53 protein-coding genes, 1 tRNA gene and 1 pseudogene (1 of these 55 running past the window's edge) are annotated in these 55,973 nt (G+C 70.7%); 38 read left to right on the top strand and 17 right to left on the bottom strand.

Annotated features, from left to right (window positions below):
* Positions 1-534 carry the 5' end (the start) of a LamG-like jellyroll fold domain-containing protein gene (locus tag ACFU7D_RS00275; protein WP_378861759.1) on the bottom strand. It extends 3,720 nt beyond the left edge of the window, so the window shows 534 of its 4,254 coding nt (coding positions 1-534); it begins with the start codon at positions 532-534; its stop codon lies off the left edge, out of view.
* Between the two features lie 222 nt (positions 535-756).
* Between ACFU7D_RS00275 and ACFU7D_RS00270 the strand changes: the two genes are divergently transcribed.
* On the top strand, positions 757-1,569 hold the full coding sequence (locus ACFU7D_RS00270) for a cobalt transporter (RefSeq protein WP_378861756.1): 813 nt from the start codon (positions 757-759) through the stop codon (positions 1,567-1,569).
* Positions 1,570-1,584: 15 nt separating this feature from the next.
* Here ACFU7D_RS00270 and ACFU7D_RS00265 read toward each other — a convergent pair whose 3' ends face one another.
* Together ACFU7D_RS00265 and ACFU7D_RS00260 are read right to left on the bottom strand one after the other, a co-directional pair.
* Positions 1,585-2,160: a TerD family protein gene (locus ACFU7D_RS00265; RefSeq protein ID WP_378861753.1), complete on the bottom strand. Its 576-nt coding sequence runs from the start codon at positions 2,158-2,160 to the stop codon at positions 1,585-1,587.
* Between the two features lie 42 nt (positions 2,161-2,202).
* Positions 2,203-3,690 (bottom strand): cellulase family glycosylhydrolase, encoded by a 1,488-nt coding sequence (locus tag ACFU7D_RS00260; RefSeq protein ID WP_378861750.1) that lies wholly within the window; start codon positions 3,688-3,690, stop codon positions 2,203-2,205.
* 146 nt (positions 3,691-3,836) lie between these two features.
* Here ACFU7D_RS00260 and ACFU7D_RS00255 point away from each other — a divergent pair, with 146 nt between their 5' ends.
* Together ACFU7D_RS00255 and ACFU7D_RS00250 are read left to right on the top strand one after the other, a co-directional pair.
* The gene (locus tag ACFU7D_RS00255; RefSeq protein WP_378861747.1) at positions 3,837-6,197 is read left to right on the top strand and encodes a phosphoribosyltransferase domain-containing protein; all 2,361 of its coding nucleotides are present in this window, start codon (positions 3,837-3,839) and stop codon (positions 6,195-6,197) included.
* 5 nt (positions 6,198-6,202) lie between these two features.
* Complete coding sequence (locus ACFU7D_RS00250; protein ID WP_378861742.1) at positions 6,203-7,063, top strand: ribokinase; 861 nt, start codon at positions 6,203-6,205, stop codon at positions 7,061-7,063.
* Positions 7,064-7,145: 82 nt separating this feature from the next.
* On the opposite strand, the gene ACFU7D_RS00245 is transcribed toward ACFU7D_RS00250, so the two are convergent.
* Positions 7,146-8,021, bottom strand: a complete 876-nt coding sequence (locus tag ACFU7D_RS00245) for a GNAT family N-acetyltransferase (RefSeq protein ID WP_378861739.1) — start codon at positions 8,019-8,021, stop codon at positions 7,146-7,148.
* A gap of 112 nt (positions 8,022-8,133) precedes the next feature.
* Here ACFU7D_RS00245 and ACFU7D_RS00240 point away from each other — a divergent pair, with 112 nt between their 5' ends.
* The gene (locus ACFU7D_RS00240; protein ID WP_378861736.1) at positions 8,134-9,024 is read left to right on the top strand and encodes a virginiamycin B lyase; all 891 of its coding nucleotides are present in this window, start codon (positions 8,134-8,136) and stop codon (positions 9,022-9,024) included.
* 34 nt (positions 9,025-9,058) lie between these two features.
* On the opposite strand, the gene ACFU7D_RS00235 is transcribed toward ACFU7D_RS00240, so the two are convergent.
* A tRNA-His gene (locus ACFU7D_RS00235) sits at positions 9,059-9,134 on the bottom strand.
* Positions 9,135-9,182: 48 nt separating this feature from the next.
* Positions 9,183-9,839 carry an oligoribonuclease gene (gene orn / locus ACFU7D_RS00230; RefSeq protein ID WP_378861831.1) on the bottom strand — a complete coding sequence of 219 codons (657 nt, stop codon included), beginning with the start codon at positions 9,837-9,839 and terminating at the stop codon, positions 9,183-9,185.
* 105 nt (positions 9,840-9,944) lie between these two features.
* Here orn and ACFU7D_RS00225 point away from each other — a divergent pair, with 105 nt between their 5' ends.
* The 4 genes from ACFU7D_RS00225 to ACFU7D_RS00210 all read left to right on the top strand — a co-directional run bounded on the left by ACFU7D_RS00225 (position 9,945) and on the right by ACFU7D_RS00210 (position 13,387).
* On the top strand, positions 9,945-10,703 hold the full coding sequence (locus tag ACFU7D_RS00225) for a DsbA family protein (protein WP_378861733.1): 759 nt from the start codon (positions 9,945-9,947) through the stop codon (positions 10,701-10,703).
* Between the two features lie 91 nt (positions 10,704-10,794).
* Positions 10,795-11,547, top strand: a complete 753-nt coding sequence (locus tag ACFU7D_RS00220) for an FkbM family methyltransferase (protein WP_378861730.1) — start codon at positions 10,795-10,797, stop codon at positions 11,545-11,547.
* A 19-nt stretch (positions 11,548-11,566) separates the two neighbouring features.
* Positions 11,567-11,983 (top strand): limonene-1,2-epoxide hydrolase family protein, encoded by a 417-nt coding sequence (locus ACFU7D_RS00215; protein WP_378727294.1) that lies wholly within the window; start codon positions 11,567-11,569, stop codon positions 11,981-11,983.
* A gap of 78 nt (positions 11,984-12,061) precedes the next feature.
* Positions 12,062-13,387, top strand: coding sequence for a hypothetical protein (locus ACFU7D_RS00210; RefSeq protein ID WP_378861727.1), 1,326 nt, complete (start codon positions 12,062-12,064; stop codon positions 13,385-13,387).
* A 6-nt stretch (positions 13,388-13,393) separates the two neighbouring features.
* On the opposite strand, the gene ACFU7D_RS00205 is transcribed toward ACFU7D_RS00210, so the two are convergent.
* Positions 13,394-13,975 (bottom strand): dihydrofolate reductase family protein, encoded by a 582-nt coding sequence (locus tag ACFU7D_RS00205; protein ID WP_378727291.1) that lies wholly within the window; start codon positions 13,973-13,975, stop codon positions 13,394-13,396.
* A gap of 81 nt (positions 13,976-14,056) precedes the next feature.
* Between ACFU7D_RS00205 and ACFU7D_RS00200 the strand changes: the two genes are divergently transcribed.
* The 4 genes from ACFU7D_RS00200 (at position 14,057) to ACFU7D_RS00185 (ending at position 16,628) form a co-directional block, all read left to right on the top strand.
* Positions 14,057-14,503 (top strand): group II truncated hemoglobin, encoded by a 447-nt coding sequence (locus tag ACFU7D_RS00200; RefSeq protein ID WP_378861724.1) that lies wholly within the window; start codon positions 14,057-14,059, stop codon positions 14,501-14,503.
* Between the two features lie 9 nt (positions 14,504-14,512).
* Positions 14,513-15,580, top strand: a complete 1,068-nt coding sequence (locus tag ACFU7D_RS00195) for an NAD(P)H-dependent flavin oxidoreductase (RefSeq protein ID WP_378861721.1) — start codon at positions 14,513-14,515, stop codon at positions 15,578-15,580.
* A 35-nt stretch (positions 15,581-15,615) separates the two neighbouring features.
* Positions 15,616-16,002 carry a VOC family protein gene (locus ACFU7D_RS00190; RefSeq protein ID WP_378861718.1) on the top strand — a complete coding sequence of 129 codons (387 nt, stop codon included), beginning with the start codon at positions 15,616-15,618 and terminating at the stop codon, positions 16,000-16,002.
* Between the two features lie 107 nt (positions 16,003-16,109).
* Positions 16,110-16,628 (top strand): DinB family protein, encoded by a 519-nt coding sequence (locus tag ACFU7D_RS00185; protein WP_378861715.1) that lies wholly within the window; start codon positions 16,110-16,112, stop codon positions 16,626-16,628.
* Positions 16,629-16,635: 7 nt separating this feature from the next.
* On the opposite strand, the gene ACFU7D_RS00180 is transcribed toward ACFU7D_RS00185, so the two are convergent.
* Positions 16,636-17,289 (bottom strand): SDR family oxidoreductase, encoded by a 654-nt coding sequence (locus ACFU7D_RS00180; RefSeq protein ID WP_378861712.1) that lies wholly within the window; start codon positions 17,287-17,289, stop codon positions 16,636-16,638.
* 135 nt (positions 17,290-17,424) lie between these two features.
* On the opposite strand from ACFU7D_RS00180, the gene ACFU7D_RS00175 reads away from it, so the two are divergent.
* From ACFU7D_RS00175 to ACFU7D_RS00165, 3 genes are read left to right on the top strand one after another with little or no spacing between them, the layout of a single operon-like run.
* Entirely contained in the window at positions 17,425-17,832 is a 408-nt protein-coding gene (locus ACFU7D_RS00175; protein ID WP_378861709.1) for a DUF6069 family protein, read from the top strand.
* A gap of 10 nt (positions 17,833-17,842) precedes the next feature.
* Positions 17,843-18,907 (top strand): sensor histidine kinase, encoded by a 1,065-nt coding sequence (locus tag ACFU7D_RS00170; protein ID WP_378861706.1) that lies wholly within the window; start codon positions 17,843-17,845, stop codon positions 18,905-18,907.
* The gene (locus tag ACFU7D_RS00165) at positions 18,904-19,512 is read left to right on the top strand and encodes a response regulator (RefSeq protein WP_378861703.1); all 609 of its coding nucleotides are present in this window, start codon (positions 18,904-18,906) and stop codon (positions 19,510-19,512) included. The genes ACFU7D_RS00170 and ACFU7D_RS00165 overlap by 4 nt, the downstream gene beginning before the upstream one ends.
* 280 nt (positions 19,513-19,792) lie before the next feature.
* Here ACFU7D_RS00165 and ACFU7D_RS00160 read toward each other — a convergent pair whose 3' ends face one another.
* Complete coding sequence (locus ACFU7D_RS00160) at positions 19,793-20,239, bottom strand: MarR family winged helix-turn-helix transcriptional regulator (protein ID WP_045551017.1); 447 nt, start codon at positions 20,237-20,239, stop codon at positions 19,793-19,795.
* A gap of 140 nt (positions 20,240-20,379) precedes the next feature.
* Here ACFU7D_RS00160 and ACFU7D_RS00155 point away from each other — a divergent pair, with 140 nt between their 5' ends.
* From ACFU7D_RS00155 to ACFU7D_RS00145, 3 genes and pseudogenes are all read left to right on the top strand, one after another.
* A complete protein-coding gene (locus ACFU7D_RS00155; RefSeq protein ID WP_378861700.1) occupies positions 20,380-21,561 on the top strand; it encodes an MFS transporter in 1,182 nt (393 codons plus the stop codon).
* Between the two features lie 45 nt (positions 21,562-21,606).
* A pseudogene (locus tag ACFU7D_RS00150) lies at positions 21,607-22,427 on the top strand (aldo/keto reductase).
* A gap of 92 nt (positions 22,428-22,519) precedes the next feature.
* Entirely contained in the window at positions 22,520-22,906 is a 387-nt protein-coding gene (locus ACFU7D_RS00145) for a hypothetical protein (protein WP_378861698.1), read from the top strand.
* 20 nt (positions 22,907-22,926) lie between these two features.
* On the opposite strand, the gene ACFU7D_RS00140 is transcribed toward ACFU7D_RS00145, so the two are convergent.
* Positions 22,927-23,346, bottom strand: a complete 420-nt coding sequence (locus ACFU7D_RS00140) for a hypothetical protein (RefSeq protein ID WP_378861695.1) — start codon at positions 23,344-23,346, stop codon at positions 22,927-22,929.
* A gap of 142 nt (positions 23,347-23,488) precedes the next feature.
* On the opposite strand from ACFU7D_RS00140, the gene ACFU7D_RS00135 reads away from it, so the two are divergent.
* The 3 genes from ACFU7D_RS00135 to ACFU7D_RS00125 are packed head-to-tail and all read left to right on the top strand — an operon-like array spanning position 23,489 to position 24,593.
* The gene (locus ACFU7D_RS00135; RefSeq protein WP_378861692.1) at positions 23,489-23,725 is read left to right on the top strand and encodes a hypothetical protein; all 237 of its coding nucleotides are present in this window, start codon (positions 23,489-23,491) and stop codon (positions 23,723-23,725) included.
* A complete protein-coding gene (locus ACFU7D_RS00130; RefSeq protein WP_378861689.1) occupies positions 23,722-24,372 on the top strand; it encodes an RNA polymerase sigma factor in 651 nt (216 codons plus the stop codon). The genes ACFU7D_RS00135 and ACFU7D_RS00130 overlap by 4 nt, the downstream gene beginning before the upstream one ends.
* Complete coding sequence (locus ACFU7D_RS00125) at positions 24,369-24,593, top strand: hypothetical protein (RefSeq protein ID WP_378861686.1); 225 nt, start codon at positions 24,369-24,371, stop codon at positions 24,591-24,593. Before ACFU7D_RS00130 ends, ACFU7D_RS00125 begins: the two co-directional genes overlap by 4 nt.
* An 8-nt stretch (positions 24,594-24,601) precedes the next feature.
* Here the strand turns inward: ACFU7D_RS00125 and ACFU7D_RS00120 are convergent, their stop codons facing one another.
* The gene (locus tag ACFU7D_RS00120; protein WP_378861683.1) at positions 24,602-25,048 is read right to left on the bottom strand and encodes a MarR family winged helix-turn-helix transcriptional regulator; all 447 of its coding nucleotides are present in this window, start codon (positions 25,046-25,048) and stop codon (positions 24,602-24,604) included.
* Between the two features lie 73 nt (positions 25,049-25,121).
* Between ACFU7D_RS00120 and ACFU7D_RS00115 the strand changes: the two genes are divergently transcribed.
* Complete coding sequence (locus tag ACFU7D_RS00115; protein WP_378861828.1) at positions 25,122-26,183, top strand: GlxA family transcriptional regulator; 1,062 nt, start codon at positions 25,122-25,124, stop codon at positions 26,181-26,183.
* A gap of 68 nt (positions 26,184-26,251) precedes the next feature.
* Here ACFU7D_RS00115 and ACFU7D_RS00110 read toward each other — a convergent pair whose 3' ends face one another.
* Positions 26,252-27,013, bottom strand: coding sequence for an HAD-IIA family hydrolase (locus tag ACFU7D_RS00110; RefSeq protein WP_378727331.1), 762 nt, complete (start codon positions 27,011-27,013; stop codon positions 26,252-26,254).
* A gap of 254 nt (positions 27,014-27,267) precedes the next feature.
* Here ACFU7D_RS00110 and ACFU7D_RS00105 point away from each other — a divergent pair, with 254 nt between their 5' ends.
* From ACFU7D_RS00105 to ACFU7D_RS00090, 4 genes are all read left to right on the top strand, one after another.
* Positions 27,268-28,767 (top strand): alpha/beta hydrolase, encoded by a 1,500-nt coding sequence (locus ACFU7D_RS00105; RefSeq protein WP_378861680.1) that lies wholly within the window; start codon positions 27,268-27,270, stop codon positions 28,765-28,767.
* Between the two features lie 9 nt (positions 28,768-28,776).
* On the top strand, positions 28,777-29,154 hold the full coding sequence (locus tag ACFU7D_RS00100) for a YdeI family protein (RefSeq protein ID WP_378861677.1): 378 nt from the start codon (positions 28,777-28,779) through the stop codon (positions 29,152-29,154).
* Between the two features lie 147 nt (positions 29,155-29,301).
* Positions 29,302-30,123: an alpha/beta fold hydrolase gene (locus tag ACFU7D_RS00095; protein WP_378727261.1), complete on the top strand. Its 822-nt coding sequence runs from the start codon at positions 29,302-29,304 to the stop codon at positions 30,121-30,123.
* A 42-nt stretch (positions 30,124-30,165) separates the two neighbouring features.
* Positions 30,166-31,056, top strand: coding sequence for a helix-turn-helix domain-containing protein (locus tag ACFU7D_RS00090; protein WP_378861674.1), 891 nt, complete (start codon positions 30,166-30,168; stop codon positions 31,054-31,056).
* On the opposite strand, the gene ACFU7D_RS00085 is transcribed toward ACFU7D_RS00090, so the two are convergent.
* On the bottom strand, positions 30,943-32,124 hold the full coding sequence (locus ACFU7D_RS00085) for an MFS transporter (protein WP_378861671.1): 1,182 nt from the start codon (positions 32,122-32,124) through the stop codon (positions 30,943-30,945). The genes ACFU7D_RS00090 and ACFU7D_RS00085 overlap by 114 nt on opposite strands.
* 167 nt (positions 32,125-32,291) lie before the next feature.
* On the opposite strand from ACFU7D_RS00085, the gene ACFU7D_RS00080 reads away from it, so the two are divergent.
* Genes ACFU7D_RS00080 through ACFU7D_RS00050 form a run of 7 tightly spaced genes read left to right on the top strand, consistent with a single transcriptional unit; the run spans position 32,292 to position 39,769 of the window.
* On the top strand, positions 32,292-33,569 hold the full coding sequence (locus ACFU7D_RS00080) for an amidohydrolase family protein (protein WP_378861668.1): 1,278 nt from the start codon (positions 32,292-32,294) through the stop codon (positions 33,567-33,569).
* Position 33,570: 1 nt separating this feature from the next.
* Positions 33,571-34,317, top strand: coding sequence for an ABC transporter ATP-binding protein (locus ACFU7D_RS00075; RefSeq protein ID WP_378861665.1), 747 nt, complete (start codon positions 33,571-33,573; stop codon positions 34,315-34,317).
* A complete protein-coding gene (locus tag ACFU7D_RS00070; RefSeq protein ID WP_378861662.1) occupies positions 34,314-35,183 on the top strand; it encodes an ABC transporter permease in 870 nt (289 codons plus the stop codon). Before ACFU7D_RS00075 ends, ACFU7D_RS00070 begins: the two co-directional genes overlap by 4 nt.
* 31 nt (positions 35,184-35,214) lie before the next feature.
* Positions 35,215-36,399 (top strand): hypothetical protein, encoded by a 1,185-nt coding sequence (locus ACFU7D_RS00065; protein ID WP_378861658.1) that lies wholly within the window; start codon positions 35,215-35,217, stop codon positions 36,397-36,399.
* A gap of 6 nt (positions 36,400-36,405) precedes the next feature.
* Positions 36,406-37,749, top strand: a complete 1,344-nt coding sequence (locus tag ACFU7D_RS00060) for an FAD-binding oxidoreductase (protein ID WP_378861654.1) — start codon at positions 36,406-36,408, stop codon at positions 37,747-37,749.
* Positions 37,749-38,534, top strand: a complete 786-nt coding sequence (locus ACFU7D_RS00055; protein WP_378861651.1) for a creatininase family protein — start codon at positions 37,749-37,751, stop codon at positions 38,532-38,534. The genes ACFU7D_RS00060 and ACFU7D_RS00055 overlap by 1 nt, the downstream gene beginning before the upstream one ends.
* Positions 38,531-39,769: an amidohydrolase family protein gene (locus ACFU7D_RS00050; protein ID WP_378861648.1), complete on the top strand. Its 1,239-nt coding sequence runs from the start codon at positions 38,531-38,533 to the stop codon at positions 39,767-39,769. The genes ACFU7D_RS00055 and ACFU7D_RS00050 overlap by 4 nt, the downstream gene beginning before the upstream one ends.
* Here the strand turns inward: ACFU7D_RS00050 and ACFU7D_RS00045 are convergent.
* Positions 39,747-40,328, bottom strand: a complete 582-nt coding sequence (locus ACFU7D_RS00045; protein ID WP_378727241.1) for an XRE family transcriptional regulator — start codon at positions 40,326-40,328, stop codon at positions 39,747-39,749. The genes ACFU7D_RS00050 and ACFU7D_RS00045 overlap by 23 nt on opposite strands.
* A 148-nt stretch (positions 40,329-40,476) precedes the next feature.
* Between ACFU7D_RS00045 and ACFU7D_RS00040 the strand changes: the two genes are divergently transcribed.
* Both ACFU7D_RS00040 and ACFU7D_RS00035 read left to right on the top strand, forming a co-directional pair.
* Complete coding sequence (locus ACFU7D_RS00040; RefSeq protein WP_378727239.1) at positions 40,477-40,929, top strand: agglutinin cell wall attachment protein; 453 nt, start codon at positions 40,477-40,479, stop codon at positions 40,927-40,929.
* 121 nt (positions 40,930-41,050) lie between these two features.
* Positions 41,051-46,603, top strand: a complete 5,553-nt coding sequence (locus ACFU7D_RS00035; RefSeq protein WP_378861645.1) for a carboxyl transferase domain-containing protein — start codon at positions 41,051-41,053, stop codon at positions 46,601-46,603.
* 25 nt (positions 46,604-46,628) lie between these two features.
* On the opposite strand, the gene ACFU7D_RS00030 is transcribed toward ACFU7D_RS00035, so the two are convergent.
* On the bottom strand, positions 46,629-47,909 hold the full coding sequence (locus ACFU7D_RS00030; RefSeq protein ID WP_378861640.1) for a hypothetical protein: 1,281 nt from the start codon (positions 47,907-47,909) through the stop codon (positions 46,629-46,631).
* Between the two features lie 144 nt (positions 47,910-48,053).
* Entirely contained in the window at positions 48,054-48,524 is a 471-nt protein-coding gene (locus ACFU7D_RS00025) for a hypothetical protein (RefSeq protein WP_378861637.1), read from the bottom strand.
* A 204-nt stretch (positions 48,525-48,728) separates the two neighbouring features.
* Between ACFU7D_RS00025 and ACFU7D_RS00020 the strand changes: the two genes are divergently transcribed.
* Entirely contained in the window at positions 48,729-50,969 is a 2,241-nt protein-coding gene (locus tag ACFU7D_RS00020) for a LuxR C-terminal-related transcriptional regulator (RefSeq protein ID WP_378861634.1), read from the top strand.
* Positions 50,970-51,012: 43 nt separating this feature from the next.
* Here ACFU7D_RS00020 and ACFU7D_RS00015 read toward each other — a convergent pair whose 3' ends face one another.
* A complete protein-coding gene (locus tag ACFU7D_RS00015; RefSeq protein WP_378861631.1) occupies positions 51,013-51,828 on the bottom strand; it encodes a substrate-binding periplasmic protein in 816 nt (271 codons plus the stop codon).
* A gap of 222 nt (positions 51,829-52,050) precedes the next feature.
* Between ACFU7D_RS00015 and ACFU7D_RS00010 the strand changes: the two genes are divergently transcribed.
* A complete protein-coding gene (locus ACFU7D_RS00010) occupies positions 52,051-54,051 on the top strand; it encodes a thioredoxin domain-containing protein (protein WP_378861628.1) in 2,001 nt (666 codons plus the stop codon).
* A gap of 63 nt (positions 54,052-54,114) precedes the next feature.
* The coding region (locus ACFU7D_RS00005; protein WP_378861625.1) for a helix-turn-helix domain-containing protein at positions 54,115-55,973 on the top strand (1,859 nt) is incomplete at its 3' end.

Genomic DNA, 55,973 nt, shown 5'->3' with positions numbered 1-55,973 from the left:
GGCCATCGTGCCCAGGTTGGATCCGGTCACGTAGACCGAGTAGCCGCCCGCCTCCTTGTTGGAGCAGAGGTCCTTCTCGTTGGTGGTGGGCAGCGTGGTCTCGACCCGGAACACGCACTCGATGGTGAAGCCCTGCTGCAGGTCGGCCCACGGGTCGTGCTCGACGGAGACCGCGTCATCGGTGCCGTCGACGGTCATGATGCCGGTCGGCGCCTCGGCGAGGGTGTCGTCGGTGTCGTACGTCGGCGCACCCCAGGTGCGCGGCTCGAGCGACTGGGTGCGCTCATGTGGGGCGCCGCCCGCGAAGTCGATGTCGAGTACGTCGGGTGCCGGGGCGTCCACGGTCGCGAGTGCGGCTCGCGGAGCGCCGGTGACCGGTGCACCGACGGCGGTGTAGGTCGCCGCGCTGGCCGAGGTGATGGTGTCGCCGGGCAGGGCCGCGACGACCCCTCCGGCGAGAGCCAGACCGGCGACCGCGGCGATCAGCCGCGTCCGTCCGATTCTGGCGAGACTGGCGTTCGGTGCTGCGAACACGATGCTCCTTGTTTCCTGGGGCATGCTGCTATTGCCGAGTGGGGGTGCGGCATCGCCCGAGGTGCCGAACAGCCGGAGCACCCGTGCCCGGCCAGTCTGAAAGCATCCTGAGATCGGGTGAACGTGGCCGAGCGGCGCTGTCGACGCCCGTCTGTCCGGTGGGTAAACGATTGCCTCAGCCGTATCCGGCGATGAAACTCTGTGCCATCGTTTGCGCCTGACATGGACGACTTCTTTCTGGGCTTCTTCCTGGGTGACTGGTTCGGTGCGGCGGCGCTGGTCGAGCGGGTGCAGGGCTATCTGGAGCAGCCCGGCATCGCCGCGGCCGCCTTCGTGCTCGCCTTCGCCGCGGGCGCCGCGCACGCGATCGCGCCGGGCCACGGCAAGACCCTGGCGGCCGCCTACCTGATCGGTGCCGAGGGCCGGGTGCGTGACGCGGCCTGGCTCGGCGGCTCAGTGGCGGTGATGCACACGTTCTCGGTGCTGGTCATCGCGGTGGCGTGGGCGTTCTTCTCGCTCTCGGATCTCGTCCGCCTGGAGAACCTCACCGCCGGGCTGCAGATCGTCGCCGGGGTGCTGGTCGTCGGCACCGGGCTCTGGCTGCTGCGCCGCCACTGGCGCGCTGCTCGCTCCGAGACCGGACATGGTCACTCCCATGGTCACTCCCACGGCCACTCGCACGGCCACTCGGGCGAGCACGGTCAGGCAGGCGTACGCCGCCCTGGGATCGTCCTGCTCGGCATCTCCGGCGGCCTGACCCCGTCCCCCGGCGCCTTCCTGGTCCTGGTGACCGGCCTGTTCGCCGGCCGCTCGGCGTTCGCGCTGCTGCTGGTGATCACCTTCGGCCTGGGCATGGCAACGATCCTGTTCGGCGTCGGCCTGCTGGCCCTGGCGGGCAACAACCTCGTCGTCCGGGTCGCCGAGTCGAAGGCGTACCTCCAGGTCGCGGCGAAGGTGACCCCGATCCTGGCCGCGCTCGGCGTCACCGTCCTCGGCGCCGGCCTCGCCGTCGTGGGAGTCGGCTCACTCGGCTGACCGCGATCTCAGTGCTCAGAGCGTCGGGGCGATCGAGGGCAGCAGGTCCTGGAACGTACGCCCGTTGCCGATCTCGCCGAGCGCGGTCATCGCCCAGCCACCGTCGTGGCGGCTGACCTTCGCCATGATCTCCGCGGTGTGCGGCCCGGTCTGACTCAGGTCGAAGCGGGCGATCTCGGTGTGGGTGTTCTCGTCGACGAGACGGCAGAACGCGTTCTGGATCTGGGCGAAGCTCTGCCCGGTGAACGAGTTGATCGTGAACACGATCTGGGCGACCTCGGGAGGCACCCGGTCGAGGTGGAGGATGATCGACTCGTCGTCGCCCTCACCCGCGCCGGTGCGGTTGTCGCCGGTGTGGACGACGGCGCCGCCCTTCGACTTCAACTGCCGGAACCAGGCCTGGTCGACGTGGGAGCCGGCCGTGTCGTAGAGGATCGCGGAGGCGTCCATGTCGACGTCGGCCCCGCGGAACCCGCCGAAGAGGCCCTTTCTGACCGCGTCCCAACCGAGCGCGATCCGAACGTGCGTCATGCTGCTGCCGTCACTTGTGGTGAGCGAGACCGACTGTCCCTTGGCGAGCGAGACGGACAAGTGATCCTCCGATGGCTGGACCGACGAGCGGGCACAGCCACCTTAGTCAATCGTGACCGTCACCGGTCCCGTTCCACTCGCCTCGACCAGGATCCGGTTGTGCTCGGCCTCGCCGACGACCCGGCCGCCCTCGACGGCGATGTCCGGACCGTCGGGATAGTGGAGAGGGCTGACGAAGATCTCGGTCGGCTCCTCGAGGCCCGGGGACGGCTCGTAGGTGTAGCTGAACGCGCCGGTCTCCGGGTCGAAGGAGAGGTCCACGGGGGTGCCGGACGTCGCCTGCGGATAGGTCCGCACGAGCGTACGCAGCTTCTCCTCCTTGACCGTGGACAGGTCGCCGTCGTCCTCGAACATTCCCTGTCGGCCGTCGGCGGTGGTCGGGTCGTCCCAGTGCTTGTAGGCCCAGTGCATCCAGGAGGCGAAATGGTCGTCGGCGGAGGCGGTGTCGATGGCCAGCAGCTCGGTGTTGTCGGTGGCACCGAACTCCGACATCAGGTTGGTCGCGCCCATCGTCCTGGCCTGCTCGAGCGCTGCCTCGTGGTGATCATCGTCATAGCTCTTGCAGCCGTCCACACCGAGCGGGATGCCCTGGGAGTCGAGGAAGCCAAGGGGGCAGTAGCTGTGCCAGGAGAAGCCGACCTGGTCGTCGTTGGCCGGACCGAAGCTCGAGTTGGGCACCTGGCTGGCGAGCAGCTGCGCCTCGTACCAGACGATGCCCTCCGGGTCGGACCTCCGGATCTCGGCGGTCGCCTTCTCGTACGCCGGCTGGAACTCGTTCGCGTACGAGCTCGCGCACCCGGTGATCGGGCAGGAGAGCCACTCCTTGCCGGCCCACGGCTCGTTGATGAGGTCGTATCCCATCGAGTAGGGCTGGTCGGCCCAACGTTGCGCGACGGCGCCCCAGGCGGCGGCCCAGCCGTCCTGGACCCCGGACTTGTTGGCCCAGAAGTTGTCGTAGACGGTGGCCAGCTCGGGGGTGATGTACGTCGCCGGGAAGGACAGCTTGATCGGCGGGTGCAGGTTGTAGGGCGCCGGCCGCTTGGCCGCCCAGTTGGGCACGCCCTCGCCGCCGTAGGTCTCGTGCCACATGTCCTGGTGGAAGTCGAACTGCATCCAGATGCCCTCGTCGGCGAGCAGGTCGATGACCCGCTGCCAGTCGTCGAGGTAGTCCTCGTCGACCTCTCCGGGGGCGTCCGGGGTGACCCCGGCCCACAGCGTGCCGATCCGGGCGCCGTTGAACCCGTACTCGGCCAGCCACTCGGCATCCTCGGCGGTGAATCCGCTGGCGGAGTCGGACGGGACGTACGGGGCGTGCTTCCAGACCAGGTTCTGCCCGTGCACCAGCACGATCCGGCCGTGCTGGTCGACCAGCCAGCGTCCCTCGCGGGACAGGCGTGGCGTCTCCTTCGTTGGATCAGCCTCCGCCGGGTCTGCGCCGGCCGGCCCGACCGGGCTCAGCAGCGAGGTCCCGAACGCGAGCACAGCCACCGCGGCGGCAACGATGGCGAAGCTTCCCGAGCGACGTGACATGTGCGGAACCTAGTGCTCCATGTCACGTCCGGCAAGAACGTGTTCTCATTCTGGACGTCAGGCCCGCCGCGACGGGCCTCCGCAGTGGACATGGGGCCCCAGGTGCGGTTGAGTCAGAAGAGGAGCATTGGGGGAGAATGTCACCTGTGAGAGACGAAGCGAGCGGCTGGTCGGGCACCTGGGTGGCCGAGCGTCTGGGCGTGCGACTGCGGACGACCGAAGCGCCGAGCGGGATGATGCTCACCGATCTGGTCGGTCTGGCGGTGCGACGCAACCCCCGCCGGGCGCAGCTCCTCGTCTCCTCCGTCCTCGGCAAGCACATTCCGACCGACCCGCGTCTGGTGACCGATGCCGGGCTGCGCCTGGGGGCCAAGGCGCGTGCCGTGGCCACCGGTGACGCGGTGGTCCTCGGCTACGCCGAGACCGCGACCGCGCTCGGCCATCTCGTCGCCGACGCCCTCGGGGCGCCCTACCTGCACTCCACCCGCCGCGTCGTCGACGGCATCGAGTCCGTCGCCGACTTCTACGAGGAGCACTCGCACGCGACCGCCCACAGGCTGCTCCCCGCCGACCCCGCCTTCCTCGCCCGCGGCGACACCCTGGTGCTGGTCGACGACGAGGTCATCACCGGCAAGACCGTCGTCAACACCATCCGGGCGCTTCACAAGAAGTTCCCGCACAAGCACTACGTCGTGGCCGCGCTCGTCGACCTGCGCTCGGAGGACGATCGCGGCCGGATGGAGCGCTCGATCAAGCGGCTGCGCGCTACCTTGCACGTGGTCTCCCTCGCGAGCGGCGAGATCGAGCTGCCCGAGGACCTCGCCGACAACGGCAACCGGCTCATCGACACCGTCGAGAACCTCCGTCAGCTGGCCGGCGTCGAGACGAGCCGGCGTCCGCGCGGCGAGGTCGTCCAGGTCGTCGCGACCTGGCCACGCGCCGTCCCGGAGGGCGGCCGCCACGGCTTCACGACCAGCGCCTCCGGCTCCTACGAGTCGGCCGTCACGGTGACCGCCGCCGCCGTCGCCGGCCGCATCCCCGACGGCCCGGTGCACGTCCTCGGCACCGAGGAGCTGATGTACGCACCGCTGCGGATCGCCTCCGCGCTGGCGGACCGCCGCGCGGCCGAGGGCCGCCGCCACGAGATCACCTACTCGACGACCACCCGCTCGCCGGTGCTCGACGTCGACGACCCGGGCTACGCGATCCGCACCGCGATCACCTTCCCGTCCCACGACGACCCGGCCGACGGCGACGGGCCGCGCTTCGCCTACAACCTGCACGAGGGTGCCTTCGAGACGATCGTGCTGGTGGTCGACGAGCCGGCCGACACCCCCGCGCTGCACGAGGAGGGCGGCCTGGTCGACCAGCTCGCCCGGCTCGCGCCGAGGGTCGTGGTCGTGACCATCCCGGCGTACGCCCCGGAGCCGCGCCACGACCAGCCGGCCCGGCAGCTGCCTGCCCCGCTCCACGGGCCGGCCTTCGGCTCCTACGACCGCGACGACGTCGCCTGGCTGCTCAAGGACCTGTCCGCGGACGCGGCCGAGGCAGACGCCGAGGAGCAGGCGGAGGCACGCCGGGAGCTCTTCGACGCGGCCCTGACCGCATCGGCCCAGCGGGTCGCGTACGCCATCGGCCTGGTCACCGAGCAGGTGCTGGCCCGGCGCGGACAGGACGCAGTGCTGGTCTCCCTGGTGCGTGCCGGCATCCCGATCGGGGTGCTGATGCGGCGCTGGGCGCAGCGTGTGCACGGGCTCGACCTGCCCCACTACGCGATCTCGATGATCCGCGGGCGCGGCATCGACCAGACCGCGCTCGCCTACCTCGCCGCGCACCACGACCCCGCCCGGGTGATGTTCGTGGACGGCTGGACCGGCACGGGTGCGATCGCCCGGGAGCTGGCGGCCTCGGTCGAGAAGGCCAACTCGACGCTCGATGCCCATCTGGCCTCGCCGTTCTCCCCGGAGCTCGCGGTCCTCGCCGAACCGGGCCGGAGTGTGGCGGTCTACGGCACCCGCGAGGACTACCTCATCCCGTCGGCATCCCTCGGCTCGACCGTCTCCGGCCTCGTCTCGCGTCCCGTCATCGACGACGACCGGGTCGGTCCCAACGACTTCCACGGTGCGGTGTTCCACGCCGACCTGGCTCCGGCCGACGTGTCCAAGAAGTTCATCGACACCGTCGCGGCCCGCTTCCCGATCGTGCGGACGAAGGTGATGCTCGACCTCGGTGCCCACCTCGGCGGCGACCACACGCCCACCTGGGTGGGCTGGGAGGCGGTCGAGGAGGTCGCGGAGAAGTTCGCGGACGGCGACGTCAGCCTGGTCCAGGCCGGTGTCGACCAGACCATCCGGCTGCTGCTGCACGGTGAGCCGGCGAAGATCCTGGTCGACCCGGCCCACGACGCCGACCTGGGCCACGTCAAGAAGCTCGCCGAGGCGCGCGAGGTGCCGATGGAGCGGATCTCCGGCCTGCCCTACTCCTGCATCGGCCTCGTACGTCCCTGATGCCGGTGCGCTCGCCCCAGGATCTGGTCGTCGTCGGGAGCATCAACGTCGACCTGACGGCGCTCGTCGAGCGGCTCCCCGGCGCCGGGGAGACCGTGGGAGGCGGCCGGCTGCGCCGAGACGTCGGCGGCAAGGGTGCCAACCAGGCCGTCGCCGCGAGCCGGCTGGGGGCGCGGGTGCGGATGATCGGCGCGGTCGGCTCCGATGCCGACGGTGCCTGGGCGGTCGAGACGATCCGGGCCGCCGGCGTCGATGTGGGGGCCGTCGGGACGGTCGATCCGCCGACAGGCACGGCCCTGATCGCCGTCGATGAGGCGGGGGAGAACCAGATCGTGGTGTGCGCCGGCGCCAACGCGTCGGTCGGCGCCGACGGGATCTCGGTCGGGGCGGACGAGGCCGTGCTGATGCAGCTCGAGCTGTCCCTGGAGGTCGTCCGGGCCGTCGCCGCACGGGCTCCGGGCTTCGTCGCGCTCAACGCGGCCCCGGCACAGCCCCTCCCGCAGGACCTCGTCGAGCGGGTCGACCTGTTCATCGTCAACGAGACCGAGTACGCCGCGATGCCCGAGCTCCGCGCGGCCCGGCGGGTCGCGGTGACCTATGGCGCCGCCGGTGCCGCGATGGTCGTCGAGGGTGTCGAGACCGTCCGGGTGCCGGCCGTGCCCGCGACTGTGGTCAGCACCGTCGGCGCCGGCGACGCCTTCGCCGCGGCGCTCACCCTCGCGATCCTGGCCGGGGCCCCGGACGATGCGGCGCTGCATACGGCCTGCGCGGTGGGCGCCGCGGCGGTCGGCCACCCTTCCGCCCAGCCACCGCTGGGCCGCATGGAGACCTACGCGGCGGGGGCGGGCGGATGTTCACCGAGGTAACTCGGTGAACGCGCACCGACTTCGCGGAACTCCACGCGGGCAGTCGCTGCTGACCGAGTTACCTCGGTGAGCATCCAGCCGTTCAGCCCAGCACCTTCCGGAAGAAGTGGGTGGCGTGGGGGTTGTCGTTGTAGCGGTCGATGCGTTCGTAGCCGGCCCGCTCGTACATCCCGATCGCCTCGCTGAGGACGTCGCGGGTGTCGAGGCGTACGACCCGGTGGCCCAGCCGCAGCGCCTCGGCCTCGAGGTGGCGAAGCAAGCGTGAGCCGAGACCCGCGCCGCGCCAGGCAGGATCGACCCACATGCGCTTGATCTCGCCGGTGCCTTCGAACTCGCGGACCGCACCGGAGGCGACCGGGGCGCCGTCGCTGGCGGCCACGAAGAAGGTGCCGTGGGGCGCGCGCAGGGAGGGGTCGTCGCCGAAGCCCTCGTCGCCGACGGTGAAGCCGAAGCGGTCGCCGATCTCGGCGAAGTAGTGACCCATCGCCTCCTGCGCCATCGGGTCGCGCGGGTCGACCTGCTCGATGGTGATCGCGGCGGCGCGTACCAGCAGGTCGGCGGTCGCCAGGGCCTCGTTGAGACGGTCGCGCTGCCGCGGCGTGAGCGGGTCGAGCAGGGAGTGCGCGCGCTCCTCCGACCGACGCTCGAGGTCGTCCCACTGCTTGACGCCGTCCTCGGTGAGTTCCACCAGGCGACGCCGGCCGTCGGCCGGATCGGGCTTCACCGTGACGTACCCCTTGGTCTCCAGGGTCCGGAGCATCCGGCTGACGTAGCCGGAGTCGAGGCCGCCGAGGCGGATCCTCAGTTCTTGGACGTTGCCCGCGCCGAGACCGATCTCGTAGAGGATGCGGGCGGTGCCGTAGGGGAGTCCGCTGCCGAGGAAGGAGTCCTCGAGGGCTCCCACGCGACGGACGTAGCTCATGTTGAACTTGCGCATCACCGAGGTGTCCACTGTCATATATCTGACTTTAGTCAGGTATCTCCGGGAATCCAAGGCGAATTATCCGTTGTTCTGCGCGCGCAGAGCATCGAGAGTGGGTGTGGCAGAAGCCGAACTGAGAAAGGCATCCATGACATCCGAACAGACGGACCGCATCACCGAACATCCGGTGCCGGGCCGTGGTCCGTACGCCATCGCCGCCGGCCCCGACGACGCGCTCTGGTTCACCCTGGAGGCCAGCGGCGAGATCGGCCGCCTCGTCCCGGGGGAGCGTCCGGCCACCTTCTCGCTGACGGCAGACTCCGGTCCGACGATCATCGCTCCCGGGCCGGACGGCGCGCTGTGGTTCACCGAGTACCGCGCCCACGCGATCGGCCGGATCTCGGTCGACGGCGCCGTGACCGAGCACGCGCTGAGAGAGTGCGGGCCCTTCGGGATCGCCGCTGGTCCGGACGGGGCGCTGTGGTTCACCGGGACGACGACCGACTCCATCGGCCGCATCACCACCGGCGGCACCGTCACCGAGTTCGCGCTCCCGGTCGAGGAGGCGTTCCCGTCGGCGATCGTGGCCGGGCCTGACGAGGCGATGTGGTTCACGATGAACCGGGCCAACGCGATCGGCCGCATCGACCTGCGTGGCGAGGTCACCGTGCACGAGCTCCCCACTCCCGACGCGGCACCGGTCGGCATCACCCTCGGGCCGGACGGCGCGCTGTGGTTCGTCGAGATCGCGGCCGGCCAGATCGGCCGGATCACTGTCGACGGAGAGATCGACGAGCACCCACTGGCCGACCGCGGCGCACGTCCGCATGCGATCACGGCCGGCCCCGACGGAGCCCTGTGGTTCTCCGAATGGGGCGCCAACCGGATCGGCACGATCACCACGGCAGGCACGCTCGGCGAGCCGGTGGCGCTGTCCACTCCGAACGCCGAGCCGCACGGCCTCACCTTCGGGCCGGACGGGGCCCTCTGGGTCGCGCTCGAGCACGGCGCGCTGGCCCGCCTGTCGGTGCGGAAATGACGAACGGCCCGTCCTGTCGGACGGGCCGTTCTGATGGGGTGAGCGACGGGGCTTGAACCCGCGACCCTCGCGACCACAACGCGATGCTCTACCAGCTGAGCTACGCCCACCATCGGCTCGGACAGCGCATGTCCGAGCCAGCAAGAATCATAGGGGAATCAGGTCTGATCTGTGGAATCGGCGTCGCCCAGACCGGTGATCGAGGCACCGTGCCGGGCGGCGATCTCCTTGGCCGTGTCCGAGTCGGGGCCGGGCATCGGCACGAAGACCGCCTCGCGGTAGTAGCGAAGCTCCTCGATCGACTCCTGGATGTCGGCCAGGGCGCGGTGGTTGCCGCGCTTGGGGGGAGCCGAGAAGTAGGTGCGCGGGAACCAGCGGCGCGAGAGCTCCTTGATCGAGGAGACGTCGACGTTGCGGTAGTGCAGGAACCCCTCCAGCTCGGGCATGTCCCGGGCCAGGAAGTTGCGGTCGGTGGCCACTGTGTTGCCGCCCAGCGGTGGCCGAGAGTCCTTGCCGCAGTGCTCCCAGACGTACGCCAGGACCTGCTCCTCCGCCTCCCGCATCGGCACACCGTTCTCGAGCTCGACCAGCAGCCCGGACTTGGTGTGCATGTCGCGCACGAAGTCGTCCATCTGCTCCAGCGCCTCTGCAGGGGGCTTGATGATGATGTCGACCCCGTCGCCGAGCACGTTGAGATCGAAGTCGGTGACGAGGGCCGCCACCTCGATCAGCGCGTCGTTCTCGAGGGACAACCCGGTCATCTCGCAGTCGATCCAGACCAGACGTTCGTTCAGTGAAGCCACGCAGAGCACCATAACGCCGCTGGTCAACGGCTTTGCGGGGGGATAGGCGACGATGTGATAACGGTTCCCATGGCGTGGTTTCAGCCTGCGCTCAGGAGAGGCATCTATGTTGACTCCATGAGCACGGATTCAGCCAGCAGCCCCTCGCGCAAGGAGAAGCGTGAGGCCCGCGCTGCCAAGGCCGCCGCGGAGCTGGAGGCTCTGCGCAAGAAGCAGGCCCGCAAGTCGATCCTCACCGTCGCGGCGGTCGTCGCCGTCCTCGCGGTGATCGTCGGCGGGCTCGTCTGGTTCAGCCTGAACCGCTCCACGGACAACGAGATCGCCGCGCCCGAGGCCGGCAGCAGCGAGCACGGTCTGGTGATCGGTCCCGACGATGCGCCGCACAAGGTCGTCATCTACGAGGACTTCCTCTGCCCCTACTGCGGTGAGTTCGAGAACGCGTCCCGTGAGGACCTCGCCGAGCTCGCCGCCGACGGCAAGGTCCAGGTCGACTACCGCCCGTTCGTGCTCCTCGACCAGGTCGGCCCCTACTCCGAGCTCGCCACCTCGGCCTTCGCGGTCGTCCAGGAGGAGGCCGGCCCCGAGGTCGCCAAGAAGTTCCACGACCTGCTCTTCGAGAACCAGCCCAGCGAGTCCGGCCCCTTCCCCGAGGCCGCCGACCTCGTCGACCTCGCGGTCGAGGCGGGCGCCGAGGAGTCCGCGGTCAAGGACCGCATCACCAGCCTCGACGGCAAGGCCTGGGCCGACGCTGCCACGAAGGCGGCGGCCGACGACGGGGTGAGCGGCACTCCGACCATCCTGCTCGACGGCGAGCAGTTCAAGGACGGCAACTCCTACGGCGACATCGCTGCCAACCTGGTCGAGCAGATCTCCTGAATCGCGTCGCCCGCGGTTCGACTCGTGTTTCCGTAGGCGCCCTAGGGTTCGGCGACAGCCGAAGGCTGACCCCTACCCGAAGGTGCTCGAGATGGCGTACGCGACGACCGAAGACGGGCATCGGATCTATGTGAAGCCGACCGACCCGCGGGCCATCGGCCTGATCGCCAACAAGGGGCGGATCATCCGTGGCTCGCTCGAGCTGTGGCGGTTGGCGCTCGGCCTGCACGAGTGGCGGACCGTGATCGATGTCGGCGTGAACTACGGCGAGATGCTCGTCGGGGTGGACATCCCCGAGGGGGTGGAGCTGATCGGGTTCGAGCCGAACACCTCGCTGCACAAGGTCCTGCGCAAGACGCTCGAGACCCGCGGGATCACGATCGACCTGCGCGCGCAGGCGGTCGCCGCCGAGCCCGGCGCCGCGCGGTTCGCGGTCGACCGGACCTGGTCGGGGACGTCGTCGCTCTACGACGAGCGCCACGACGGCTCGGCGCGCTGGCAGCTCCACGACGTCGAGGTCACCACGCTCGACGAGGTGCTCGGCGGCTCAGGACGGTCGTTCTGCGTGAAGGTGGACGTGGAGGGCTTCGAGCGCGAGGTGGTCGACGGTGCCGCCAGGTCCCTGGAAGACACGGAGCACTGGGCGCTGATGCTCGAGGTCGAGCACATGGACCGCGGCTACCTCGCCGAGCTGGCCCGGGCCCGCGCCGTGTTCGTGAAGGCGAAGGAGACGACCGTGCTGCGGCGGGTGCCCGGCGAGCGCGTCGCCGTCGAGGAGTTGCTCGACGACCCCACCCTGCATCGCCAGGATTGCCTCGTCCTGAGTCCTGCGCTCGTCCGCTGATCGGCGATAACGTGGCGGTATGACCGAGATCCAGATCGTCGAGCAGTTCCTGGCCGCGCTCGAGACCGGTGAGATCGACGCTGCCCTGGCGCTGTGCGCCGACGACGTCACCTACCAGAACGTGCCCCTCCCGCCGGCGCGTGGCCTCTCCGAGGTCGGGCGCCAGCTGCGGATCATGGGGAAGTACACCACCGGCTTCGAGGTCCGGATGATCAACATCGCGGCCAACGGCCCGGTGGTGCTCACCGAGCGCATCGACGTGCTCAGCCGCGGCTCGGTCTCCGCCGAGTTCTGGGTGTGCGGCACCTTCGAGGTGCGTGACGGCAAGATCGAGCTCTGGCGCGACTATTTCGACTGGACCACCTTCATCGCGGCGGGTGTCAAGGGCGTGGGGCAGGCGGCGTTCGGCGCGATCCGGAAGGCCGTCGGCCGCTGATCGCTTGTGCACAGTGCACGAGGCACATCGTGCACTGTTCTTGTGACGCCGGTCACAACGAGCCCTACTCTCAGAGGCATGCCTCGTGCGTCAGTCGCTCTCCTCGCCCTGCTCCTGACCGCTTCCGCACTGGTCGCCTCGACCGGCCCGGCGCTCGCCGACCCCGAACCACCCGGTGACCAGCCGCTGCCCGGCTACACGATCAGCAACCCGCCGGTGGCGCCGATCGCCGTCGGTGGCAGGGAGACCACGGTGCGCCAGGGCGTGTACGAGCACGCGGCGTACGTCCTGGAGGTGCCGGCCGACTGGAACGGCGAGCTGGTGATGTGGGCCCACGGCTACCGCGGGCTCAGCTACACGCTGACGCCCGAGACGCCGGGGTTCGGGCTGCGGCGTACGTTCCTCGAGCAGGGCTACGCCTGGGCCGCGTCGAGCTACTCGACCAACGGCTACGACGTGGGCGCCGGGGTGCGCTCGACACGGGACCTGGCGACGTACGCGTCGAAGCTGCTGCCGCGCCGGGCGACCCGCACCTACGTGACCGGGGTGTCGATGGGCGGGCACGTGATCGGGCGCTCGCTGGAGCAGTATCCGGGCTTCTACGACGGGGCGCTGCCGATGTGCGGGCAGCTGGGCGATGTGGAGCTGTTCGACTTCTTCGTCGACTACAACCTCGGCGCGCAGGTGCTCGCCGGGTACGACGCCTACCCCTACGACGCGAGCTACCAGAGCGTCGACGTCCCGGTGATCAAGGAGCGCCTGGGGCTCAACGGCACCCTGACCCCGGAGGGCGAGCAGCTGCGGGCGATGACCATCGAGCGCAGCGGTGGACCGCGGCCGGGCGCGGAGGCCGCCTTCGGGCAGTGGAAGGACTTCCTCTTCACTCTGCCGTCGGTGGACGACGGTGGCACGCTGGGCTTCAACATCGGCCGGGTCGCGACCAACCGGGACACCGTCTACGCGCCGGGCTCGCCGGTCGACCTCGATGCCGAGATCGAGCGGGTCGACCCCGTCGACCCGGCCGGTCGCTACAGCCACCGGCTCAACGCCCCGTCGCGGATCTCCGGCCGACCCACCGCCCCGGTGGTGAGCCTGCACAACCTCGGCGACATGTTCGTGCCGTTCTCGCTGGAGCAGATCTATCTGCGCGAGGTGAACCGCCACCACCGTGGCCGCCTGGTCGTGCAGCGCGCGATCCGGTCGGCCGGGCACTGCGAGTTCAGCCCCGCCGAGGCCTCGGCCGCCTGGGGTGATCTCGTCGACTGGGTCGAGCACGGCGACCGGCCGGCCGGTGACGACGTGCTCGACCGGGCAGCCGTCGCCGCGCCCGACTACGGCTGCACGTTCACCGATCCCGCGGCGTACGGGACCGGGTCGCGTCGTCTCTACGCGCGCTGCCCCTGATCGGGATCAGCGGACGACGTCGTAGACGAGCTTGAGGATGCCGTTGGCGTAGGCCTCCGACTCGACCAGGGTGAGCCGCTGCTTGTCCTTGTCGGTCTCGCTCCACATCGACTTCCCGGCGCCGAGGACGACCGGGAAGACGAGCAGGTGGTAGCGGTCGATCAGGCCGGCGTCGGAGAGGTTGCGGGCGAGCTCGGCGCTGCCGGCGACCAGGATCGGGCCGCCGTCGCCCTGCTTGAGCTCCTCGACCTCATCCAGCGACCTCAGCACGGTCTGCGGACCCCAGCCCTCGACGAGGGCGTCGTCGCCTAGGGAGGTCGAGACGACGTACTTCGGGATCTCCTTCACCACCGTGAAGTCCTCCATGTCCGGCCAGACCGGCGAGAACGCCTCATAGCTGCGCCGGCCGAACATCATCGCGCCGGCCTCCTCCATCTCACTGCCCTTGATGGCGTAGGCCTCCGGCAGGAACTCGAGGTCCTGGAAGGTCCAGCCGCCGCTGCGGTGCGACTCGGATGCAGAGCCGCCGCCGGGGGAGTCGACGACGCCGTCGAGGGATACGAACGCTGAGTAGATGAGAGTGCGCATGCGTCCGATCCTGCCGTGCGGGTCCCCGTACCGCCACAAGTATTTCGTTGCGCATCCCGGTGCCGCACGTGATGGTGAGGCATGACCTTGTACGACGACCTCGGCGGCGAGCCCGCGCTGCGCCGGCTGAGCGACGCGTTCTACGAAAGGGTGCTGGCCGACGAGCTCCTCGCGCCGGTGTTCGCGAACTTCACGCCCACCCATGTCGAGCGGGTGGCGATCTGGCTCGGCGAGATCTTCGGTGGCCCGGCCGACTTCACCGCCAGGCTCGGCGGCCATCAGGCCCTGCTCAACGTCCACCTCGGCCTCGGGATCCGCGAGGAGCACCGGCAGCGCTGGCTCGAGCTCATGCAGGCCGCGATCGAGGAGGTCCTGGCCGACCAGCCAGACCTGCACAAGACGCTGATGGCCTACTTCGACTGGGGCACCGCGATCGCCAAGGACGTCTCCGAGGAGCCGCCGGGGACCGATCTCGGCGACCCGGGGCCGACGCCTCGATGGGGCCGAGACGGACTGGTCGAGGGCTAACCTGGCCGGGTGACCGCTCGACGACGTGCTCAGGAGTTCTGCGAGGCGTACGGCCTCTCGATGCCGATCCTTCAGGCGCCGATGGCGGGTGCCTGTCCGCCCGCGGCGGCGGCCGCGGTCGCCGGCGCCGGCGGGATGGGCGCGGCCGGGGTGGTGCTGGACTCGCCGCCGCGGATCGCGGCATGGGCGGCCGACTTCCGGTCGATGTCCGCGGGACCCTTCCAGCTGAACATCTGGATCCCCGACCCGGCCGACGACGACCCGGCCAGGATCTCGGCCGCGGAGGAGTTCCTGGGCAGGTTCGGTACGCCGGGCCCCGAGCAACCGCCCGCGCCGTCGTTCGAGGAGCAGTGCGAGGCGATGCTCGCCGCCCGGCCGCGGGTCGTCTCCTCGATCATGGGGCTCTTCTCGCCCGACTATGTCGACCGCCTGCACGAGGCCGGGATCGCCTGGTTCGCGTGCGCCACGACCCTGGCCGAGGCGCTGGCCGCTCAAGAGGCCGGCGCCGATGCCATCGTCGCGCAAGGTCTCGAGGCCGGCGGGCACCGAGGTGTCTTCGAGCCGGAGACGGCGGAGCGCACGGCCGTGGGCCTGTTCGCGCTGCTGCCGCACATCGTCGACGGGGTCGACGTGCCGGTCGTGGCCACCGGTGGGATCGCCGACGGGCGCGCGGTCGCCGCGGCGCTGACCCTCGGGGCGAGCGCGGTGCAGGTCGGCAGCGCGCTGCTGCGGTCGCCGGAGACCGGGATCGCCTCGGCCTGGGCGGCGTCGTTGGACGGCCTCACGCCGGAGGACACAGTCGCCACCCGCGCCTACTCCGGCCGCCTCGGCCGCGCCGTTCCGACGCCGTATGTGCGTTCCTGGGGCGCGCCGGGTGCGCCTTCGCCCGCGCCCTACCCGCACCAGCGCCGTCTCGTCGCGAGATGGCGCAAGGGAACGCCCGATCCCGCCGCCGAGGTGGCCCTGGACCGGGCCAACCACTGGGCCGGCCAGGCCGCCGGCCGTGCGGCCGCCGAGCCTGCGGGCGACATCGTCACCCGGATGTGGAGCGAGGCCGAGGAGAACCTGCCGTTGTAGGAATGGCCTCGGCGCTCACGGGTTACGATCAAACGATGGAGTCGGTGACAGGCATCGGTGGCTTCTTCTTCCGTGCGCGAGACCCGGAGTCACTGGCGCGCTGGTATGACGCGAACCTCGGCGTCGCGCCTACGCCGACGTCCTACGAGGAGTCTCCGTGGCGCCAGGAGGCCGGCGCGACCGTCTTCGCCCCGATGGCCGAGGACTCGCCGCACCTCGCGACCGCTACCGGGACGTGGTCGATCAACTTCCGGGTGAGCGACCTGGACGCGATGGTCGCGCAGCTACGGGACAACGGTGTCGAGGTGAGCGAGCACGAGGAGGTCTATCCCAACGGCCGGTTCGCGGAACTCGTCGACCCGGAGGGCAATCCGATCCAGCTGTGGGAGCCCGCGGGAGTGGACTCGGCAGCTCAGGCCTGACTCGTTCGGCGCGCAGAATCCCGCCATGGCGGGAAATGCGCCGCGACCTCGGCACGCCTTCCCGAAGCGGGAGGGGATGCTGCCCTCCGAGGTGTAGAACGGAGGGCATGAGCGACACCTCGTCCCAGCGACTGCTCGCGGACGGCTTCGGCCGGATCGCGGAGACCCTCCCTCAGATCATCGACGGCCTCTCCGTCGACGACCTGCTGTGGCGGCCCTACGACCAGGCGAACTCGATCGCCTGGACGCTGTGGCACATCGCCCGGATGGAGGACGTCCAGATCGCGCCGCTCGCCGGCACCGACGAGGTGTGGACACGGGACGGCTGGGTGGAGCGGTTCGGGCTGCCGTACCGGCCCCGGGCGATGGGCTACGGGCAGAGTGCCGAGGAGGTCGCGGCGTTCCGGCTGGAGGACCCGACGCTGCTGACCGGCTACTACCAGGCCGTCCACGAGGCCACTCTCGAGCTGGTCGGCACGCTGAGCGACGACGACCTCGCCCGCGTGGTCGACGAGCGCTGGGACCCGCCGGTCACCGCCGCGGTGAGGCTGGTCAGCGTCGTCGACGACGCCGCCCAGCACATCGGCCAGGCGGCGTACGTCAAGGGGCTGCTGGGTCTGCGCTGAGCCAGGCTCAGAGGACGGCGGCGATGGCCTCGTCGACAGAGGCGTCGCCGGAGACCAGCTCCCACTGCTTGCCGACGGTGGCGTCGTCGTCGATCACGGCGGCGATCACCGCGGCCACGTCGGCACGCGGGATGGTGTCGCGGCCGAGCTTGGGGGCCAGCTTCACACGTCCGGTCGCAGGGTCGTCGGTGAGGCCACCGGGACGCAGGATGGTCCACTCGAGGTCGCTGTCGCGCAGGGCGATGTCGGCGTCGCGCTTGGCCTCGACGTAGGCCTTCCAGACCTCGCCGGCATCGGCCGGGACCGGCTCGTCGACGTTGATGGCCGAGACCTGCACGAAGCGCTGGATGCCGGCCGCCTTCGCGCCGGCGATCGACTTGGTCGAGCCTTCCAGGTCGACGGTGCGCTTGCGCTCCTTGTTGCCGTCGGGGCCGCCGCCGGCGGCGAAGACCACCGCGTCGCAGCCCGCGAAGGCGGCGGCGAACCCGTCGGCGTCCTGGTTCTCGATGTCGAGCAGGCCCACCTCGGCCCCGAGCGCTTCGAGCTCGGCTCGGTAGCTCTCGCTGCGTACGAGCGCGACCGGGGTGTGGCCCGCGGCCGCGAGGATCGGATGGAGATGCAGGGCGACCTTGCCGTGGCCGCCGACGATGGCGATGCGCATGCCCCCACGATAGGCACACGGTCCACTGACAATTGTCACCGTCGGGTCCGGACAATCAGATCTGACCTCGGGAGGCGTCCCCGCGGGAGTCTGGAGACACCGCCCACGGTGGGTGGTGGAGACGGAGGAATCGCAATGACAACCGTGACGAGCGAGACCGTGCAGCGCACCCGGGTCGGGTGGCCGCGCATCGCCGGGGTGGCGGCCACCGCGGCCGTGGCGGCGACGGTCGTATGGCTGCTGTGGACCCAGGCCGGGGGAGTCGACCTCGAGGTGAAGTCAGGCAGCGGCAGCCAGCAGATCGGGGTCGCCTCGGTGATCGTGAGCAGCCTGCTGATCGCGCTGGCCGGCGGTGCGCTGCTGCGGTGGTGGGAAGGGCGCTCCGAGCGCGGGACGCGGCGGTGGACGATGCTCGCGGTCGGCATCGCCGTGCTCTCCCTGATCACCCCGACCAGCGCGCTCACCCTGGCCGCGGGACTGGGCCTCGCGAGCCTGCACGTCGTCGTGGCCGTTGTGGTCATCGCCGGCCTGCGACGGCGATAAGGTGACGACCGTGTCCGGCCAGTGGTGTCACTTCCAGCGCCACGGTGGGGTGCTGGTGTGGTTGCCGGTGCTGCTGCTCTTCCCGCTGCTCAACCTCTCCGGCGAGGTGCTTCCGGCTGTGGGCCAGGTGGTCCTGGTGCTGGCTCTGGGCGCGGCCGCAGTCGCCCTCGTGGTCACCGGCCGGGTCACCGTTCTGCTGCCGGTTCTCGTCGCCCTGATCGTGCTCGCCGCGATCCAGGGCGAGGGCTGGCAGACGGTCTGGGGAGTGCTCGCGATCGTCTCCCCGGCGGTGCTGCGCGGCTGGCGCCTGCTGGTCGCGATCGCCGTGGCCACGGTCGGCGTCGCGGTCTCGATCGCAGTCGCCGAGGGCATCGACGACGCCTACCTGATCAGTGTGGGCGGCGTACTTCTCAGCGGGATCACGACCACCTCGTTCCTCCGCCTCATCGAGGCGGTCGAGCAGCTGCGACGCACCCGCGAGGAGCTCGCCCGGGTGGCCGTGGCCGAGGAGCGTGCTCGGATGTCCCGCGACCTCCACGACCTGCTCGGCCACACGCTGAGCGTGATGGTCGTCAAGGCCGAGGCCGTACGCCGCCTGGCGGCTCGTGACCCGGAGGCAGCCGCCGCGCACGCGGCCGACATCGAGGAGGTCGGGCGTGCCGCGCTGGCCGACGTCCGGGCCGCGGTCGACCAGATGAAGACGCTCTCCCTGGCCGAGGAGCTCGACGGCGCACGCCGCGCGCTCGACGCCGCCGGGATCCGTACGTCGATCACCGCTGCCCAGGCCGAGGTGCCCGACATCGCCGGCCAGGCGCTCGCCTGGGTCGTGCGCGAAGGTGCGACCAACGTGATCCGCCACTCCGGCGCGGCCAGCTGCCGTTTCGAGCTCTCCGAGGACAGCGGCGAGTTCCGGCTCGCCGTGGTCGACGACGGAGTCGGCGGCCCGGCGGACACCGGGGCGAGGTCAGGCGGGCTCGAAGGCTTGCGGCAGCGGCTGCGTGCGGTCGACGGTCGCCTCGACGTACATCCTGGGGCCGACGGGTTCCGCCTCGAGGCGCGGGTGCCGGCATCGTGATCCGCATCCTGCTCGCCGAGGACCAGGCGATGATGCGCGGCGCGCTCGCCGTGCTGCTCGGGCTCGAGGACGACCTCGAGGTGGTCGCCCAGGTCGGAACCGGTACCGAGATCGTGCCGACCGCGCTCGAGGTGCGCCCCGATGTGGCGCTGCTTGACATCGAGCTGCCCGGGATCAGCGGTCTCGAGGCCGCAGGCGAGCTGCGCGCGTCAATCCCGGAGTGCCGGGTGATGATCCTGACGACCTTCTCTCGGCCCGGCTACGTGCGTCAGGCGATGGCCGCGGGCGCGGTCGGCTTCCTGGTCAAGGACGGGCCGGTCGAGGAGCTTGCCGACGCGATCCGGCGGGTGCTGCGCGGCGAGACGGTCCTCGACCCGGCGCTCGCCGCCGCCACGCTCCGGGCCGCCCCGAACCCGCTGACCGCGCGCGAACGCGACGTGCTCGCGGCCTCCGAGGACGGGTCGAGCATCGCCGACATCGCCGGCCGCCTCTTCCTCTCGCCGAGCACGGTGCGCAACTATCTTTCCGCGGCCATCGGCAAGACCGGCACCCGCAACAAGACCGAGGCCGCCCTCACCGCTCGCCGCAATGGCTGGCTGGGCTGATCTCCTGGCGGGCTGAATGAAAGTTCGTTCGCCCGGCGATGACGAGTGAAAGTTCGTTCGCCCGGCGACGATGAATGAAAGTTCGTTCGCCCGGCGATGACGAATGAAAGTTCGTTCGCCCGGCGACGATGAATGAAAGTTCGTTCGCCCGGCGACGACGAGTGAAAGTTCGTTCGTCCTGCGACGACGAACGAATTTTCGTTCACCTCCGCGGCGACCTCGCCCGGAGCGGCGCCAGTTAGCGACGAGCGGAGCCCCGTGGGTTTCCGTGCCGACTTCCTCAGGCTGGTGACAAGGACCCGAGCGCGTGCACGAGCGGGGCGAGCTCGGGGATCTCGGCGGCCTCGTCCAGTGCCGTACGCAGCACCTCGTCGTGCAGCGGACGTGCCTTCTTCAGCAGGGCGCGTCCGGCGGGCGTGAGCTCGGTGTAGATCCCGCGGCGGTCGTCGGCGCACAGGATCCGGGTGAGGAGATTGCGGTTCTCCAGGCGCGTGACCAGGCGGGTCGTGGCCGAGGAGGACAGGGCGGCGGCGCGGGCCAGCTGCTGCATCCGCATGTGCCAGCCGTCCTGGCGGCTGAGCGCGTCGAGCACGGTGAACTCGACGACCGACAGCCCGTGCTCGCGCTGCAGCGCCTTCTCGAGCGCGGCCTCGATCAGTCCGTGCACGGCCGCCAGCGTGCGCCAGCCCTGAGCGCGGATCTCGACGGCGTCGTCAGCGATTCCCATGGGTCCTCCTTCGTGGACGTCTCCAGCATACCCGAGTTGCGCGGATAGTGCGCGCGTGCAACTATAAATATGAAGCGTGTGCAACTACTGCGCACGCGGACTATCGACAGACGCAACCCGTCTTCACCAAGGAGTCATCCATGCCCGTCGCACTGCTAGCCCTCGCGATCGGAGGGTTCGGCATCGGCCTCACCGAGTTCGTCATCATGGGCCTGCTGCCCGAGGTCTCCACCGACTTCGCGGTCAGTGAGACCACCGCCGGCTACCTGATCTCCGGCTACGCCCTCAGCGTCGCGGTCGGCGCGATCGCCCTGACCCTCGCGCTCACCCGCGTGCCCCGCAAGCCAGCCCTGCTGGGCCTGATGGTGCTGTTCATCCTCGGCAACCTGATCTCCGCGATCTCGCCCGACTACGCCACGATGATGACCGGCCGGATCGTCGCGGCGCTGTGCCACGGCGCCTTCTTCGGCATCGGTGCCGTCGTCGCCGCGCAGCTGGTCGCCCCAGAGCGTAAGGCCAGTGCGATCGCGTTCATGTTCGGCGGCCTCACCCTGGCCAACGTCCTCGGCGTACCTCTCGGCACCCTGCTAGGCCAGGCCGCCGGCTGGCGCTCGACCTTCTGGGCGATCACCGTCATCGGCGTCATCGCCTTCATCGGCATCGCCCTCCTGGTCCCGGCCCACACCGGCCGCGGCGAGGAGGCCACCCCGGCCGTACGCACCGAGCTGGCCGCCTTCGCCAGCCCGCAGGTCTGGTTCTCAATCGCCCTGACCGTGCTCGGCTTCGGCGGCATGTTCGGCGGCTTCACCTATATCGCCTTCACGCTCACCGAGGTCAGCGGCTTCTCCTCCGGGGCGGTCCCCCTGCTGCTCGTCCTCTTCGGCGTCGGCCTCTTCGTCGGCAACATCATCGGTGGCCGCGCCGCCGACCGGGACCTGGTCAAGACCCTCGGTGTGCTCCTCGTCGCCCTGACCGTGGTGCTGGCCGCGTTCGCGCTCGCCGCGACCAGCCAGGTGGTGACCGTCATCGCCCTGGTCCTGATGGGCGCCGTCGGCTTCGGGACCGTGCCGGCTCTGCAGATGCGCGTGATGGCGTATGCCGACCAGGCGCCCACCCTCGCCTCCGGCGCCAACATCGGCGCGTTCAACCTCGGCAACGCGCTCGGCGCCTGGATCGGCGGCGTCACCATCGCGGCCGGCCTCGGCTACACCTCGCCGCTGTGGGCCGGCGCCGGGGTCACGTTGATCGCTCTCCTCGTGCTGCTGGTCGCCGTCCGTGCGCCCGGGGGCGAGCGGCGTACGTCCGTTCCTGTTCCTGCCTGAACCTCACCCGTCTCACCGAGAAGAATCAGAGAGAAGAGAAGTCTCATGACCATCCCGAACATCACGCTCAACAACGGCGTCGCGATGCCCCAGCTCGGCTACGGCGTCTTCCAGGTGCCGAACGAGGAGACCGAGGCGGCCGTCACCGCCGCACTCGAGGCCGGCTACCGCAGCATCGACACCGCGGCCGTCTACGGCAACGAGGCCGGCGTCGGTCGCGCCCTCGCGAAGTCGGGCTCGCCCGCGAGGAGCTCTTCATCACCACGAAGCTCTGGAACGCCGACCACGAGCGGCCCGTCGAGGCGTACGAGAAGAGCCTGGAGCTCCTCGGTCTCGACCAGGTCGACCTCTACCTGATCCACTGGCCGACTCCGGCCCGCGACCGCTACGTCGGCGCCTGGCAGGGCCTCGAGGAGCTGTACGCCGCGAAGCGGGTCCGCGCGATCGGCGTATCGAACTTCCTGCCCGAGCACCTGGACCGGGTCGTCGAGCTCGGTGGCACGGTGCCCGCCGTCAACCAGATCGAGCTGCACCCGGCGCTGCAGCAGCAGGCCACGGTCGCCGCGAACGACGCGCTCGGGATCGCCACCGAGGCCTGGAGCCCGCTCGCCCAGGGCGCGATGCTTCAGAACCCGACGATCACCGAGATCGCCGACCGCCTCGGTCACACACCTGCCCAGGTGATCCTGCGCTGGCACCTCCAGCAGGGCCGGGTCGTCATCCCCAAGTCGGTGACCCCGGCACGGATCGCGCAGAACCTCGACGTGTTCGGCTTCGACCTCACCGCCGCGGACCTGGCCGCGATCGACGCCCTGGAGAACGACGGCCGCACCGGCCCGGACCCGGCGACCTTCAACGCTGCCTGATCGTCTGCGCCTGATATCTGGGGAGCAGGTGTTATCGATCGGTGATCAGCCCGGGGCAGATGTCCGGACCGGTTGAGGGCATGCTTGGGCTCATGCGATTGACCGAGCATGAGCTCACCGTTGCCCTGACCGGGACGGCCAAGACGGTCTTGGCCTCCGGCCGGAGGTTCCGCAAGGGCGGCGCCGACATCGACAAGGTCTGGGACGAGACCGACCGCTTCCAGCGCTTCAAGCTCCTGGACAGCATCGGCACCCAGATCTTCCCGGTGCTCACCGACCTGCCCGACGTCGAGGTCCCGGTCGGCGGTCGCCCGTCCTTCCCGGAGGAGCAGATCCGCGAGTCCGTCGAGCGCAACATCGGTGACGACGTCGGCCGGCTCCGCCGGGCGGTCACGGTCAAGGCGCGCGTCACGCTGGTCCAGGCCGCCCTCTCCAACCTTCCGCCCCGCGCCGAGGGCGACCTGCGCCTGGCCGACTGAGTGCCGGGCGCGCCGGTCGATCAGGCGGCGCGCCGGTTGCGGTCGAAGGCGAGAGCGGCCAGAGCGAGCGCACCGACCAGCAGGCCGAAGTCGCGCAGAGCGACGTCGTAGTACTCGCCCATCGAGACGAGGTTGACGATGATCCCGGCAAGCCAGGCGGCGACCAGCAGCGCGCCGTAGCGGGGGACGATCGCGACGACGATGCCGGCCACGATCTCGATGACGCCGACGGCCAACATCGCCTGGTGCGCGTTGCCGGGGACGATGTCGTTGATCCACGGTGCGAGGTAGCGGTCCCACTCGGTCAGCACCTCGGCGAACTTGTCGAGCCCGAACGCGATCGGGGCGATGACGAAGACCGTACGCAGCAGGAAGAAGGCGCGGTCGCTGCCGGAGGATTCGGCGATCGACCTGGTGATCTCGGAGGTGTGGCTGGTCATGGGTGATCCCTTTCGGAGGAGTTGGGTCGGCGCTCGGGGTGCCTTCATCTGGTGTGTGTCGTCAGCGGAGCGGTGTCTTACTGCCGGCCGGGAAGTTCGGTTCGAGGGGTAAGAACCTCGCGGCGGGCGACACCAACCAGTCATGAAGATGCACCAGCGGGGCCGCGGCGCTCTGCGCTCGCGCCAGGCCCTCGAGGAGGCGGTGGCGTGGCGTCGCCGGAGCCTGCTCCGTGCCGGCTTCCCGGTCGATCTCGCGGCCGAGCTGGCGCAGGACGTACGCCTCGACCTGCATGCGCTGCTCCAGCTGGTCGATCGCGGGTGTCCGCCGGAGCTCGCGGTCAGGATCGTGGATCCGTCACCGGGTGAGGTGGGATCATGAACCTCGTGCAGGGTGGCGCGGCTGGGATCGGCGTGGCGTCGGACGAGCCCTGGGTGAACGACCTGAACGACCCCGGGCCTCCGGGGCACGTCGCCCTGCGCAGCCTCCATGACCTGCTGCTGCGCGCGACCCGGCATCAGGTGTGGCGTCTGCGAGGTCAGCTGCCCGGTGCGGGTCCTGCCGACCTGGAGGATCTCGCCCAGCAGGCCGCCGACGATGCGCTGGTCGCGGTGCTGGGCAAGCTCGCGACATTCGAGGGACGCAGCCGGTTCAGCACGTGGGTCTACAAGTTCGGCGTCCTGCATGCCGGCGTGGCCGTCCGGCGTCAGGCATGGCGGCATCGTGAGGTCGCGCTTCCGGACGCGTTCGACGTCACGGACGGTGGCTCGGCGCCTGAGGATGTCGTCGAGGCCGATGACCTCTCGCGCGCCGTCCGGACCGCCATCACCACCGACCTGACGCCCCATCAGCGGCGGGTCACGCTGGCGCTGCTGGTCGATCAGGTCCCTATCGACGTCCTCGCCGAACGTCTCGGCACCAACCGCAACGCGCTGTACAAGACCCTCCACGACGCGCGCCGGCGACTGCGCGCGTCCCTGCTGGCCAGTGGCCACCTCGACGAACCGTCAATGCGGAGCGCGCCATGACCGACCGAAACCGCCCCCTGTCCGCGGCCGCCCTCGACGGCCTCCTGCTCGACACCGACCCCTACCTGTCCTGCGACGACTGCTTCGACCAGATCGACACCTACGTCGAGCAGGTGCTGGCGAATCCGGCGCATGTGGACGTCCCGATGCAGGTGCACCTGAAGGCGTGCGGGGCCTGCGCCGAGGAGGCCGAGGCGTTGATGGACCTGCTCTCGTCCTGACCGGGCGGTCAGGGCAGGCGCTTGGCGACGTTGTCGCTGAGGTGGTCCAGCGAGTCCTTGAGGGTGGTGAACTCCTCGGTCTGCAGCGCCATCACCTCGGCAATGGTGTCGGGCACGCCAACGGCTCGGCTGCGCAGCTCGGTGCCGGCCTCGGTCAGCCGGACGCTGACGCTGCGCTGGTCCTCGGGGCGCTTCTCGCGGGTGATCAGCCCGGCAGCCTCGAGGCGCTTGACCAGCGGCGTCACGGTGCCGTAGTCCAGGCCGAGCCGCTCGCCGAGCTCCCCCATGGTGATCGGGGAGCTCTCCCACAGCACGAGCATGGCGACGTACTGGGAATAGGTCAGGCCCAGGGCGTCCAGGATCGGTCGGTAGGCCGCGGTCACGAGCCGCTGCGCGGTGTAGAGCGAGAAGCACAGCTGCTCGCTCAGCTCGAGGCTGTGGCGAGTCTCTGACATGAGCCCACCCTACAACCCCTTGCGCGCAAGCCTTTTGGGGAGAAGCCTTGCGCGCGAGGTAACTGCCGCGTAGATTCCTTGTACGCAAGGTATTTCGCCTCGAGGAGGAAACGACATTTCCAAGCCATCCCGCGCCCGCCGACGCATCGCCTTCTTGCTCTTCGACGGCGTGAAGATGCTCGACTACGTCGGTCCCGCCGAGGTCTTCGTCGAAGCCAATCAGGCGGTGGACGGCTACGACATCGTGCTGCTGTCGCCCGACGGGCAGGATGTGGTGACCTCTCTCGGCGGCCGGGTGTCCGTGCACGGCGCGGCCGATGACGCGGGCGAGTTCGACACCGTGGTCGTGCCCGGAAGCGAGCTGCCGCCGCACGAGTTCGTACGCGGTGCGCTGATCGAGGCAGCGGTGTCGCTGACTTCGCGTGCCCGGCGCGTGGTCTCGATCTGCAGCGGCGCCTTCGTGCTTGCCGAGATCGGCGCCCTCGACGGCAGGTCCGCGACGACGCACTGGAAGTTCGCGCCGGAGCTCCAGCGGCTGTATCCGAGCGTGCGCGTCGAGCCCGACGCGATCTTCGTACGCGACGGCAACGTGATGACCTCGGCGGGCGTCGCTGCCGGCATCGATCTGGCGCTCGCCCTGGTCGAGGACGACCACGGCGCCGACGTCGCGCGCCAGATCGCCCAGCTCCTCCTCGTCTACCTGCAGCGCTCCGGTGGCCAGTCGCAGTACTCGGTCCCGCTGCGCGGCCGCGCGCAACCGGCGTCGATCGTCCGCCGTGCGACCGATCTGGTCGACGCCGACCCCACCCGCGCCTGGACCGTCACCGACCTTGCCAGCCTCGTCGCTACCAGTCCGCGCCACCTGGCCCGGCGCTTCCGCGACGAGCTCGGCCAGTCGCCGTCCGAGTACGTCACCGCGGTGCGCTTCGACCACGCCCGGATGCGTCTCGAAGGCGGTGCGAGCGTGACGGAGGCAGCGGCGCAGTCGGGCTACGGCAGTCCTGAGGTGCTGCGGCGTACGTTCGTCACGCGCCTCGGCATCTCGCCGTCGCAGTATCAGCGGCGGTTCCGGTCCGCGCTGCCCGCCACGCGCGGGCGGAGCAGGGGGCAGACCGTGTTCGAGCTCGCCGACTGAGCTGTCGCCGCTCTCAGAGTCCCTGGTTGCCGACGACGGTCGTCAGCGCCAGACGGTCCGCGCCTGCCCTACTGGCCGGCGAGCTGCCCCTCGAGCAGCGGCAGTACGTCGGCGATGGAGGCGACCGCGCGGGTCGGCCGGAACGGGAAGGTCTCGACCTGCTCGGGCCGGGTCGACCCGGTCTCGACGAGGATGGTGCGCATCCCGGCCTCGAGGCCGCTGATGATGTCGGTGTCCATCCGGTCGCCGATCATCACCGTCGTCTCGGAGTGGGCCTCGAGCTGGTTGAGCGCGCTGCGCATCATCAGCGGGTTCGGCTTGCCGACGTAGTAGGGCGCCCGGTTGGTCGCGGCGCTGATCAGCGCGGCGACGGAGCCGGTCGCGGGGAGCGTGCCCTGCGGGCTCGGCCCGCTCGGGTCCGGGTTGGTCGCGATGAACCGGGCGCCGCCCTCGATCAGCCGGATCGCCCGGGTGATCGCCTCGAACGAGTAGGTGCGAGTCTCGCCCAGCACGACGTAGTCGGGGTCGTTCTCCGTCATCACGTAGCCGACCGCATGCAGGGCGGTGGTCAGCCCCGCCTCACCGACGACGTACGCCGAACCACCCGGCCGCTGGTCGGCGAGGAACTGCGCGGTCGCGAGCGCCGAGGTCCAGATCGACTTCTCGGGGACGTCGAGCCCGGACCGGAGCAGCCTGACCCGCAGGTCGCGCGGGGTGTAGATCGAGTTGTTGGTCAGCACCATGAACGGCACCGAGGCCTCGGTGAGCCTGGCCAGGAACTCGGATGCGCCGGGGATCGGCTCCTCCTCGCGCACCAGGACACCGTCCATGTCGGTCAGCCACGTGTTGATGGGGCGCTCGTCGATCACGGGGACATCCTCGCCGATCGCGGCCCAACCGCCAACCGTTGCCGCCGACTCGCGCGGCAAGCGCCTTCAGCAGGGGCGGTGATCTGCGCCACTACTACTTTCCCCTCCGGTCAATAGTGCTTTCGGCGACCCCCGGAATGGTCTTCGGCCGGATGTTTCCGCCCGTCGTTCAGCGAAGACTGACACCGTTCCACCACCATCCTCGGGAGGAAGAAATGAAACGCATCTCGATACCGCTCACCGTCGCTGTCGTCTCGCTGGCGGCCACGCTGGCCCCAGTGATCTCGCCGACCGGTCCGGCCAGCGCACAGGACGCGCCATCGGACCGCATCACGTGGGACACGTGCCCCGCCGAGATCACTCCGGTGCCGATCCCGAAAGAGATGCAGTGCGGCACCCTGAAGGTCCCGCTGGACTACAGCGACCCCGCCGGCAAGACGATCGACATCGCGGTCTCGCGGCTGGCGAGCACGAAGCCCGACAAGCGGCGCGGCATCCTGGTGACCAACCCCGGTGGTCCCTCCGCGGGCGAGGGCTATCCGGCCATGCTCGTCGCGATGGGTCTCCCGCAGAGCGTCCGGGACAGCTACGACGTGATCGGCTTCGACCCGCGCGGGATCGCCCGCAGCACGCCGGTGACCTGCGACCTCACCGAGGAGCAGTATCTGACCGGGAACATCCCGCCGTACGCCCTCGACGCCGCCGACGTGACCGAGCGAGCCGCGCAGAGCAAGCAGATCGCCCAGCAGTGCGCGACGTCCAAGACATCCTGGATGCTGCCGCACATCAACCCGGCCAACACCGCACGTGACATGGACCGGATCCGGGCCGCGCTGGGCGAGTCGAAGCTGTCGTACGCCGGTGCCTCCTGGGGCACCCACCTGGGCGCGGTCTACGCCACCCTGTTCCCGCAGCGCGGCGACCGGATCGTGCTCGACAGCAATCTGGCCCCGGGCGGCTGGGACTACGCGAGCAACCGGCTGTGGTCGCAGGGCGTCGAGGACACCTTCCCGGCCTTCGCGAAGTTCGCTGCTGCGAACCACCGCGAGTACGGCCTGGGGAAGACACCGGCACAGGTGCGAGCCAAGTACTTCGAGCTCGCCGAGCGGCTCGAGAAGAAGCCGATCGAGACGCCGGACGGCCCCTTCGACCACGCCGCGTTCCGGCTGATCAACTTCGGTCTGCTGTACGGCCCGACCCAGCTGCCGCTGCTCGCGGACATCTGGCAGGCGGTCGACGCGAACCAGCCGCCGCCACCGCTGCCCGGAGGCGACGCCGTCGGCGACGTGGACAACCTCATCTCCGGTCGCTACTACATGATCTGCAACGACGCGCGCTGGCCGAAGTCGGTCGCGACCTACCAGCGCAACGTCGCCGTCGACCGGATCAGGTTTCCGCTGTTCGGTGCCGCCGGAGCCAACATCACGCCGTGCGCGTACTGGCCGGCACCCACCGAGCCGCCGGTCCGGATCACCGATCACGGTCCGTCCAACGTACTGATGGTGCAGAACCTTCGTGACCCGGCGACACCGCTGGACGGTGCGCGGGAGATGCGGGTGGCACTGGGCGAGCGGGCCACCATGGTGACCGCCGATCAGAGCGGCCACGGCGTCTACCCGGCCGGCAAGAACCGTTGCGCGAACCACGCGGTGACGACCTATCTGATCACCGGTGAGCGGCCGTCGCGCGACTACCACTGCTCGGCCGACCACTAGATTGGTCGGGTGGAGACCATCGACGGCGAGCCGGTCCTGGATCGGCCGTCGGTGGCCGAGGTGGAGGCCTGGTTCGACACCGCCGGCCCCGGCATCCGGGCGGTGTGGCTGCGGCTGACCAGGAAGGGCATCGAGCCGGCGTCGCTGACCTCCGACGAGCTCGTCGACGTCGGCCTCTGCTTCGGCTGGATCTCGGCCGTACGTCGCCGAGGCGATGAGGAGACCTACCTGCAGCGCTACACCCGCCGGCGTCCGGGCTCGAAGTGGTCGCGGCTCAACATCTCCAAGGTCGAGCGCCTGACCGCCGAGGGCCGGATGCGGCCGGCGGGGATGGCCGAGGTCCGGACGGCGCGGGCCGATGGTCGTTGGGACAACCCCTGGACCTGACGGAAGGTGTCCTGATTCGTGGGATATCGGGCAGGTACGGCGGGGCCGGATGGGGTACTCGAGGGAGAGGATGGACCTGGCGTCGGGACCGCGACAGCTTCGGCGATGGGGGCGGCGGACCGACGCAGAACCTCGAGGACTCCCACCATGCCAACGTTCACCACCTCTGACGGCACCGAGATCTACTACACCGACTGGGGCACCGGGAAGCCGGTCGTGCTGAGCCACGGCTGGCCGCTCAGCTCGGACGCCTGGGCCGTCGAGTCCAAGCTGCTCGCCGACGCCGGCTACCGGGCCATCGCGCACGACCGCCGCGGCCACGGCCGCTCGACCAACACCGACCTCGGTCACGACATGGACACCTACGCCCGCGACCTGGCCGAGCTCGTCGAGCACCTCGACCTCACCGAGCTGGTCGTGATCGGGCACTCGACCGGTGGCGGCGAGGTCGTCCGCTACGCCGCCCAGCACGGGAAGGGCCGGGTCCGCAAGGTCGTCACGGCGGGCGCGGTGCCGCCGATCATGGTCCAGTCGGAGACCAACCCCGAAGGGACGCCGATCGATGCCTTCGACGGCATCCGCGCCGGTGTGCTCGCCGACCGTTCCCAGTTCTACAAGGACCTGGCGGTCCCGTTCTACGGCTTCAACCGCGACGGCGCCAAGGTCTCCCAGGGCCTCATCGACGACTTCCAGCGCCAGGGGATGCTGGCCGGTCTCGTGGCCGCGTACAACTGCGTGAAGGTCTTCTCCGAGACCGACTTCACCGAGGACCTGAAGGCACTCGAGGTGCCGATCCTGATCGCACACGGCTCGGACGACCAGATCGTGCCGATCGCGGCCGCCGCCGACAAGGCGGTGAAGCTTGTCTCCGACGGCACGCTGAAGGTCTACGAGGGTGCTCCGCACGGCATCGCGGGCGACTACCAGAAGGCCCTCATCGCCGACATCCTCGAGTTCATCGCCGACTGAGGATCGGGAATAGCCGGCCGGCGCTCGGGCGCTGGGGCTGGTGTGAACGAGGACCGTCCGTCGTGGGAGATGACGCTCGCCTACCAGGAGGAGTTGCCTGCCGGCTCCGCCGGTGAGGACGTACGCTCCGCCAGCTGGTTGCTCGTCGACGACGGCACGGTCGTGCTGACCGCCGCCGGGCAGTCGCACCTGCTCCGGGCGGGGGACGCGGCTCTGGTCGGCGGGCAGGTCAGGCACCGGCTGGCGACCCGCGACGGGGCGGCGGTCACGCGGGCCGACCTGCGGGCGGTCGCGGTGGCGTACCCGCTCGCGAACCCGCTGGTCGTGCGCGACTTCGTCGGCCGCCACGGGGGTGTGGCCGAGCTGGTGCGACGGTGCCCGCTCGCGGGGCCGTGCCGGCCGTCGGCGCTGTTCGCGTCGGGCTACGCCTCGCTGCTCGGCGCGGCGATGACGGCCTCCTGGCTCGAGGACACCGGGCGCGGGACGGATGGTCCCGCGCCCGTCCTCGACCCGACGGTGGCGCAGGTGCTGTCCGCGCTGATCGCGGATCCGGCGCGGGCCTGGTCGGTCGAGGCGATGGCGGAGTCCGTGCACCTGTCCAGGTCGGCGCTGGGGGAGCGGTTCCGGCGCAGCCTGGGGCAGAGCCCGAGCGAGGCGCTGCGGGACGTGCGGATGCGCGCGGCCCGCCACCTGCTGGCCGGCGGTGACCGTCCGGTCGAGCAGGTGGCGTACGCCGTGGGCTACGGGTCGGGCGCGGCGTTCAGCCGCGCCTTCACCGCCACCCACGGGACCGGTCCGCAGGCGTGGCGCGAGGACGCCTCAGGAGCGCGGCACGCGGAGCGCGCCGAAGCCCGCCGCGGCGACGGCCGCCCCGATCGCGCCGATGAGGAGCACCCGCCCGACGCCGTACTCGTCGAGGACCGCGCCTCCTAGTGCCGCCCCGAGGGTGATCGCGACCTGGAACGCGGTCACCTGGAGTGCCAGCGCCGACTCGGTGCGCTCGGGCTCGACGCGGGTGACCCACAGCTGGGTGCTGACCGGCACCAGGTTGAACCCGAAGCCCCAGACCAGCATCGCCACCGCCATGACCGGCGTGCTGTCGGCGAGGAAGGTCAGCACCAGCCCGCCGGCGAGGAGGAGCGGCGCGACCGTGACGACCGCGCGCAGCCGGTGGGAGAACCGGCCGGCCGCGAGGTTGCCGAAGAGCCCGCCGAGGCCCCACAGCGCAAGCATCCACATGCCTGCGCCGGGCGAGGTCTCGGAGATGGCGATCCGGATGAACGGGTACGCCACGAAGTTCCCGAGGACCACCACGACGAGCACCACCACGCCGGCCACCAGCCGCGGGTTGCGGAGGGCCTGACGCATCATCGTCAGCCCGGCCGACGGGTGGGCCGGCACCGGCGGCAGCGCCCGGGCCAGCGCCGCGGCGGAGACCAGGCTCAGCACCGTCGCGGCCGCGAAGCCCCAGCGCCATCCGGGCCCGTCGGCGAGCAGCGAGCCCAGCGGCAGACCGGCGATCGTGGCCACCGTGACGCCCAGCGCGATCGAGGTGGAGATGACGTGGTCACGGCCCGGCGAGGCGTACGTCCCGACGGCGAAGGCGAAGGACCAGTAGCCGGCGATCGCCGCGCCCAGCACGAGCCTGCCGAGGAGCAGGACGACGAAACCGGGGGAGATCGCGACCGCCAGGTTGGCGACGCCCGCGGCGACCAGCAGGCCGACGAGCAACGTACGCCGGTCCATCCGAGGAAGGATCATGGCGATGGTCGGCGCGGTCGCGGCCCCGGCGATCGCGGTCGCCGCCACGGCGAGCCCCGCCGTTCCCTCGCTGATCCCGAGGTCGCGCGCCATCGTGGGCAGTACGCCCGCGGGCAGGAACTCGCTCGAGACCAGGATCGCGATCCCGGCCGCGAGTGCGACCACCGGCGCGGCTCGGCCTTGGGCGGTGGTCGGGGAACTGGTCGGGGAGGCGGTCGAAGCCGGCGAGGTCGTGGTCACCCTTCGATCCTCGCCGCGATCCCGGAGCCCGGGTTGATCGTCCGTCGCCCGTGCTTGACCGGATGGGTTTCATCGAGGAGGACCGAAACGGTTACGCCGCCGAAATAACCGCTCCTTACGCTCGAAAATGTTCATCTCATCAACATTTGAGCCGGAAGGGGTAGCCGATGGCAGTGGCACGAAATGCCGAACGGGTCGGGCCCGTGGACGGTCCGGCGCACCTGGCCGGCGTGGAGCTGACCGCGCTGCGCAACGTACGCCTCCTCGACGGCACCCTCGCCGATCTCGATCTCGCGGCCGGCGAGATCACCGTCGTCCGGCCGGTGGAGGGCGGTCCCGGGACCGACGCCAGGGGCTGGCGGCTGGTCCCCGCCGCCGGCGAGCCGCATGCGCATCTCGACAAGGCGCTGAGCGCGGAGCAGATCACGCCCGGGCCGCGGGCGGGGAACGACCTGGTCACCGCGATCGAGCAGTGGCGCTCGCTCGTGCCTACGCTCACCTCCGACGACTTCGCCGACCGCGCCCGGCGGGCGGTCCGCCGCTACGTGGCGAACGGCATCACCACGATCCGTACGCATGCCGACGCGCTCCTCGCGGGCGACCCGCTGCGTGGGGTCGATGCCCTGCTCGGCCTGCGCGAGGAGCTCCGCGGAACGATCACGCTGCAGGTGTGCCTGCTCGCCGGCCAGGATGTGCCCGACGCGGTGATCGCGGACGCGATCGGGCGCGGGATCGATGTCCTCGGCGGGTGTCCGCACCTGGCCGACGAGCCCGCCAAGGAGACCGGCCGCATCCTCGACCACGCCGAGCGCTCCGGCCTTCCCGTCGACCTGCACACCGACGAGCAGACCACCACCGGCCACCTCGACCTGGCCGATTTCGCCGAGCAGGTCATTGCCAGGGGGATGTCGCAGCGGGTGACCGCCTCCCACTGCGTACGCCTCGGCATGCTCGACCACGACCGCCTCCGCCCCGTCGTGGACCTGGTGGCGAAGGCGGGGATCGGCATCGTGACGCTCCCGATCACCAACCTCTACCTGCAGGGCCGTGACGCCGACGGGGCAGCACCCCGCGGCCTGACCGCGATCCGGGCGCTGCTCGAGGCAGGAGTGCCGGTCGCGGCCGGGGCCGACAACCTGCGCGACCCGTTCAACCCGGTCGGCCGTGCCGACCCGTTCGAGACCACCTCGCTCCTGGTCGCCGCAGGCCATCTCCGCCCGGCCGAGGCCCTCGCCGCCGTCACGACGACGACCCGCACCGTGCTCGGGCTCCCGGCCGGAGGCACGGGGCCGGGCAGCCGGGCCGACTTCATGCTCGTCCCCGACGTACCGCTCGACGAGGTCGTCGCCGGGACCCAGACCGCCCGCGTCGTCGTCCATGGCGGCCGCGTGCTCGCCGACACCCGCGTCAGCACCGTCCTCGATCTCGATCCCATGCCGAGGTGACATGAACACGACGACCACCACCGCCACGCTCGCCCTCTCCGGGGTGACCAAACGGTTCCCGACCGGTACGACCGCGCTGACCGGGGTCGACCTGAGCGTCGACGCCGGCGAGTTCGTCTCCGTCGTCGGCCCGTCCGGATGCGGCAAGTCGACCCTGCTGCGGCTGGCGTCGGGGCTCGACGAGGCCACCGAGGGGAGGGTCGAGGTCGACGCGGGTACCACCAGCTACGTCTTCCAGGACCCGACGCTGCTGGAGTGGCGCAGCGCCCGGAAGAACGTCGAGCTGATCGGCGAGCTGAGCGGGTTGCCGAAGGAGCGGCGCCGCGCCGCGGCCCAGGAGGCCCTCGACCTGGTCGGCCTCACCGGCTTCGAGAAGCAGCATCCGCGCCAGCTCTCCGGAGGCATGCGGATGCGGGTCTCGATCGCTCGCGCCCTGGTCGCCGAACCCGACCTCGCCCTCTTCGACGAGCCGTTCGGCGCTCTCGACGAGATCACCCGGCTGGCGATGCAGACCGAGCTGCAACGGCTCTTCAGGCTCAAGGGCTTCGCCGGCCTCTTCATCACCCACTCCGTGGCCGAGGCCGTCTACCTCTCGACCCGCGTCGTGGTGATGAGCGGCCGGCCGGGCCGGATCGTGGCGGAGATCCCGGTGCCCTGGGAGTTCCCGCGCCCGCCCGAGCTGCGGTTCGAGTCCGACTTCGCCCACCTGGTCGGCCAGGTCTCCGCGGCACTGGAGGAGCACGCATGAGCATGGATCTGGTTGTCGAGCCCGACGTCGCCCCCGCGACCGCGGCCGCGGCGGAAGAGCCACCCACCAGACGTACGCCCCCGGTCCTGCGCGCGCTCCTCGCCAGGATCGCGCCGATGATCGCGGCGCTCGCCGGCCTGGCGGCGCTGTGGTACGCCGTGACGTACCTCGTCCTCGGCGAGGACAAGCGCTTCCTGCTCCCGCCACCGCACCAGGTCTTCGGGGAGACGCTGAGCAGACCGGAGATCATGCAGCCGATGCTCGCGGCGCTGTGGCAGTCGGTCATGGTCGCGCTGGCCGGGCTGGTGATCTCGGTGGTCATCGGGATGGCGTGGGCGATGGTGATGGCGCAGACCCGGCTGCTGGAGAAGGTGCTCTACCCCTACGCCGTCATCCTGCAGACGGTCCCGATCCTGGCGCTGACCCCGCTGATCGGGATCTGGATGGGCTACGGCATCTCGGCCCGGATCGTGGTCTGCGTGATCATCGCGGTCTTCCCGATGATCGCCAACACCCTCTTCGGCCTGCAGTCGGCGACCGCGCCGGCGCACGACCTCTTCACCCTCAACCGGGCGTCCCGGCTGCAGCGGCTGCTCAAGCTGCAGCTGCCCGCGGCGATGCCGGCGATCTTCACCGGCCTGCGCAACGCCGCCGGGCTCTCGGTCATCGGCGTCATCGTCGGTGACTTCTACTTCCAGCAGGGCAGCCCCGGCATCGGCGGCCTGCTCCGCGTCTACACGCTGCGGCTCAGCATGGAGCCGCTCTTCCTGGCGATCATCCTGACCGCCCTCTTCGGTGTCGTCGTCTTCTCGGCCTTCGCCGCTCTCGACCGTGCCGTGATCGGCAAGTGGTACGGCGAGCGCTGACCCCTCCCTCCCCCCAAGAAACGGACCCAGCATGAACCGACACATACCCCTGCGCGCCGCTGCCCTGGTGGCGCTCTCGACCATCGCGCCGATCGCCCTGACCGGCTGCGGCAGCGACGCCGGCTCCACCAACACCGCCACCGCCGCCGAGGTGACGAAGGCGGAGAAGGGCAGCGCGAAGGACCTCTCCGACGTCTGCCCCGCGACCGTGGTGATGCAGCAGGACTGGCAGCCCGAGGCCGAGCACGGCGGCATGTACAGCCTGATCGGCGAGGGCTACACCGTCGACACCGACAAGAAGACCGTCACCGGACCGCTCGTCTCCGGGGGCGTCGACACGGGAGTGAAGGTCGAGGTCCGCTCCGGTGGTCCGGCGACCGGGTTCCAGCCCGTCCCCGCGACCATGTACCTCGACAAGGACATCCTGATCGGAGCGGTCAACACCGACGCCGCGATCGCGGCCGCGGAGAAGCAGCCCACCGTGGCCCTGGCCTCGCAGCTGACCATCTCGCCACAGATCCTGATGTGGGACCCGAAGAGCCAGGACGACGCGAAGACCATCGCCGAGGCCGCCGGCGACGGCGACCCGGTCGTCACCGCCGGCGACGTGATCCCGGCGCTGCTCGAGTCGCAGGGGATGATCGAGAAGAAGCAGTCGGACCTCTCCTACGAGGGCACCCCGCAGCGCTTCGTCACCGAGCCCACGATCCTCCAGCAGGGCTTCGCCACGGCCGAGCCCTACATCTACGAGAACGAGATAAGCAGCTGGGCCAAGCCGATCGGCTACCAGCTGCTCGCCGAGGTCGGCTACACCATCTACCCCGAGCCGATCGCGATGCGTGCCGAGGACGTGGAGAAGGAGGCCGACTGCCTCCAGAAGCTGGTCCCGGTGATGCAGCAGGCGGAGATCGACTATCTGGCCAACCCGGACTGGGCCAACGGGATCATCGTCGACATCGTCGAGCGCTATCAGACCGGCTGGACCTACAGCGAGGGCGTCGCCGCGTACGCCGCCAAGACGATGACCGACCTCGACCTGGTCCACGACGACCCGAAGTCCGGAGTCTTCGGCCAGATCGACGGCGAGCGGATGAAGGGGGTCGTCGAGACGTTCGCGCCGATCATGAAGCAGGCCGGCACGATCACCTCCGACGACATCGATCCGGAGTCGCTCTACGACAACCGGTTCATCGACGACTCGATCTCGATGAAGTGACGTGCGATGACGACTTCGCAGCGTACGTCCCAGGTGACCGCTCTGATCGCCGACCGTCTCGGCGTGGACCGGGTCGAGACCGACCCGGCCGCGCTGGTCAAGCTCTCCTCGGACTGGTCCCGGATGTCGCCGGTGCTCCAGGAGAAGGTGCCGAGCGGGCGCTATGTCGCGGACGCGATCGTCCGGCCGCGGACCGAGCAGGAGGTCGCCGACGTGCTGGCGGTCGCCTACGAGCACGATGTTCCGGTCGTCCCACGTGGGGCCGGGACCGGCAACTACGGCCAGGCGACCCCGTTCACCGGCGGGATCATCCTCGACCTGCGTGGCCTGGACGCGATCGAGGTGCGGCCCGACGGTGACGTACGGGCAGGGGCCGGTGCCCGGATGACTCGGATCGACAAGGTCGCCCGGGAGTCCGGACGCGACCTCTGGATCTTCCCGTCCACCAAGGGCTCGACGATCGGCGGCTTCATCGGCGGCGGCAGCGCGGGCACCGGGACCATCGAGCACGGCACCACCTCCGACGGCTTCGTGGCGGAGCTGACGGTGGCCCCGATGGACGGCAGCGGCCGGCTGATCACGGTGCAGGGCGAGGAGACGCAGCCCTACATCCACGCCTACGGCGTGACCGGCGTCGTGACCTCGGTGGTCGTCCGCACCGACCCCGCGCGCGACTGGGTCGCGGTCTACGCCGCCTTCGACACCTGGGACGCGATGGTGTCCGTGCACCGCCGGCTGCTCGACCTGCCGGTGCGGCCACGGCTGGCCTCGGGCGACGAGCCCGCGCTGGTCCCGACCCTGACGACCAACGTCGAGCTCGACCCGGCCCAGCACAGCCTGCGGGTGATCGCGGAGGCCTCCACGGTCCCCGAGATCGAGTCGCTCGTGGTGGCGGCCGGGGGCAGCGTACGGGCTGTTCTGGAGGACTATGCCGCGACCGATCTGCTCTCCGGGATGTCCTACAACCATCCGGTCTACTTCCTCCAGCGCGCCCACCGGGACCGGAGCTGGTTCCACATGGAGACCGGGGGCGAGCTCTACTGGAGCGACGCCGACCGGGTGCGGGAGGTCTACGACGGGCCGGTCTGGCTCCACCTGGAGTTGATGGGGAAGGGCCCGCTGGCGATGGTGGTCGCCGAGTACGTCTCCGAGGAGCGGGTCCTCGCCGGGATCCCGCGCTTCGACGAGATCGGCGTCGGCGTGCACTCGCCCCATCAGTGGTACGTCGACCGCAACGTCGAGCTCGTCACCGCCGTCGCGCGCGAGCGCGACCCGAAGGGGCTGCTCAACCAGGGCAAGCTCACCGACCATGCGCTGGTCGACACCCGCGTCAACATCGGAGTCCGCTGATGTCCCATCACGTGCCCAGGTTCGCCGACCTGACCGCCCCCGAGATCGCATCGTTGCCCGAGGACACGGTCGCCGTGCTCGGTCTCGGTGCGATCGAGCAGCACGGACCCCACCTGCCGGTCTCGACCGACTACGTGATCGCCGCCGAGGCGGCCTCGGCCGCGGTGGCTTCCGTGGCCGCGGCCGGGACGGCGTCGGTCGTGCTGCTCGAGCCGCTGGCCTACACGAAGTCCGACGAGCACTCCTGGTCGCCCGGCACGATCTGGCTCTCCTGGGACACGCTGATGCGGGTGCTCGTCGACATCGGCCGCTCGCTGAGCACCTCCGGGATCACCCGGCTGCTCTTCGTCAACGGGCACGGCGGCAACTCAGCGCTCGGGCAGGTCGCCAGCCGTGAGCTGCGCAAGCAGTTCGGGCTCGCGACCTTCTTCGCCCACCTCTCGGTGCCACCCGACCAGGGCGGCTCGTCCTCACGCGCGGACGAGCACGGGCTCGGCATCCATGGCGGCCATGGGGAGACCTCGATGATGCTCCACCTGCGGCCCGAGCTGGTGCACCAGGAGCGAGGCGAGCGGAAGGTGCCCTCGCATCTCACCGGCTACCAACACATCGGGTTCGGCAAGCCGGTCTCCTTCGGCTGGCTCTCCGACGACTTCGGCACCGACGGCTACCTCGGCGACCCGACCACGGCCACCGCCGAGGACGGCAAGGCCCGCTTCGAGGCCGGGGTCGCCACGCTGGCCGAGGTCATCGTCGAGGCCTCCCGCTTCACGCCGTCGGCATGACGCTGCGGATCACCGGAGCGGCTGCCGGGGACCTCTCGGTCGACGGGCCCGACGACGTCCTCGACGCCACCGGCTGCCTGGTCACGCCTGGCCTGGTCAACGCTCACCACCACCTGCTGCAGACTGCGTTCCGCACCCTCCCCGGCACGCGAGGGGTGCCGATGGCGACCTGGCTGCCCACGATGGCCGACGCCTACGACCGGGTCGGGGTGGACGCGTCCTTGACGTACGCCGCGGCGCGGGCGGGACTCGCCGAGTCGCTGCTCTGCGGGGTGACGACGGTGGCCGACCACCACCTGACCTGGCCGGCCGCCCTGAGCCCCGAGGAGACGGTGCCGCTGGCGCAGGGGACCGCCCGGGCGGCAGCGGAGCTGGGCGCCCGCCTGGTCTTCGTCCGCGGCGCTGCCCGGGACGATCCCGAGACTGCGGCGCACAGTGCCGACCTGATCGCCGAGGCGCTGGTCGGGGATGCACCCGGCGGGGTGAGCGCCGACGGGATGCTGCAGGTCGCGGTCGGTCCGGCCGGGGTGCACTCCGACCCGGAGCCGACCTTCCGGCTGATGGCGGAGGTGGCTGCCCGGCGCGGGCTGCGGCGGCGTACGCAGGCAGGCGAGCAGGTCGACGTCGCGATCGCGGCCGAGCGCTACGGCCGGCGCCCGATCGACCTGCTGGAGGAGTGGGGCTGGCTCGCGCCCGACGTGACCCTGGCCCATCTGTGCGGCGTGACGCCGGACGAGATCCGGCGGCTGGCCGGGGCCGGGGTCAGCGCCACCCACGCGCCCGGCTGTGACCTGCCGATGGGCTGGGGGATCGCGCCGGTCGCCGCCCTCCGTGCGGCGGGGGTCGAGGTCGGCCTCGGCACCAGCGGCGGCGGCAGCAACGACGCCGGCCACCTGCTCGCCGACGCCCGGCTCGCGATGCAGGTGGCGCCACTGGTCGGTCCGCCGCTGGCGGCCGCCGACGTGCTCGCGATGGCGACCACCGGCGCCGCCGCCGGGCTCGGCCGCCCAGGGTTGGGGGATGGCCGGGACCTGTGCGTCTGGGACGTCTCCGGGGTCGCCGACGCCGGCGTCCACGATCCGACGGCCGGTCTGCTGTGGGCCTCGCCCGGGCGGCGCCCGAGACACGTGGTCGTCGCCGGTCGGGTCGTCGTACGCGACGGTGTCCTCGTCACCGCAGACGAGCACGAGATCGCCGCGGAGCTGAGGCGGGTCAGCGTCCGCGCTGCTCCTTGACCACCAGCAGCCGGAAGAGCTCGCCGTCGGCGCTCGCCCACCGGTGGCGTACGCCGCCCGGGATGTAGACCGAGTCGGCGGTCCCCATGGTCTGCTCCTCGCCGTCCAGGTCGATCCGGAGCGTCCCGCCCACGACGTAGACGAACTCGTCCTCCTCGTGCTGCCAGTAGCGGTCCCAGGTCGTCTCGTCCCCGGTGAACTCCATCGGGATGAAGGCGTGGTCGGCCCCGGCGACCAGCGCCTGCACCGCGCCGTTGGACGCCTCCGCGGTGCCGGGGTCGGAGCGGCGTACGACCGCCAAGGGACCGGCGGAGGCACTCTCGACGCTGTCGGCGAGCAGGCCCTGCTGGGTGGTGCCCAGGGTCTGGGCGATCCGGAAGAGCGAGGACATCGAGGGGCGCGCCATCCCGCGCTCGATCTGGCTCAGGAACGGGTGCGACAGGTCGGTCGCCTCGGCGAGCTGGACCAGCGTCATCCCCTGCGCCTTGCGAAGCTCCCGCACGCGGGCGCCCAGCCGCAGCACCGAGCGATCCAGGGACTGTCGCGGGTTCCGAGTCACCCGCTCAACCTAGCCGTCGACGGTGGTCCGCGTTCACCGCGTCACGAGGAACTCACGGATCCGTCGTGTGCTGGAAACAACTCATCCGTACCAACACCGTGAAACGGAGTTTCGAACTACTGTCGACAACGGTAGTAGGTTGATGGGCATGACCGTTCCTCCTGTGGTCAGACAGGAACAGCTCATCGACGAGATCGTCCTCCACCTCGCTGACGAGGTCGAGGGCGACTGGTCCACGTTGGTCTTCAACCACCGGAACCTGTCGATGTTCTTCACCGGACGCATCGATGTGCACCGACCTGACGGCAGCCTCGCCCAGGCCCGGCCGCCCGACACCATCCTCGCGCTGACCGACGAGCTCAGACGGGTGATGTACGAGCCCGGTCGCGGCGCCTGGTTCTCCGCGCGCTGGACCATCGCGTGCGAGGGCGGCGAGACGCCCACGACGAACGTCGCGTTCAACTACGACGACGAACCCGTCTGGCGCTGGCCCGCGCACCCGGGTCTGTACGCCCTCGACCTCGAGACCTTCCCGCGTGACGAGGATCGCACCCCTGTCTGGCTTCGGCAGAAGGTCAACGGCGCCCGCCGGACGTTGTAGGAAACGGCCATCCTGAGCCGGCAGCTCCCGTGCGATCCGGGGTGTCGCCGGGTGGTGTCCACTAGGAATTCGACAAGGAATTCATCAGAAGCCTGTCGGAGTCGAGCGGTCACAGCAGCGGGTGCCAGATGAAAGGGTCTGCACCGTGCCACAGGTCTCCCGAATTGCCATCGTCAACCGCGGCGAAGCCGCCATGCGTCTGATCCACGCCGTACGCGACCTCAACGCGCGGGACACGTCCGTTGGGACGATCCGCACCATCGCGCTGCACACCGACGTCGACGCCGGGGCGGCGTTCGTACGTGAGGCCGACGAGGCCTACTTGCTCGGCGCGGCCGCGGATCGCCCCTACCTCGATCTCGCCGTCCTCGAGCAGGCGCTGGTCGCCTCCGGCGCCGACGCCGCCTGGGTCGGCTGGGGCTTCGTCGCCGAGGACCCCGCCTTCGCCGAGCTCTGCGACCGGCTGGGCGTCACCTTCATCGGCCCCAGCGCCGAGGCCATGCGGAAGCTCGGCGACAAGATCGGCTCGAAGCTGATCGCCGAGGAGGTCGGTGTCCCGGTGGCTCCCTGGAGCCGCGGCGGGGTCGACACGCTCGAGGAGGCGCTCGCCAGCGCTGAGGAGATCGGCTACCCGCTGATGCTCAAGGCCACCGCCGGCGGTGGCGGACGCGGCATCCGGAAGGTCACCTCCGGTGCCGAGCTCGCCGAGGCGTACCAGCGCACCCGGGACGAGGCGGAGCGGGCGTTCGGCAGCGGCGTGGTGTTCCTCGAGAAGCTGGTCACCGACGCCCGCCACGTCGAGGTCCAGGTGATCGCCGACGGTCAGGGCACCGCCTGGGCGATCGGCGTACGCGACTGCTCGGTGCAGCGGCGAAACCAGAAGGTCATCGAGGAGTCGTCCTCCCCGCTGCTCTCCGAGGCCCAGGCCGCCGAGCTCAAGGCATCCGCCGAACGGCTCGCCACGGCGGTGGGTTATGCCGGAGCCGGCACCGTCGAGTTCCTCTACCACCCGGGCGAGAGGACGTTCGCCTTCCTCGAGGTCAACACCCGCCTCCAGGTGGAGCACCCCATCACCGAGGTCGTGACCGGCACCGACCTGGTCGCGCTGCAGATCCAGGTCGCGTCCGGCGTGCCGCTGAGCGGTGACCGGCCGGCCGAGCGCGGCCACGCGGTCGAGGCCCGGCTCAACGCCGAGGACCCGGACCGCGACTTCGCGCCCGCGCCGGGCCGGATCAGCCGCCTCGAGTTCCCCGCCGGCCCCGGCATCCGGGTCGACACCGGCGTGGCCGAGGGCGACACCATCCCGGCCGACTTCGACTCGATGATCGCCAAGGTCATCGCCTGGGGCGCCGACCGCGAGCAGGCGCTGGCGCGACTGCGCCGGGCGATGGGCGAGACCACCGTCATCATCGACGGTGGTGCGACCAACAAGAGCTTCATCCTCGACCTCCTCGACCAGCCCGAGGTCACCACCGGCAGCCCGGCCTGGGCCGACACCGGGTGGATCGACCGGGTGCGCGGCGAGGGGCGGCTCCAAGCCGCCCGGCACGCCGGCGTCGCGCTCGTCGCCGCCGCGATCGAGGGGTACGACGAGGCCGAGCGCGGCGAGATCGCCCGCATGCTGCAGACGGCCCAGGGCGGCCGACCCCAGATCCAGCACGATCCTGCCCGCACCATCGAGCTCAAGCTGCGCGGGGCGACGTACGCCCTGACCGTGCGGCAGTCCGGACCGGCGCGCTACCAGGTCACCATCACCGCAGGCGGCGAGCGGCGCACCCTCACCGCCACCCTCGACCGGATCGACGAGGTGCACGGCCGGCTCACCGTCGACGGTCACCGCTACCGGCTGGTGAGCGCCACCCACGGCCCCGTCCATCTGGTCGAGGTCGACGACGTGATGCACCGGGTCAGCCGCGACGAGGGCGGCATGGTCCGCGCTCCCGCGCCGGCGCTGGTCGTGTCCACTCCGCTCGCCGTCGGCGACGAGGTGGCGGCCGGTCACCCCGTGCTGGTGCTCGAGTCGATGAAGATGGAGACCGCGCTGACCGCGCCGTTCACCGGCCGGGTCAAGGAGCTCCTGGTCCGGGTCGGGAGCCAGGTCGAGACCGCGGCGCCGCTGCTGCGCCTGGAGCCGACCGGCGCAGCCGAGGGCGAGCAGGCGAGCACCGCCACCCTGGCCGACCTCGATCTGCCCGCACCCACCACCGAGCCCGGCCGTAGCAACGGCGCGATCGCCGACCTGAGCAGCCTGCTGCTCGGCTACGACGTCGAGGAGGATCAGCGTCCGGCGTTGCTCGCCGCCCATCTGGCCTCCCGCTCCACCGGTGCGCCCGCGGACACCCTGCGCACCGAGATGGACCTGCTGGCGCTGTTCACCGACTTCGCCGAGCTCAGCCGCAACCGCCCGGCCGGTGACGAACCGTCCACCGAGTTGCGCGTGCACAGCTCGCGGGAGTACTTCCACACCTACCTGCGCAGCCTGGACCCCGACCGGGGCGCGCTTCCGGACCACTTCCGCGACAAGCTGCTGCGGGTGCTCGCGCACTACGGGGTCTCCGACCTCGAACGTACGCCGGAGCTCGAGCGTGCGGTGTTCCGCATCTTCCTCGCCCAGCAGCATCCCTCCGACGTCGACGTCGCGATCGGGGTGCTGCAGCGCTGGCTCGGCGACCCGCCGCCGGCGACGGAGGACGCCGCCGCGGTCCGTGCGCTGCTCGAGCGGATGGTGCGTGCCACGCAGCTGCGGTTCGCCGTGGTCGGCGACCTGGCCCGCTCCGTACGGTTCGGCTGGTTCGACCAGCCGCTGGTCGATGACGAGCGCCGCGCGGTGCTGGCGGGCGTGCCGGCCGAGGTCGCCGCCCTGACCGACCCCGACGCGCCCGACCGGGCCGCGCGGATCGACGCGCTGGCGGCTGTCCCCGAGCCACTGGTCGGCTTCCTCCGCGACCGGCTGGTCGAGGGACTTCCCGAGAGCGAGCCGCTGCTGGAGGTGCTGATCCGCCGGCACTACCGCGACTACCACCTGCACGATCTGACCGTCACCAGCGCCGGCACATCCGATGGCGGCGGCCGCCCGGTCGCGCACGCCGAGTACGCCACGGACGAGAAGGGCGCGACCCGCGTGGTGTCCACTATCGGCGACGTCACGGAGCTCGCCCACCCCGACGGTCCGCTCGGTGCCGCCATCACCTCGGCGCTCAGCTCCGACCACGACGACGTCGTCGAGATCTACCTGCGCTGGACCGACGCGCCTACCGATCCGGACCTCGCTTCGACCGAGATCGCCAAGATGCTCGCCGGGCAGGAGTTCGCCCGCCGCGCCCGTCGCGTCTCGGTCGCCGTCTGCCATGCCGCGCCACAGCCGATCGACTACTTCACCTACCGCCACCACGCAGACGGCGCTCCTCACATCCCGACAGCCGAGCTGGTCGAGGACACACTGGTCCGGGGCATGCACCCGATGGTCGGTCGCAGGCTCAACCTGTGGCGCCTCAGCGAGTTCGACGTCACCCGGCTCGCTGCGCCCGACGACGTTCTCCTCTACGAGTGCGTCGCCCGGGCCAACCCGGCCGACCGCCGCCTCGTCGCGGCTGCCCAGGCCCGCCAGCTCGCCGTGGTCCGCGACGACGAGGGCCGCGTGATCGCGCTGCCGCACGTCGAGCGTGCCGTGGAGAACTGCCTCGAGTCGATCCGCCGCGTACGCACCGCCCGGGGCCGCGAGGGCACCAAGCTCGACGTCAACCACGTCTGGGTGACGGTGTGGCCGGTCGTCGAGGCGGATCTCGACCAGATCACCGCGCTGCAGAGCAAGATCACCCCGCTCAGCGAGGGCACCGGGATCGAGGAGGTGCTCGCCGAGGGTCGGATCGCATCGCCGGGTGGCGGCGCCCCGAACCGGCTGGCGATCCGCTTCCACGCCAAGCCGGGCTCGGGGGTCGTGGCAGACGTCATCGAACCGCCCACCGAGCCGCTCGCCCCGTTGGACGACTACGCCGGCAAGGTGCTGCGCGCCCGACGCCGCGGCCTCGTCTACCCCTATGAGCTGCAGAAGGCCCTGGCCGGGAGCGGCACGGTCGTCGAGCACGACCTCGACGCCGAGGGCGTACTCGTTCCCGTCGATCGTGCTCCCGGGCTCAACCGCGCAGGCATGATCGTCGCCGTCGTGACCACGCCGAGCACTCTCTACCCCGAAGGCATCACCCGAGTCGTGCTGTGCGGTGACCCGCTCAAGTCTCTCGGCGCGCTCTCGGAGCCCGAGTGCGCCCGGGTGATCGCGGCCATCGACCTCGCCGAGAAGATGGGTGTTCCGGTCGAGTGGTTCGCGGTCTCTGCCGGTGCCCGGATCTCGATGGAGAGCGGCACCGAGAACATGGACTGGGTCGCGGCCGCGCTGCGCCGGATCGTCCAGTTCACCCAGGCCGGCGGCGAGATCAACATCGTCGTCGCCGGGATCAACGTCGGCGCCCAGCCCTACTGGAACGCCGAAGCGACGATGTTGATGCACACCAAGGGCATCCTCGTGATGACCCCGGACAGCGCGATGGTGCTGACCGGCAAGCAGTCGCTCGACTTCTCCGGCGGTGTGTCCGCCGAGGACAACCACGGCATCGGCGGCTACGACCGGGTGATGGGCCCGAACGGGCAGGCGCAGTACTGGGTGCCCGACCTGGCCGGTGCCTTCCGGGTGCTCATGGCGCACTACGAGCACAGCTACATCGTTCCCGGCGAGGCCGGGCCACGCCGGGCCCCGACGGCCGACCCGATCGACCGCGACGTGTCGTCGTTCCCCCACGCGGGCGACTTCGCATGCGTCGGGGAGATCTTCTCGGCCGAGCACAACCCCGACCGCAAGCGACCCTTCGACATCCGCACCGTGATGCGGGCGCTGGCCGACGCCGACCACGAGATGCTCGAGCGGTGGGCCGGCATGGCCGACGCCGACACCGCCGTGGTCGTCGACACCCGGATCGGCGGCTATCCGGTCAGCCTGGTCGGCATCGAGTCCAAGCCGGTGCCGCGCGCCGGCTTCCCTCCCACCGACGGTCCGGACACCTACACCGCGGGCACCCTGTTCCCGCGGTCGTCGAAGAAGGTCGCGCGCGCGATCAACGCCGCGTCGGGCAACCGGCCGCTGGTGGTGCTCGCCAACCTGTCCGGCTTCGACGGTTCCCCGGAGTCGATGCGCAACCTGCAGCTCGAGTACGGCGCCGAGATCGGCCGCGCGGTCGTCAACTTCGAGGGCCCGATCGTCTTCTGCGTCATCTCCCGCTATCACGGCGGTGCTTTCGTGGTGTTCTCCAAGCACCTGAACCCGTCGATGACGGTGCTCGCGATCGAGGGCTCGTACGCCTCGGTGCTCGGTGGCGCCCCTGCGGCCGCCGTCGTGTTCGCCGCGGAGGTCTCCAAGCGGGCGGCGGCGGACCCGCGGGTCGCCGCGCTCGAGGAGCGGATCGACCACGCCGAGGACGGGGAGCGCGGCGCGCTCGTCGTCGAGCTGGCCGAGCTCCGCGCTCAGCTGCGAGCGGACAAGATCGCCGAGGTCGCGGCCGAGTTCGACGACGTGCACGACATCCACCGCGCCGTCGAGGTCGGCTCGGTCGACGAGGTGATCGCGGCGAGCGACCTGCGGCCCAAGGTGATCGACGTCATCGAGCGAACGTGGGGCAACGGGTGACCGAGCGGGGTCACCACATCTCCGGCTAGATCGCGGGCCCGGGCTCCGGTCCGGTCGCCGGTCCGGAGCCCAGGGAGGCGGTCGTCTCCCTGGGCCGGCCGGCTCCGACCAGAACCTGGAGAACGACCAGCAGGGCGACCACCAGGGCCAGGGACCACCAGAGCCGGTTCATCGAGACGTTGTTGCCCCAGAGCAGGACCACACCGCCCAGCGCCACCACGACGACTCGCACCCAGCCCACGTTGGCGGCGACCCAGCGGCCCGCTGCGCCGACGGGGCCGTCCCCCAAGCGAGAACCGAGGTTCTCGAGACCTCCGCCGATGGTCGTACGTGCCGTGGTGCCGTACCTGTTGGAACCGGCGAACCAGCCGGCGACCACGATCACCAGACCGAGCCACAGCACCACCTGCTGGCCGCGGTCGAGGTAGGTGAGCAGGGTGTCGAAGAAGATCCGGCTCGCCGGCCCGAAATCGGTTCCGGCGAGCGCATTGACGAACATCTGCTCTCCGATGGACAGCACCCATGCCAGGAGCAGGGCGTTGGCGGCGATGACCGCCCCGATCCACACCGCCATCCGGGGCCGGCGGCGGGCCAGCACCAAGGCGCCCAGGAACAGGACCCCGACCACGGGCAGGAGCCACTGGGCCACCGGGTTCGAGAAGGCGTAGATCGTGCGTACCTGCCTGAGCTGGGGGGCGTCCATCAGCACGATCTGACGGTCGGTCTCGGGGATGGGCACGTTCTCGACGATGGTCAGACCCCGGGCGACGAGTCGATCCTTGACTCGTTCGATGACCTCGTCGACGTCGAGCACGAGCTCGTCGCCCTGGAGCGACACGGCACCGGAGTCGTCGCCGTTCAGGATGCGCTGGAGGCTCTGCTGGGCTCTGGTGTTGGCCAGGACCCAGATGTCGGCGAACTCGTCGGAGGCGATGAACGCGCGGACCTCGCGCTCCACCAGGCCGTTGATGGCCGCGGCGAGGGGCGCCACGAGCTGCTCCAGGCGCGGTCTGTCCGCGATCACGCCGGCGAACGCGGTGTTGAGGATCGCCTCGACGTCGACCTGCTTCTGGATCGCCGCGGTGACCCGGGTCGCGATCACGTCCTGCACCTCGGGTGACTCCACCAGAGGGCCGACGGTCTCGACGTACCGCTCGGCGTCGTTCAAGGTGCGCTGCCCCCAGTAGGCCACCGCGGCCGGCGTCATCAGCAACCCCGCCAGTACCAGGCAGATCACCGCCGCGATCGAACGGCCTCGCGAGGGGCGGTCCGCGGTGGTGGTCTCGGGGTCGTCGGTTGCGGACATGCCTGACATGGCACTCCTTCGGTGGTCTTGGGAGCGGCTTCGAACGAGGCCAGTGCCCAGGCTGTCCGGCGGGTCCGTCCGAGACATCACCCGGAACGGACGAACCCGTGTCCCGCCGCCCGAGCCGGTCGTTCGGTGACCAGGTCAGCGGGTGATGTCGCGACCGTGCACCGTCAGCGCCCAGATGACGAAGACGTCGACCGCGATGATCAGCGTCGACCAGAACGGGGAGTAGGGGAGGAACGCGAAGTTCGCGCAGGCACTCAGCACGGCCAGGATGACTCCGACCGTGCGACCCCAGACCCTGCCGTTGAGCACGGCGAAGCCCGCCAGCACGACGACCAGTCCGAGCACCAGGTGGATCCAGCCCCAGGTGGTGGCGTCGAACTGGAGGAGGTAGTCGGGGGTCGTGACGTAGAACTCGTTCTCGAAGATGCCGACGAGGCCGGCGAAGGCCTGGAAGCTGCCGACCATGATCATCATCACGCCGGCGAACATGATGAAGCCGGTCGCCCAACCGCTGGGCGGCGGTTCCTGCGCCTGCCAGTTGCTGGGCGGCGGCGGTTCCTCCGCCTGCCAGGTGGTTCGTTCGTTCGGTGTGGTCTCTTCGGTCATGACGGAATGCTCCTTGCCTGTGCCGCCGACCACGAGGGTTCGAAGTCGGGCCGGGAAGTGAACGGATGATCTCAATCTGGTCGGCGGGACCACTCGGCGAATCATTCTCATTGTGTGAAACGGGACGGTGTCGAAGCGGTTGTGCCCACAAGTCATCCGGCAGGGGTGAGACGTCGGGCTTCTCGGATCTCTAGCGTTCGAATGGTGGAAGTCGGTGGCGAAGCCACGCGAACGGCTGCCGGGCTCGACGAGGTCCTGCTGGACGTCAAGCTCTCGGTTCCCGAGCTGCCGCTCAGCCTGGTGAGCAGGGCCCCTCTGATCGAGGCGGCCCGGAGCAGCTGCGCACCGGCGGTCGGAGTCACCGCGCCCGCCGGCTACGGCAAGTCCACCCTCCTGGCGCAGTGGGCACAGTCCGAGGACCGCCCCGTCGGTTGGGTGTCGCTCGACCGCCTGGACGACGATCCCAGCGCTCTCCTCGTGCTGCTCGCCTCGGCGTACGCGCGGGCCGTGCCGGATCAGCAGGGCGTGGTTGCGGAGGTGAGCGGTCTGGCCGTCTCGCCGTTGGGACGCGCCGCACCGCGCCTGGCCGCAGCCCTCAGCCGCAGTCCGGAACCTTTCGTGCTGATGGTGGATGACCTGCACGAGCTGCACTCCTCGGCCTGCCGCGACGTGCTGAGCGTCATCGTCTCCGGTGTCCCGGTCGGCTCGCAGCTGGTCTCGGCGAGCCGGGTCGAGGAGCCGCATCTGGCTCGGCTGCGCGCCTCCGGCGCGGTCCTGGACGTGCTGCGGTCCGACCTGGCGCTGGACGTGGCGGGTGCCGAGCAGATCTTCGCCGCGGCGCAGGTACCCCTCACCCATGACCGGGCAGTGGTGGTGACCGAGCGGACGGAGGGCTGGGCGGCCGGCCTGTACCTGGCGGCGACGATCGCTCGGGACACCAGGCAGGACGTGTCGAGCATCTCCGGCGACGACCGGTACGTGGCCGACTACCTCTACCGGGAGTCGCTGAGCGGGCTGGACGAGGCGACGCAGCGGTTCCTGCGGCGTACCGCTGTGCTGGACCGGCTGTGTGGCTCGCTGTGCGATGCGCTCTCGGGGGATACCGACGGTCAGGACCAGCTCCTCGCGCTCGAGGGATCCAACTCGTTCCTGCTCCCGCTCGACCGACGGCGGGAGTGGTACCGCTATCACCCGCTGTATCGGGAGTTCCTGCTCGGCGAGCTTCGTCGGGTCGAACCCGAGGTCGTCGCGAAGCTGCACCTGCGGGCCGCCGACTGGTTCGAGGCCAACGAGTCCTCGGCGATGGCCCTCGAGCACCTGTTGAACACGCCCGAGCGTGATCGGTGCGTCCAGATCGCGACGCAGCTGGTGCTGCCGACCTACAGCGCCGGCCAGCTGTCGACCGTGGGGCGATGGCTGTCCGCGCTCGGTGACTCGGCCGTCGAGGACCATCCTCCCCTGGCCGTGCTGGCCGCGTGGATGGGCGTTTGGGGCGGCGACCCCTTGCGAGCGCAACGATGGGCCGCCGTGGCAGAGGCCGCGGAGTACGACTGGGTGCCGATGGACGGCACCGCCTCGTTCGAGTCCGCGCGTGCCATGCTGCGTGCCGCCATGTGCCCGACGGGACCTGCGGCGATGATGCGTGACGCCGACCTCGCCATGGCCCAGGAACCGCCGTGGAGCCCCTGGCGCGACACGGCCCTGACCGGTGCTGCCGAGGCGCATCTGCTCCTGGGCGACGTCGAACGGGCCGCCGCCCTGTTCACCGAGAGCGCCACCGTCGGAGCCGAGGTCGGCAACACCGACACCATCGTCAACGCTCACGCGGAGCTCGCGCTGCTGGCGATGGAACGTGGCAGCTGGGACGAGGCGGCCGAGAGCGTGGCCATCGCCCTCGCCGTCGTCGAGGAGCATCGTACGTACGACTACGCGGTGAGCGTCCTCGCGTTCGCGGCCGCTGCCCGTCTCGGGATGCATGACGGGAATCTCGCTGAGACGGACCGGCAGCTGACCAGGGCCATGCGTGCACGTCCGTCCTGCACGTACGTCCTGCCGTACCTGGCCGTGCGTGGCCGCCTCCAGCTCGCCGGGGTGCTCTGGGCACGCGGCGACCAGACGTCCGCCCGGCACCTGCTGCGCGAGATCGACGACGTGCTGCAGCGCCGACCGGACCTCGGGGTGCTGGTCGACCAGGTCGCGAGGCTGCGCGCCAGGATCAGCTCGACCGAACGCGTCACCGCGGGAAGGCCGCCCCTGAGCCCGGCCGAGCTGCGCCTGCTGCCCTACCTCCAGACCCACCTCACGATCGGCGAGATCGGCGAGCGACTGTTCGTCTCCCGCAACACCGTCAGCTCCCAGGTCGCCTCGATCTACCGGAAGCTGGGCGTCTCCTCGCGCAGCGATGCGGTCCGGCAGGTCATCTCGATCGGGCTCCTCGGCTCCTAGCGGTGCGCCCCGGGAGTCCTGCAACGTGTGCACGGTGGCAGGGTCAGGAGCCCTTGTCACGGAATATGTCGGAGAGCGGGTCTGCCTCGAAGTAGGCGGTCTTGATCTTCAGCCACCGGCCGCTGAGGACCATTTCCCTCAGGGCTTCGTCGATGTGTTCCTTGCGCTGGTCGCCAGAGCGGATCACGAACCCGATCGGGGCGTCGTCGACCTGGTAGACGATCGGCTCTTCCAGGGCTACGGGGGCGCTCTTGATGATCGACTGAGCGTACGGTGCGCCATGAAACATCGCGTCCGCTTCGCCTCGCTCGATCAGCTCGACGGCAGCGCCCACGTTCGGGGCCCTGATGATCTCGACGTCGTGGTACTTCTCTTCGAGGTAGGCCGCTTGGATGGCACCGTCGACAACCGCAATCCTCTTCCCGTTGACGTCACGGCGAGTCCGAATGGTCGATCCCTCGGGGGTGAGGAAGGCAACGTATGTCGAGAAGTACGGCGCGCTGAAGTCGAACTCCCGTTCCAGCTCTGACGTCTGGGTGACCTCGGCCCCGATCATGTCGATCTTGCCCGCCCGCAGGGCCGGGAAGAGCTCGTTGAAGTCCATCGGCACGAACTCGGCCTCGACGCCCATGCCGTCGGCAACGCTGCGCGCCATCTCGTAGTCGAAGCCCCTGGTTGCGCCGTCGCTCTGGTAGTAGACGGGTTCGGTGCTCTCGACACCGATCCGAAGGGTCCTGCTGCCGACCGCGGCGCTCGCCTTGTCGGTGGCGGATGGTGTGGGGTGCGAGAAGTGTCCGCTGAAGGCGATTACTCCCAGGAGGGCCACTGCGCCGGCGACGACCAGCTTGATCTGACTCATGTGGGGGTCCTGTTGCTGGGGGCGGTGGCACCTGGCTTGGCTGGCCTGCGGGCCCGAGCGTTAAGGCATGAGTCAGACAACAGGACCCGACCGTCATGCGGAGCATGGCTCGACGAACACGGCGCCAACGAGCGATGAACCCCTGGGTGCCGCAGCGGCCGGCTCCGCATTCGCCTCACGTGCTCGTGTGCGTGCAAGGCTGGGGGAGTGGCCAACCGACTCGTGTCTGCAACCTCGCCGTACCTGCTCCAGCACGCTCAGAACCCGGTGGACTGGTGGGAGTGGGGGAGCGACGCGTTCGACGAGGCGAGGGGGCGGGACGTACCTGTCCTGCTCTCGGTGGGGTACGCCGCCTGTCACTGGTGCCACGTGATGGCCCACGAGTCGTTCGAGGACGAGACGACGGCGGCGTACATGAACGGGCACTTCGTGAACATCAAGGTCGACCGGGAGGAGCGGCCGGACGTGGACGCGGTCTACATGGCGGCGACGACGGCGATGACCGGGTCCGGCGGGTGGCCGATGACGGTGGTGCTCGACCACGACGGCAACCCGTTCTTCGCGGGCACCTACTTCCCGGACCAGCCGCGCCACGGGCAGCCGGCGTTCACGCAGGTGCTGCAGGCGCTCTCGGAGGCGTGGACGCAGCGGCGCTCGGAGATCGGGGCGGTGGCGGAGAACGTACGCCAGCACCTGGCCGCCATCTCCGGGGCGGCCGGAGCGGCGGGCGACTGGCAGGTGGACGTCGATGCCGCGGTCGAGACGCTGGCGGGGGAGTTCGACCCGATGGCGGGCGGATTCGGGGGTGCCCCGAAGTTTCCGCCGTCGATGGTGCTGGAGTTCCTGCGCCGGGTCGCGGAGACCGGCTCGCGGGTTCCGCACATGCTCTCGCGGACCGTCGCCGCCATGGCCGGCGGCGGGATCTACGACCAGGTCGGGGGCGGGTTCGCGCGCTATGCCGTCGACCGCGGCTGGGTCGTTCCGCACTTCGAGAAGATGCTCTACGACAACGCGCAGCTGGTCGGCCTCTACGCCCGGCTCGGGACCGAGCTCGGCGACCGGGTCGCGCGGGAGAGCGCCGACTGGATGATCCGCGAGCTCGGCACCGCCGAGGGCGGGTTCGCCTCCGCGCTCGACGCCGACAGCGAGGGGGTCGAGGGGAAGTTCTACGCCTGGACCCCGGGCCAGCTCGTCGATGTCCTCGGTGCCGACGACGGCGCCTGGGCCGCGGAGGTCTTCGAGGTGACCGAGGCGGGCACCTTCGAAGAAGGGGCCTCGACGCTGCAGCTGCGGCACCGGCCCGACGACACCGAGCGGCTCGAGTCGGTCAAGGCGCGGCTCCTCGCCGCGCGCGAGCAGCGAGTACGTCCGGCCCGCGACGACAAGGTCGTCGCGGCGTGGAACGGGCTGGCGATCAGCGGGCTGGTCGACGCCGGGCTGCTGCTGGGCGAGCCGCGGTACGTCGAGGCCGCGGTCGCGGCGGGCGAGCTGTTGGCGGGAACGCACTGTGTTGGCCTCGACACGCCTCCGCCTAGCGGCTCCGGCGGCTCGACCAGCGACGTACGCCTCCTCCGCGTCAGCCGCGATGGCAGGGCAGGAGCGCACGTGGGCGTGCTCGAGGACTACGGCTGCGTCGCGTCGGGGTTCCTCGCACTGACCCAGGCGACCGGCGACTCGACCTGGCTGGACCGGGCGACGAGCCTGATCGACACCGCGCTGGCCCACTTCCGCGCGGAGGACGGCGGTTTCTACGACACCGCCGACGACGCGGAGGCGCTGGTCACCCGCCCGCGGGATCCCTCCGACAACGCCAGCCCCGGCGGCACCAGTGCGATGGTCCATGCGCTCGTCACCGCCCATGCCCTCACCGGCGAGGGGAGCTACCGCACCGCCGCCGAGGAGGCGCTCGCCGCCACGAGCACCCTGATGGCCAAGGCGCCCCGGTTCGCCGGCTGGTCGCTGGCAGCGGCGGCCACCATGAAGGACGGGCCGCTCGAGATCGCGGTCGTCGGCCCGCCGGGACCCGACCGTGACGCACTCGAGGCCGCCGCCCGGCGCAGGCCAGGCGCCGTGGTCGTCGTCGCCGACGGGGCCCGCGACGACATCCCGCTGCTGAGCGGTCGGACTTCCGTGGACGGGAGGGCGGCGGCGTACGTCTGTCGGGGTTTCGTCTGCGAACGACCCGTCACCTCACCGGGAGACCTGGCGCAGACCCATACCTGATCGAGGGCAACTATGTGGTGATCGCCTATGTCGGCGCGCGCGTAGAAGTGTAACTTCGGTCACATGAAGGTCGATGTGGTGGCGTTCCTGGAGCTGCTGGCCGGGGATGCCGCGGAGGCCGACTTCGAGGGGCCGTCACAGGCCGCGCGCACGGCGGGAGCGGCCGCCGAGGAGCTGGAGCGGATCGACTACGCCAAGAGGCTCGCGCTGCAGGTCAGGGCGACCCTGGAGGCGCGCCGTCGGCGTGAGGGCGAGCTGGGGGCGCTGTTCGAGTCGGCCAACGACCTGGCGATGCTGACCAATCTCGAGGCGGTGCTGCAGGCGATCGTGACCCGGGCGAGGCAGCTGCTCAGCAGCGACGTCGCCTACCTGACCCTCAACGACGAGCGTCGTGGCGAGTACATGCGGGTGACCGAGGGCATCCTGACCGCGGCCTTCCGCTCCACCCGGATCCCCTACGGCATCGGGCTCGGCGGCCTCGTCGCCCAGACCACCAAGCCCTACTCGACCGCCGACTACATTCCCGACGGGCGGTTCCGGCACGCACCCGACATCGACGCCGCGGTGAGCGGCGAGGGCATCCGGGCCATCATCGGCGTGCCGCTCCTGCTCGGCGCCCAGGTCATCGGCGTCCTCTTCGCGGCCAATCGCACCGTACGTCCTTTCGGCACCGAGGCGAGCGCCCTGCTCGTCTCCCTCGCCGCCCACGCCGCGATCGCCGTCGACAAGGCCCGGCTGCTGGAGGAGACCCGCGCCGCGGTCGCCGAGCTCGAGGTCACCACGCGCAAGCTGCAGACCCGCAACGAGACCGTCGAGCGCGCCGCCGACGCCCACGACCGGCTCACCCGGATCGTCGTCGAGGGCGGCGGCGTCGACGACGTCGTACGCAGCGTCGCCGAGGTCCTCGGCGCCCGGGTGGTGGTGCTGGACCTGAACGGCGAGACCATCGCGAGCAGCGCCCCGGACCAGCCGGTCTCCGACTACGAGGCGGCCGTGACCAGGCGCAGCCTCGACCTGAGCCGCACCGCCGGGAGTGGCGACATCTACGCCACCCCGGTCCTGGCCGGCGCCGAGCAGCTCGGCTCGATGCTCCTCGGCCCGCGCGAGGTCGACCGCGACGACGGCGATCTGGACGACGGCGACCAGCGGATCCTGGAGCGTGCGGCGTTGGTGACGGCGCTGCTGCTGCTCTTCCGCCGCAGCGTCGCGGAGGCCGAGGGACGGGTGCGGGGTGAGCTACTCGACGAGCTCCTCTCCGGCACCACCCCCGATCCGGAGACGCTGCGCGAGCGCGGCCGGCTGCTGCAGGCCGACCTGTCCCGGGACTATGCCGTCGTGGTCGCCGACGTTCCCGGCGACCGGGCCCGGGTCGGCCAGGCGGCGACGTTCGTCGCGGCCACCCACGACGGGTTCGCAGCGGTGCGCCAGGGGCAGGTCGTGCTGATCTTCCCCGACTGTGACGCCCGCTCCGCCGGCGAGCTGGTCGTCGAGGGGCTGCGGCTCTCGGCGGGTGCGCCGGTGACGGTCGGTGCCGCCGGTCCGGTGCCGGGACCGCTGAGCAGCCCCGGCGCCGTGGTGAAGGGCTACGACGAGGCCCGCCGCTGCCTGGCGGCCGCGATGACCCTGGGTCGCGAGGGCCAGGTGGTCACCGCCGAGGACCTCGGCTTCGTGGGGCTGCTGCTCGGTTCCGACGGCGACCCGGCGGCGTACGTCACCTCGCGGCTGGGTCCGGTGATCGACTACGACACCGCGAAGGGCTCGAAGCTGGTCGAGACCCTGCGGGCCTACTTCGCAGCCGACCGCAACCTCACCCGCACCGCGGGCGCGCTGCACGTGCACGTCAACACCGTCACCCAGCGCCTGGAGCGAGTCACCCGGCTGCTGGGCAAGGGCTGGCAGGAGCCGGAGCGCCAGCTCGAGGT

Origin of the sequence: Nocardioides sp. NPDC057577 (assembly GCF_042801335.1) — a bacterium.
Lineage (GTDB): Bacteria > Actinomycetota > Actinomycetes > Propionibacteriales > Nocardioidaceae > Nocardioides.
The sequence above is the reverse complement of the archived record's forward strand: the minus strand, read 5'-3'. Positions and strand labels throughout refer to the sequence as shown.

Coding starts and splice junctions, on each gene's coding strand:
- ACFU7D_RS00145 (WP_378861698.1), top strand. CDS start 22,520: ATGCGATTGACCGAGCATGAGCTCACCGTTGCCCTGACCGGGACGGCC.
- ACFU7D_RS00220 (WP_378861730.1), top strand. CDS start 10,795: ATGGCGTACGCGACGACCGAAGACGGGCATCGGATCTATGTGAAGCCG.
- ACFU7D_RS00270 (WP_378861756.1), top strand. CDS start 757: ATGGACGACTTCTTTCTGGGCTTCTTCCTGGGTGACTGGTTCGGTGCG.
- orn (WP_378861831.1), bottom strand. CDS start 9,839: ATGGTGCTCTGCGTGGCTTCACTGAACGAACGTCTGGTCTGGATCGAC.
- ACFU7D_RS00245 (WP_378861739.1), bottom strand. CDS start 8,021: ATGACAGTGGACACCTCGGTGATGCGCAAGTTCAACATGAGCTACGTC.
- ACFU7D_RS00065 (WP_378861658.1), top strand. CDS start 35,215: ATGAACCGACACATACCCCTGCGCGCCGCTGCCCTGGTGGCGCTCTCG.
- ACFU7D_RS00015 (WP_378861631.1), bottom strand. CDS start 51,828: ATGAGTCAGATCAAGCTGGTCGTCGCCGGCGCAGTGGCCCTCCTGGGA.
- ACFU7D_RS00135 (WP_378861692.1), top strand. CDS start 23,489: ATGAAGATGCACCAGCGGGGCCGCGGCGCTCTGCGCTCGCGCCAGGCC.
- ACFU7D_RS00055 (WP_378861651.1), top strand. CDS start 37,749: ATGTCCCATCACGTGCCCAGGTTCGCCGACCTGACCGCCCCCGAGATC.
- ACFU7D_RS00200 (WP_378861724.1), top strand. CDS start 14,057: ATGACCTTGTACGACGACCTCGGCGGCGAGCCCGCGCTGCGCCGGCTG.
- ACFU7D_RS00070 (WP_378861662.1), top strand. CDS start 34,314: ATGAGCATGGATCTGGTTGTCGAGCCCGACGTCGCCCCCGCGACCGCG.
- ACFU7D_RS00080 (WP_378861668.1), top strand. CDS start 32,292: ATGGCAGTGGCACGAAATGCCGAACGGGTCGGGCCCGTGGACGGTCCG.
- ACFU7D_RS00205 (WP_378727291.1), bottom strand. CDS start 13,975: ATGCGCACTCTCATCTACTCAGCGTTCGTATCCCTCGACGGCGTCGTC.
- ACFU7D_RS00030 (WP_378861640.1), bottom strand. CDS start 47,909: ATGTCCGCAACCGACGACCCCGAGACCACCACCGCGGACCGCCCCTCG.
- ACFU7D_RS00025 (WP_378861637.1), bottom strand. CDS start 48,524: ATGACCGAAGAGACCACACCGAACGAACGAACCACCTGGCAGGCGGAG.
- ACFU7D_RS00075 (WP_378861665.1), top strand. CDS start 33,571: ATGAACACGACGACCACCACCGCCACGCTCGCCCTCTCCGGGGTGACC.
- ACFU7D_RS00155 (WP_378861700.1), top strand. CDS start 20,380: ATGCCCGTCGCACTGCTAGCCCTCGCGATCGGAGGGTTCGGCATCGGC.
- ACFU7D_RS00160 (WP_045551017.1), bottom strand. CDS start 20,239: ATGGGAATCGCTGACGACGCCGTCGAGATCCGCGCTCAGGGCTGGCGC.
- ACFU7D_RS00050 (WP_378861648.1), top strand. CDS start 38,531: ATGACGCTGCGGATCACCGGAGCGGCTGCCGGGGACCTCTCGGTCGAC.
- ACFU7D_RS00175 (WP_378861709.1), top strand. CDS start 17,425: ATGACAACCGTGACGAGCGAGACCGTGCAGCGCACCCGGGTCGGGTGG.
- ACFU7D_RS00120 (WP_378861683.1), bottom strand. CDS start 25,048: ATGTCAGAGACTCGCCACAGCCTCGAGCTGAGCGAGCAGCTGTGCTTC.
- ACFU7D_RS00215 (WP_378727294.1), top strand. CDS start 11,567: ATGACCGAGATCCAGATCGTCGAGCAGTTCCTGGCCGCGCTCGAGACC.
- ACFU7D_RS00095 (WP_378727261.1), top strand. CDS start 29,302: ATGCCAACGTTCACCACCTCTGACGGCACCGAGATCTACTACACCGAC.
- ACFU7D_RS00240 (WP_378861736.1), top strand. CDS start 8,134: ATGACATCCGAACAGACGGACCGCATCACCGAACATCCGGTGCCGGGC.
- ACFU7D_RS00260 (WP_378861750.1), bottom strand. CDS start 3,690: ATGTCACGTCGCTCGGGAAGCTTCGCCATCGTTGCCGCCGCGGTGGCT.
- ACFU7D_RS00210 (WP_378861727.1), top strand. CDS start 12,062: ATGCCTCGTGCGTCAGTCGCTCTCCTCGCCCTGCTCCTGACCGCTTCC.
- ACFU7D_RS00040 (WP_378727239.1), top strand. CDS start 40,477: ATGACCGTTCCTCCTGTGGTCAGACAGGAACAGCTCATCGACGAGATC.
- ACFU7D_RS00225 (WP_378861733.1), top strand. CDS start 9,945: ATGAGCACGGATTCAGCCAGCAGCCCCTCGCGCAAGGAGAAGCGTGAG.
- ACFU7D_RS00185 (WP_378861715.1), top strand. CDS start 16,110: ATGAGCGACACCTCGTCCCAGCGACTGCTCGCGGACGGCTTCGGCCGG.
- ACFU7D_RS00060 (WP_378861654.1), top strand. CDS start 36,406: ATGACGACTTCGCAGCGTACGTCCCAGGTGACCGCTCTGATCGCCGAC.
- ACFU7D_RS00110 (WP_378727331.1), bottom strand. CDS start 27,013: ATGGACGGTGTCCTGGTGCGCGAGGAGGAGCCGATCCCCGGCGCATCC.
- ACFU7D_RS00130 (WP_378861689.1), top strand. CDS start 23,722: ATGAACCTCGTGCAGGGTGGCGCGGCTGGGATCGGCGTGGCGTCGGAC.
- ACFU7D_RS00180 (WP_378861712.1), bottom strand. CDS start 17,289: ATGCGCATCGCCATCGTCGGCGGCCACGGCAAGGTCGCCCTGCATCTC.
- ACFU7D_RS00125 (WP_378861686.1), top strand. CDS start 24,369: ATGACCGACCGAAACCGCCCCCTGTCCGCGGCCGCCCTCGACGGCCTC.
- ACFU7D_RS00140 (WP_378861695.1), bottom strand. CDS start 23,346: ATGACCAGCCACACCTCCGAGATCACCAGGTCGATCGCCGAATCCTCC.
- ACFU7D_RS00105 (WP_378861680.1), top strand. CDS start 27,268: ATGAAACGCATCTCGATACCGCTCACCGTCGCTGTCGTCTCGCTGGCG.
- ACFU7D_RS00190 (WP_378861718.1), top strand. CDS start 15,616: ATGGAGTCGGTGACAGGCATCGGTGGCTTCTTCTTCCGTGCGCGAGAC.